At 70.2% G+C, this 55,696-nt stretch carries 56 protein-coding genes and 3 pseudogenes (1 of these 59 cut by a window edge); 29 read left to right on the top strand and 30 right to left on the bottom strand.

Annotated elements, in window-relative coordinates; translation table 11 throughout:
* From DC008_RS00310 to DC008_RS00285, 6 genes are all read right to left on the bottom strand, one after another.
* On the bottom strand, positions 1-280 hold the beginning of the coding sequence (locus DC008_RS00310; RefSeq protein ID WP_108705140.1) for a glycoside hydrolase family 95 protein. The gene continues 2,138 nt to the left of window position 1, outside the view; only the first 280 of its 2,418 coding nucleotides appear in the window; it begins with the start codon at positions 278-280; the stop codon falls past the left edge of the window.
* Positions 281-363: 83 nt separating this feature from the next.
* Positions 364-1,425 carry an ABC transporter permease gene (locus tag DC008_RS00305; RefSeq protein WP_108705139.1) on the bottom strand — a complete coding sequence of 354 codons (1,062 nt, stop codon included), beginning with the start codon at positions 1,423-1,425 and terminating at the stop codon, positions 364-366.
* Positions 1,418-2,926, bottom strand: a complete 1,509-nt coding sequence (locus tag DC008_RS00300) for a sugar ABC transporter ATP-binding protein (protein WP_108705138.1) — start codon at positions 2,924-2,926, stop codon at positions 1,418-1,420. The genes DC008_RS00305 and DC008_RS00300 overlap by 8 nt, the downstream gene beginning before the upstream one ends.
* Before the next feature lie 20 nt (positions 2,927-2,946).
* The gene (locus tag DC008_RS00295) at positions 2,947-4,023 is read right to left on the bottom strand and encodes a sugar ABC transporter substrate-binding protein (RefSeq protein ID WP_108705137.1); all 1,077 of its coding nucleotides are present in this window, start codon (positions 4,021-4,023) and stop codon (positions 2,947-2,949) included.
* Between the two features lie 99 nt (positions 4,024-4,122).
* Positions 4,123-4,881, bottom strand: a complete 759-nt coding sequence (locus DC008_RS00290; protein ID WP_108705136.1) for an SDR family NAD(P)-dependent oxidoreductase — start codon at positions 4,879-4,881, stop codon at positions 4,123-4,125.
* Entirely contained in the window at positions 4,878-6,185 is a 1,308-nt protein-coding gene (locus DC008_RS00285; protein WP_108705135.1) for an enolase C-terminal domain-like protein, read from the bottom strand. The genes DC008_RS00290 and DC008_RS00285 overlap by 4 nt, the downstream gene beginning before the upstream one ends.
* A 302-nt stretch (positions 6,186-6,487) precedes the next feature.
* Here DC008_RS00285 and DC008_RS00280 point away from each other — a divergent pair, with 302 nt between their 5' ends.
* From DC008_RS00280 to larE, 8 genes are all read left to right on the top strand, one after another.
* Positions 6,488-7,192: a FadR/GntR family transcriptional regulator gene (locus DC008_RS00280; protein WP_108705134.1), complete on the top strand. Its 705-nt coding sequence runs from the start codon at positions 6,488-6,490 to the stop codon at positions 7,190-7,192.
* A gap of 111 nt (positions 7,193-7,303) precedes the next feature.
* Positions 7,304-8,155 carry a fumarylacetoacetate hydrolase family protein gene (locus tag DC008_RS00275; protein ID WP_108705133.1) on the top strand — a complete coding sequence of 284 codons (852 nt, stop codon included), beginning with the start codon at positions 7,304-7,306 and terminating at the stop codon, positions 8,153-8,155.
* Complete coding sequence (locus DC008_RS00270) at positions 8,155-9,150, top strand: aldo/keto reductase (protein ID WP_108705132.1); 996 nt, start codon at positions 8,155-8,157, stop codon at positions 9,148-9,150. The genes DC008_RS00275 and DC008_RS00270 overlap by 1 nt, the downstream gene beginning before the upstream one ends.
* Entirely contained in the window at positions 9,147-10,082 is a 936-nt protein-coding gene (locus tag DC008_RS00265; protein WP_108705131.1) for an amidohydrolase family protein, read from the top strand. Before DC008_RS00270 ends, DC008_RS00265 begins: the two co-directional genes overlap by 4 nt.
* Positions 10,079-11,359 (top strand): nickel-dependent lactate racemase, encoded by a 1,281-nt coding sequence (gene larA / locus DC008_RS00260; protein ID WP_108705130.1) that lies wholly within the window; start codon positions 10,079-10,081, stop codon positions 11,357-11,359. The genes DC008_RS00265 and larA overlap by 4 nt, the downstream gene beginning before the upstream one ends.
* The gene (gene larB, locus DC008_RS00255; protein ID WP_108705129.1) at positions 11,356-12,045 is read left to right on the top strand and encodes a nickel pincer cofactor biosynthesis protein LarB; all 690 of its coding nucleotides are present in this window, start codon (positions 11,356-11,358) and stop codon (positions 12,043-12,045) included. The genes larA and larB overlap by 4 nt, the downstream gene beginning before the upstream one ends.
* A complete protein-coding gene (gene larC, locus DC008_RS00250; protein WP_108705128.1) occupies positions 12,042-13,223 on the top strand; it encodes a nickel pincer cofactor biosynthesis protein LarC in 1,182 nt (393 codons plus the stop codon). Before larB ends, larC begins: the two co-directional genes overlap by 4 nt.
* Positions 13,213-14,037 (top strand): ATP-dependent sacrificial sulfur transferase LarE, encoded by an 825-nt coding sequence (gene larE / locus DC008_RS00245; protein ID WP_108705127.1) that lies wholly within the window; start codon positions 13,213-13,215, stop codon positions 14,035-14,037. Before larC ends, larE begins: the two co-directional genes overlap by 11 nt.
* Before the next feature lie 10 nt (positions 14,038-14,047).
* Here the strand turns inward: larE and DC008_RS00240 are convergent, their stop codons facing one another.
* A complete protein-coding gene (locus tag DC008_RS00240) occupies positions 14,048-14,284 on the bottom strand; it encodes a hypothetical protein (RefSeq protein ID WP_108705126.1) in 237 nt (78 codons plus the stop codon).
* Between the two features lie 511 nt (positions 14,285-14,795).
* On the opposite strand from DC008_RS00240, the gene DC008_RS00235 reads away from it, so the two are divergent.
* Positions 14,796-15,161 carry a DUF1330 domain-containing protein gene (locus DC008_RS00235; protein ID WP_108705125.1) on the top strand — a complete coding sequence of 122 codons (366 nt, stop codon included), beginning with the start codon at positions 14,796-14,798 and terminating at the stop codon, positions 15,159-15,161.
* 565 nt (positions 15,162-15,726) lie between these two features.
* On the opposite strand, the gene DC008_RS00225 is transcribed toward DC008_RS00235, so the two are convergent.
* From DC008_RS00225 to DC008_RS00210, 3 genes are all read right to left on the bottom strand, one after another.
* Positions 15,727-16,299 carry a TetR/AcrR family transcriptional regulator gene (locus DC008_RS00225; RefSeq protein ID WP_108705124.1) on the bottom strand — a complete coding sequence of 191 codons (573 nt, stop codon included), beginning with the start codon at positions 16,297-16,299 and terminating at the stop codon, positions 15,727-15,729.
* A 358-nt stretch (positions 16,300-16,657) separates the two neighbouring features.
* Positions 16,658-17,077, bottom strand: coding sequence for a BBE domain-containing protein (locus DC008_RS36400; protein WP_382110289.1), 420 nt, complete (start codon positions 17,075-17,077; stop codon positions 16,658-16,660).
* A gap of 300 nt (positions 17,078-17,377) precedes the next feature.
* Positions 17,378-17,836: a TIGR03618 family F420-dependent PPOX class oxidoreductase gene (locus DC008_RS00210; RefSeq protein ID WP_108705122.1), complete on the bottom strand. Its 459-nt coding sequence runs from the start codon at positions 17,834-17,836 to the stop codon at positions 17,378-17,380.
* 77 nt (positions 17,837-17,913) lie between these two features.
* On the opposite strand from DC008_RS00210, the pseudogene DC008_RS00205 reads away from it, so the two are divergent.
* Positions 17,914-18,201, top strand: a pseudogene (locus DC008_RS00205) (ion transporter); the annotation flags it as partial.
* Positions 18,202-18,423: 222 nt separating this feature from the next.
* On the opposite strand, the gene DC008_RS00200 reads toward DC008_RS00205, so the two are convergent.
* Positions 18,424-19,062 (bottom strand): HD domain-containing protein, encoded by a 639-nt coding sequence (locus DC008_RS00200; RefSeq protein ID WP_108705121.1) that lies wholly within the window; start codon positions 19,060-19,062, stop codon positions 18,424-18,426.
* 452 nt (positions 19,063-19,514) lie between these two features.
* Between DC008_RS00200 and DC008_RS00190 the strand changes: the two genes are divergently transcribed.
* Positions 19,515-20,297, top strand: a complete 783-nt coding sequence (locus tag DC008_RS00190; protein ID WP_108710488.1) for an MEDS domain-containing protein — start codon at positions 19,515-19,517, stop codon at positions 20,295-20,297.
* Positions 20,294-21,253 (top strand): sensor histidine kinase, encoded by a 960-nt coding sequence (locus tag DC008_RS00185; protein ID WP_108705119.1) that lies wholly within the window; start codon positions 20,294-20,296, stop codon positions 21,251-21,253. The genes DC008_RS00190 and DC008_RS00185 overlap by 4 nt, the downstream gene beginning before the upstream one ends.
* A 127-nt stretch (positions 21,254-21,380) precedes the next feature.
* Here the strand turns inward: DC008_RS00185 and DC008_RS00180 are convergent, their stop codons facing one another.
* The 9 genes and pseudogenes from DC008_RS00180 to DC008_RS00140 all read right to left on the bottom strand — a co-directional run bounded on the left by DC008_RS00180 (position 21,381) and on the right by DC008_RS00140 (position 29,788).
* A complete protein-coding gene (locus DC008_RS00180; RefSeq protein ID WP_108705118.1) occupies positions 21,381-21,899 on the bottom strand; it encodes a cupin domain-containing protein in 519 nt (172 codons plus the stop codon).
* Between the two features lie 382 nt (positions 21,900-22,281).
* Positions 22,282-22,833: a molybdenum cofactor biosysynthesis protein gene (locus tag DC008_RS00170; RefSeq protein ID WP_108710487.1), complete on the bottom strand. Its 552-nt coding sequence runs from the start codon at positions 22,831-22,833 to the stop codon at positions 22,282-22,284.
* Positions 22,834-23,273: 440 nt separating this feature from the next.
* A pseudogene (locus tag DC008_RS36395) lies at positions 23,274-23,378 on the bottom strand (IS5/IS1182 family transposase); the annotation flags it as partial.
* A 106-nt stretch (positions 23,379-23,484) separates the two neighbouring features.
* Positions 23,485-24,345 carry an STM4011 family radical SAM protein gene (locus DC008_RS00165; protein WP_108705117.1) on the bottom strand — a complete coding sequence of 287 codons (861 nt, stop codon included), beginning with the start codon at positions 24,343-24,345 and terminating at the stop codon, positions 23,485-23,487.
* Positions 24,346-24,354: 9 nt separating this feature from the next.
* Positions 24,355-25,692 carry an STM4012 family radical SAM protein gene (locus DC008_RS00160; RefSeq protein WP_108705116.1) on the bottom strand — a complete coding sequence of 446 codons (1,338 nt, stop codon included), beginning with the start codon at positions 25,690-25,692 and terminating at the stop codon, positions 24,355-24,357.
* Positions 25,689-26,504, bottom strand: a complete 816-nt coding sequence (locus tag DC008_RS00155) for an STM4013/SEN3800 family hydrolase (RefSeq protein ID WP_208646077.1) — start codon at positions 26,502-26,504, stop codon at positions 25,689-25,691. The genes DC008_RS00160 and DC008_RS00155 overlap by 4 nt, the downstream gene beginning before the upstream one ends.
* A 65-nt stretch (positions 26,505-26,569) precedes the next feature.
* On the bottom strand, positions 26,570-27,760 hold the full coding sequence (locus tag DC008_RS00150) for an STM4014 family protein (protein WP_108705114.1): 1,191 nt from the start codon (positions 27,758-27,760) through the stop codon (positions 26,570-26,572).
* Between the two features lie 50 nt (positions 27,761-27,810).
* The gene (locus tag DC008_RS00145) at positions 27,811-28,770 is read right to left on the bottom strand and encodes an STM4015 family protein (protein WP_108705113.1); all 960 of its coding nucleotides are present in this window, start codon (positions 28,768-28,770) and stop codon (positions 27,811-27,813) included.
* A 352-nt stretch (positions 28,771-29,122) separates the two neighbouring features.
* Positions 29,123-29,788: a nitroreductase gene (locus DC008_RS00140; RefSeq protein WP_108705112.1), complete on the bottom strand. Its 666-nt coding sequence runs from the start codon at positions 29,786-29,788 to the stop codon at positions 29,123-29,125.
* A 160-nt stretch (positions 29,789-29,948) separates the two neighbouring features.
* On the opposite strand from DC008_RS00140, the gene DC008_RS00135 reads away from it, so the two are divergent.
* Positions 29,949-30,599 (top strand): FMN-dependent NADH-azoreductase, encoded by a 651-nt coding sequence (locus DC008_RS00135; RefSeq protein ID WP_108705111.1) that lies wholly within the window; start codon positions 29,949-29,951, stop codon positions 30,597-30,599.
* A 298-nt stretch (positions 30,600-30,897) separates the two neighbouring features.
* On the opposite strand, the gene DC008_RS00130 is transcribed toward DC008_RS00135, so the two are convergent.
* Together DC008_RS00130 and DC008_RS00125 are read right to left on the bottom strand one after the other, a co-directional pair.
* Entirely contained in the window at positions 30,898-31,383 is a 486-nt protein-coding gene (locus DC008_RS00130) for a MarR family winged helix-turn-helix transcriptional regulator (protein WP_108710486.1), read from the bottom strand.
* Between the two features lie 131 nt (positions 31,384-31,514).
* Positions 31,515-31,856: an STAS domain-containing protein gene (locus DC008_RS00125; protein ID WP_108705110.1), complete on the bottom strand. Its 342-nt coding sequence runs from the start codon at positions 31,854-31,856 to the stop codon at positions 31,515-31,517.
* 565 nt (positions 31,857-32,421) lie between these two features.
* Between DC008_RS00125 and DC008_RS00120 the strand changes: the two genes are divergently transcribed.
* Both DC008_RS00120 and DC008_RS00115 read left to right on the top strand, forming a co-directional pair.
* Positions 32,422-33,357: an SDR family NAD(P)-dependent oxidoreductase gene (locus DC008_RS00120; protein WP_108705109.1), complete on the top strand. Its 936-nt coding sequence runs from the start codon at positions 32,422-32,424 to the stop codon at positions 33,355-33,357.
* A gap of 61 nt (positions 33,358-33,418) precedes the next feature.
* Complete coding sequence (locus DC008_RS00115) at positions 33,419-34,075, top strand: TetR/AcrR family transcriptional regulator (protein WP_108705108.1); 657 nt, start codon at positions 33,419-33,421, stop codon at positions 34,073-34,075.
* 72 nt (positions 34,076-34,147) lie between these two features.
* On the opposite strand, the gene DC008_RS00110 is transcribed toward DC008_RS00115, so the two are convergent.
* Together DC008_RS00110 and DC008_RS00105 are read right to left on the bottom strand one after the other, a co-directional pair.
* On the bottom strand, positions 34,148-35,323 hold the full coding sequence (locus DC008_RS00110; RefSeq protein ID WP_108705107.1) for a PP2C family protein-serine/threonine phosphatase: 1,176 nt from the start codon (positions 35,321-35,323) through the stop codon (positions 34,148-34,150).
* Complete coding sequence (locus DC008_RS00105) at positions 35,320-36,897, bottom strand: sensor histidine kinase (protein WP_108705106.1); 1,578 nt, start codon at positions 36,895-36,897, stop codon at positions 35,320-35,322. Before DC008_RS00105 ends, DC008_RS00110 begins: the two co-directional genes overlap by 4 nt.
* Positions 36,898-37,022: 125 nt before the next feature.
* Here DC008_RS00105 and DC008_RS00100 point away from each other — a divergent pair, with 125 nt between their 5' ends.
* From DC008_RS00100 to DC008_RS00085, 4 genes are all read left to right on the top strand, one after another.
* Positions 37,023-37,385, top strand: a complete 363-nt coding sequence (locus DC008_RS00100) for a hypothetical protein (RefSeq protein WP_235071339.1) — start codon at positions 37,023-37,025, stop codon at positions 37,383-37,385.
* Between the two features lie 3 nt (positions 37,386-37,388).
* Positions 37,389-37,823 (top strand): response regulator, encoded by a 435-nt coding sequence (locus DC008_RS00095; protein ID WP_108705104.1) that lies wholly within the window; start codon positions 37,389-37,391, stop codon positions 37,821-37,823.
* A gap of 220 nt (positions 37,824-38,043) precedes the next feature.
* On the top strand, positions 38,044-38,628 hold the full coding sequence (locus tag DC008_RS00090) for a sigma-70 family RNA polymerase sigma factor (RefSeq protein WP_108710485.1): 585 nt from the start codon (positions 38,044-38,046) through the stop codon (positions 38,626-38,628).
* The gene (locus DC008_RS00085) at positions 38,625-39,374 is read left to right on the top strand and encodes an anti-sigma factor (protein WP_108705103.1); all 750 of its coding nucleotides are present in this window, start codon (positions 38,625-38,627) and stop codon (positions 39,372-39,374) included. Before DC008_RS00090 ends, DC008_RS00085 begins: the two co-directional genes overlap by 4 nt.
* A gap of 252 nt (positions 39,375-39,626) precedes the next feature.
* Here the strand turns inward: DC008_RS00085 and DC008_RS00080 are convergent, their stop codons facing one another.
* The 3 genes from DC008_RS00080 to DC008_RS00070 form a co-directional block, all read right to left on the bottom strand.
* Positions 39,627-40,280 carry a fasciclin domain-containing protein gene (locus tag DC008_RS00080; RefSeq protein WP_108710484.1) on the bottom strand — a complete coding sequence of 218 codons (654 nt, stop codon included), beginning with the start codon at positions 40,278-40,280 and terminating at the stop codon, positions 39,627-39,629.
* Between the two features lie 101 nt (positions 40,281-40,381).
* Entirely contained in the window at positions 40,382-42,013 is a 1,632-nt protein-coding gene (locus tag DC008_RS00075; protein ID WP_108705102.1) for a molybdopterin-dependent oxidoreductase, read from the bottom strand.
* A gap of 109 nt (positions 42,014-42,122) precedes the next feature.
* Positions 42,123-42,836, bottom strand: coding sequence for an NIPSNAP family protein (locus DC008_RS00070; protein WP_108710483.1), 714 nt, complete (start codon positions 42,834-42,836; stop codon positions 42,123-42,125).
* Positions 42,837-43,009: 173 nt separating this feature from the next.
* On the opposite strand from DC008_RS00070, the gene DC008_RS00065 reads away from it, so the two are divergent.
* The 6 genes and pseudogenes from DC008_RS00065 to DC008_RS00040 all read left to right on the top strand — a co-directional run bounded on the left by DC008_RS00065 (position 43,010) and on the right by DC008_RS00040 (position 49,158).
* Entirely contained in the window at positions 43,010-43,987 is a 978-nt protein-coding gene (locus DC008_RS00065; RefSeq protein WP_108705101.1) for a helix-turn-helix transcriptional regulator, read from the top strand.
* 692 nt (positions 43,988-44,679) lie between these two features.
* Positions 44,680-46,407, top strand: a complete 1,728-nt coding sequence (locus tag DC008_RS00060; RefSeq protein WP_108705100.1) for a sensor histidine kinase — start codon at positions 44,680-44,682, stop codon at positions 46,405-46,407.
* A 121-nt stretch (positions 46,408-46,528) separates the two neighbouring features.
* Complete coding sequence (locus DC008_RS00055; RefSeq protein WP_108705099.1) at positions 46,529-46,948, top strand: roadblock/LC7 domain-containing protein; 420 nt, start codon at positions 46,529-46,531, stop codon at positions 46,946-46,948.
* The gene (locus tag DC008_RS00050) at positions 46,945-47,301 is read left to right on the top strand and encodes a DUF742 domain-containing protein (RefSeq protein WP_108705098.1); all 357 of its coding nucleotides are present in this window, start codon (positions 46,945-46,947) and stop codon (positions 47,299-47,301) included. Before DC008_RS00055 ends, DC008_RS00050 begins: the two co-directional genes overlap by 4 nt.
* On the top strand, positions 47,282-47,899 hold the full coding sequence (locus tag DC008_RS00045; RefSeq protein ID WP_062668330.1) for a GTP-binding protein: 618 nt from the start codon (positions 47,282-47,284) through the stop codon (positions 47,897-47,899). The genes DC008_RS00050 and DC008_RS00045 overlap by 20 nt, the downstream gene beginning before the upstream one ends.
* Positions 47,896-49,158, top strand: a pseudogene (locus DC008_RS00040) (cytochrome P450). Before DC008_RS00045 ends, DC008_RS00040 begins: the two are co-directional and overlap by 4 nt.
* 292 nt (positions 49,159-49,450) lie before the next feature.
* Here DC008_RS00040 and DC008_RS00035 read toward each other — a convergent pair.
* The 3 genes from DC008_RS00035 to DC008_RS35330 form a co-directional block, all read right to left on the bottom strand.
* Positions 49,451-50,677, bottom strand: a complete 1,227-nt coding sequence (locus DC008_RS00035; protein ID WP_108705097.1) for a cytochrome P450 — start codon at positions 50,675-50,677, stop codon at positions 49,451-49,453.
* Positions 50,678-50,901: 224 nt separating this feature from the next.
* Positions 50,902-51,096 (bottom strand): hypothetical protein, encoded by a 195-nt coding sequence (locus tag DC008_RS00030; protein ID WP_108705096.1) that lies wholly within the window; start codon positions 51,094-51,096, stop codon positions 50,902-50,904.
* Between the two features lie 17 nt (positions 51,097-51,113).
* Positions 51,114-51,452, bottom strand: a complete 339-nt coding sequence (locus DC008_RS35330; RefSeq protein WP_164492238.1) for a TetR/AcrR family transcriptional regulator — start codon at positions 51,450-51,452, stop codon at positions 51,114-51,116.
* 671 nt (positions 51,453-52,123) lie between these two features.
* On the opposite strand from DC008_RS35330, the gene DC008_RS35640 reads away from it, so the two are divergent.
* The 4 genes from DC008_RS35640 to DC008_RS00005 form a co-directional block, all read left to right on the top strand.
* Positions 52,124-52,504 carry a hypothetical protein gene (locus DC008_RS35640; protein ID WP_208645786.1) on the top strand — a complete coding sequence of 127 codons (381 nt, stop codon included), beginning with the start codon at positions 52,124-52,126 and terminating at the stop codon, positions 52,502-52,504.
* A gap of 750 nt (positions 52,505-53,254) precedes the next feature.
* Positions 53,255-54,202, top strand: a complete 948-nt coding sequence (locus tag DC008_RS00015) for an ABC transporter substrate-binding protein (protein WP_108705094.1) — start codon at positions 53,255-53,257, stop codon at positions 54,200-54,202.
* Positions 54,203-54,204: 2 nt separating this feature from the next.
* The gene (locus DC008_RS00010) at positions 54,205-55,167 is read left to right on the top strand and encodes an amino acid ABC transporter permease (RefSeq protein WP_108705093.1); all 963 of its coding nucleotides are present in this window, start codon (positions 54,205-54,207) and stop codon (positions 55,165-55,167) included.
* Positions 55,168-55,322: 155 nt separating this feature from the next.
* Positions 55,323-55,696, top strand: a 374-nt coding sequence (locus DC008_RS00005; protein WP_164492424.1) for an ATP-binding cassette domain-containing protein, incomplete at its 3' end; no start/stop codon positions are given.

The raw sequence follows: 55,696 nt of genomic DNA, 5'->3' as shown, positions 1-55,696 counted from the left end.
GGCCTCCCGCCCAGAGAGTGTCCTCGTTGAGCTGGAGCCGGTCGGTGTCGACTCCGCCGAAGACCATGGCGCCGAGGCGGCCGTTGCCGAGGGGCAGGGCCTCCAGCCACTGGCCCGCCGGCTTGTCGTACCACAGGGCCAGGCGCGAGGCGTCCGGCGTGGCGGCGCCCTCCACCTCCACCTCCGCCGCGGCGTGTGGGGCCGCACCGGCCGCCGGAACACCGACGGCCAGTGCGGCCGACGTCGCCGCGGAGGTGACGAGAAAGTCTCTTCGTTCCATGAGAATGCCTGCCTTTCGAGTGCGGGTCGGGCTGGTCATCCGGAGCGGTTCGGGCCGGTGCGCAGCAGCGGGCCGGGCGGTGTCTAGTCCTGCGCCTTGCCTCCGGTGATGCGGGACAGCGCCAGGGCGACGAGGATGATCGCGCCGTTGAGGGCGCCGATCCACTGGGCGGGGACACCGCCGAGGGTGAGGACGTTCTGGATCAGGAACAGCAGCAGGATGCCGGTGAACGCGCCGAAGACCGTTCCCTTGCCGCCGTTGAGGCTGATGCCGCCGATGACGGCGGCGGCGAACACGGTGAAGATGTAGCCGTTGCCCTGGGCGGAGGCCACCGAGGCCAGGCGCCCCGAGAGGAGCAGGCCGCTCAGCGCGGCGAGGACGCTCGCGGTGACGATGACGATCCACAGCACGCGGTCGGTGCGGATACCGGCGGCCTTCGCCGCGTCGACGTTGCCGCCGATCGCGTAGAGGGAGCGGCCGAAGCTGGTGAAGCCGAGCACCACGATGCCGATGGCGAAGAGGATGAGGCAGGTCCACACCGAGGCGGGCATGCCCAGCCACTGGGTGGTGCCGAGGTACAGCATCGACTCGGGCAGCTGGAAGAAGGTCTGGCCGCCGGAGATGCCGGTCAGGATGCCGCGCAGCACGATCAGCATGCCGAGCGTCACGATGAAGCCGTTGAGCCCGAACCGGATGATGAACAGCGCGTTCACCACCCCGATGACGAGGCCGACGGTCAGGGTGACGGGGATGGACCAGGCGCCGGGCAGCAGTCCGACGCCGTGTGCGGTGCCCGCCGGGACGGTGAGCCAGGCCGCGACGCCCGGGGCGAGACCGACGGTGGACTCCAGGGAGAGATCCATCTTCTTGACGATGAGCACGAGGGTCTGGGCGAGGACCAGCAGGGCGATCTCGGACATGGTCTGCAGCACGTTGATCAGGTTGTCGGGCTGCAGAAACACCGGATTGACCAGTTGGCCGACGATCGCCATGACGATGATCGCGGGGATGAGTGCCAGGTCCCGCAGCCGTGCGAAGGCCAGCCTCCGCCCGCCGGCCCTGCGCGTGGCCTGCCGGCCGCTCGCGGGATCCGGCAGGTCCTCGTCGGGACTCTTCGCGGCGGCCGCGGTCGCGCTCTCAGACATCGAGGTCCACTCCTTCCATTGCGGCCACGAGCTCGTGGTCGTGCCAGCCGCGGGCCATCTCGGCCACCACTCGGCCCTGGAACATCACCAGGACCCGGTCGCACATGCGCAGGTCGTCGAGCTCGTCGGAGGCGACCAGCACACCGGTGCCGGACTCGGCGATCTCCTCGACCTTGCCGAGGAGGAACTCCTTGGACCGCACGTCGACGCCGGCGGTCGGATTGATCAGGACCAGCACCTTCGGATCGCTGGCCAGGGCACGGGCCATGACGACCTTCTGCTGGTTGCCCCCGGAGAGCCCGGAGACGGGCAGCTCCGGTCCCGGCGTCTTGATCGCCAGGTTCTCGATCATGGAACGGGCACAGGTGTCCCGGCGGCGTCCGTCGATGAAACCGGACGGACCGAGCCGTTCGGGAATGGTGAGGGTGCCGTTGTCCGCGATGGACATCTCCGGTACGTAACCCTGGTGGTGGCGGTCCTGCGGGACGAAGCCGACGCCGGCCTTCAGGGCCGCGGGCACGCTGCCGGGGCGTGGACGCTTCCCGGCGATCCGCACCGTGCCGGTGTCGGCGGCGCGCAGTCCGACGACGGTCTCCGCCACGTCGATACGGCCGCTGCTCGCCGCGCCGGCCAGACCGACGATCTCCCCGCCGCGGACACGGACGGACACGTCCGCGTAGCTCCCGTCGAGCGTCGCATCCTCCACGACCAGCACATCGGGAGATGCGCCGTCCGCCGGGCGGCGGCGGGCCCTGGCGCCCTCGGTGGCGCCCTCGCCGGTCATGGCGGCGACCAGTTCGGCGCGGGGCAGTTCGGCGACCGGGGCGGTCAGGATGTGCCGGGCGTCGCGGAACACCGTCACCGTGTCGCAGATCTCGTAGATCTCCTGGAGATGATGGCTGATGAACAGGAAGGTCACGCCCTGCCGTTGCAGGTCCCGGATCCGGGTGAACAGCCGGTTGATGGCGGCTGCGTCCAGCTGCGCGGTGGGTTCGTCGAGGATGATGAAGCGGGCCCCGAAGGACAGGGCCCTGGCGATCTCCAGGAACTGGCGCTGTTCGACGTCGAGTTCTCCCGCCGGGGTACGCACGTCCACGTCGACCGACCACGTCCGCAGCAGGTCGTGGGCCCTGGCGCGCACCGTCCGCCAGCTGATCAGGCCGCCGCGACCGCGGTCGTGCCGGTTGAGGAAGAGGTTCTCGGCGACCGTCAGTTCGGGGATGATGGTGGACTTCTGGTATACGCACGCCACCCGCTGCCGCCAGCCGTCACGGTCCGCGAGCCGGGGCGCCGGCGCGCCGTTGAAGGTGACCGTGCCCTGATCCGGTGCGTGCAGTCCGGTGAGGATGGAGACCAGCGTGGACTTGCCCGCGCCGTTGCGCCCGACCAGTGCGTGGGTCTGGCCGGGCGCGATCGTGATCCGGGCGTCGCGCAGCGCCACGGTGGAACCGAACCGCTTCGTTATCGCCGCCGCCTGGGCGACGGGCGCAGCCGTAGACATGTCTGCGAATCGCCTTCCGGTCAGCTGAGGTTGTTGCCCCACAGGGAGCTGTCGTCGCTCTTGAGGCTGGGGACCCCGCCGTAGGTGGCCCCGTCCGCCGTCACCAGGGGCGCGGAGAGCTGGTCCTCCAGAAGGCCCTCGCGGACCTGGATGATCGTGCTGTCGTGGTCGGTCTTGCCGGGTTTGAACGTCTTGCCGTCGATCGCCGCCTTGAGGTAGGAGAGGGCGTACTTGGCGTAGAGGTCGGCCGGCTGGGAGACGGTGGCGTCGATCTTGCCCGCGGCGATGTTCTTGAGTTCCTCGGGGATGCCGTCGTTGGAGACCACGAACACGTGCTTCTTGTCCTCGGGGCCGACCAGCAGACCCTTCTGCTTGAGCACCTGCAGGGTGCCGGAGAGCGCGAAACTGGACTGCATGTAGACGCCCTTGATGTCGGGGTGGGCGGTCAGGTCGGTCTGGAGCTTCTGCGCCGCGACGGCGCCGTCCCAGTTGGTGGCTTCGCCGAAGACCTTGATGGCCGGGTAGTTCTTCTTCATGCAGTCGTTGAACGCCTCTGTGCGGTCACGGCCGTTGACGGAGGCGAGATCTCCCTGGAGCATGACGACCTTGCCCTTGCCGCCCAGCTTCGTCCCCAGGAACTGGCAGGCCTTCTCCCCGTAGGCGCGGTTGTCCGCCCTTACGACCATGTACACCTTGCCGGTGTCGGGGCGGGTGTCCACGGAGACGACCGGGATCTTCTTCGCCGCCAGCTGCGCCAGGGTGGGTGCGATGGCGGCCGTGTCCTGCGGTGCCATCGCGACGCCCTTGACGCCCTGGCTGATGAACGTCTGGACGTCGGCGGTGAGTTTCGCGACGTCGTTCTGCGAGTTGGTGGTCTTCAGGTCGAGTCCGAGTTCCTTGGCGAACTGCGGGGTGTACTTGATGTACGAGTTCCAGAAGTCGGTGTCGGAGCGCGGGTAGTCGACCCCGACCACGGTGGAACCACCGCCCGGACCCGAGGCCGACGCGGATCCCGAACCCCCGCAGGCGGTGAGTGCGGGGACGGACAGGGCGGCGAGGGCGCCGAGACAGGCGTACCTGGTGAACCTGAGCTGCATGGCTCGCTCTCCTTGCTGACGGGGTCGCGCGGACGGGCTGCTTGCGGGACCGGTCGTGCGGTGTGCGGGCGCCGGTCTCGGGTGGGGAAGGAGCGGGGATCAGGTGCGCGGACGGATCCGCAGGCCCTGCATGCCGCCGTCGACGGGGAGGTCGGTGCCGGTGGTGGAGCCGGACAGGGGGCCGGCGAGGTAGGCGATGGCCGCGGCGACCTCGTCGGCGGAGACGAGACGTCCCATCGGCTGGCGGGCGTTGAGGGCGGCGCGCTCGGCCGCGGGGTCCGTGGCGCGGTCCAGGAGGCGGCCGATCCAGGGAGTGTCGGCGGTGCCGGGGTTGACGCAGTTGACGCGGATTCCGCCGTGCACGAGGTCGGCCGCCATCGCCCGCGTCATGGCGAGCACGGCACCCTTGGTGGCGGAGTACAGGACCCGGTCGGGCAGGCCGGCGGTGGCGGCGATGGAGCAGGTGTTGACGATGGCCGCGCTGTCGGAGCGGCGCAGATGGGGGAGGGCGGCCCGGGTCACCCGGACCATCCCGACGACGTTGACGTCGAACACCCGATGCCACTCGTCGTCGGCGTTGTCCTCGATGGTGCCCTGGGCGCCGATGCCGGCGTTGTTGACCAGGATGTCGATGCCGCCCAGGACGTCCGCGGCCTCGGCGACGGCTGTCCGCACGCCTACGTCGTCGGCCACGTCAGCGCGGATCCCGATCAGGGGATCGGGCAGGCCGTCGGGTTGGAGGTCGAGGCAGGCGACACGGGCGCCGCGGGCGGCCAGCAGGCGTGCGGTGGCCAGTCCGATGCCGGAGGCGCCGCCGGTGACGACGGCTGCCAGTCCCGCGCAGTCGGGAGCGCTCATCCTTCGGCCTCCCCGTTCCACACCGGCCCGTCGGGGTAGCGGTGGTCCGCCAGGGACTGCCGATGGAGTTCGGCGCTGATGCCGGGTGCGGACGGGGCGAGATAGCGGCCGTTGCGGATGCGGACCGGGTCGGTGAAGTGCTCGTGCAGATGGTCGACGTACTCGATGACGCGGTTCTCGGTGGTGCCGCTGACGGCCACGTAGTCGAACATCGCCAGATGCTGCACCATCTCGCACAGACCGACTCCACCGGCGTGCGGGCACACCGGGACACCGAACTTGGCGGCCAGCAGCAGGATGGCGACGTTCTCGGTGACGCCGGCGGTGCGGCTGGCGTCGAGTTGCAGGATGTCGAGGGCTTCCGCCTGCAGGAGTTGTTTGAACATCACCTGGTTGTGCGTGTGTTCGCCGGTGGCCACCTTGACCGGCGCCACGGCCCGGCGGATGGCGGCGTGGCCGAGGATGTCGTCCGGCGAGGTGGGCTCCTCGATCCAGTACGGGTCGTAGGGGGCGAGCGACGCCGTCCAGTCGATGGCCTGCTGGACTCCCCATGCCTGGTTGGCGTCGACGGCGATCCTGATGTCCGGGCCGACCGCCGCGCGGGCCAGTCGCATGCGGCGCCGGTCTGCCTCGCGGTCGGCGCCGACCTTCAGTTTGATCTGGCCGAATCCGTCGGCGACCGCCTCCTTGGACAGCCTCACCAGCTTCTCGTCGTCGTAGCCGAGCCAGCCGGGGGTCGTGGTGTACGCCGGATAGCCGTGCTTCAGCAGGTGCGCGGTGCGCTCGGCGCGGCCTGGCTCCGCGCGCCGCAGGATGTCCAGGGCCTCGTCGCGGGTCAGGGCGTCCTGGAGGTAGCGGAAGTCGACCAGGTCGACCAGCTGTTCGGGGGAGAGCTCGGCCAGCAGCCGCCAGACCGGCTTGCCGGTGCGGCGTCCGTACAGGTCCCAGACGGCGTTGACGATCGCGGCGGCGGCCATGTGGATGGCCCCCTTCTCCGGGCCGAGCCAGCGCAGTTGGCTGTCGCCGGTCAACCGCCGGGAGAAAGCGCCGAGATCGGCCAGCACGTCCTCCACCGGAAGCCCCGTGATCAGCGGGGCCAGGGCGCGTACGGCGGCGACCTCCACGTCGTTGCCGCGTCCCACGGTGAAGGCGAGGCCGTGTCCCCGGCCGCCGGTGCTCGTGTGGATCGTCACGTACGCCGCCGAGTAGTCGGGTTCGGGGTTCATGGCGTCGGAGCCGTCGAGGTCCCGTGAGGTCGGAAACCGTACGTCCACGGCCTCGACCGCGCTGATGAGCTCACTCATCGGGCCCGGCGTCCTCGGTTCGCAGCATCCGGTGTCGTGTCGGCTCCATGGCCACCACCCATCGTCGAGTGTCAACGGGATGTCCGCTCCGCAACGGCAGAGGCTGGACATGGGATGGATTTATAGGGTCACCCCATCTCGGTGTCCATACCTCGGGAGGGAAATATGTGAGGGACCGCTCCTCACCTGCTGGTTTGAAGTCAGGGAAATGCGATGACGCCTTCGGCTTCACGGTCTCTTCCTGAGTGATGGGATGTATTGCTACGCTGCCGCCGCCTGGGCAACGAGCAGGGAGCAGCCGCATGTCACTGACCGACAAGGCCATCGACCGCATCAGGGACCTCATCCAGTCCGGTGAGCTGCCGCCCGGTGCCAAACTGCCCCCTGAGCAGCAGCTGGCCGCGGAGCTGGGGCTGTCCCGCAACCTGATGCGGGAGGCGGTCAAGGCACTGGTGGTCGCACGCGTGCTGGAGATCCGCCGGGGCGACGGCACCTACGTGACCAGCCTGGAACCGGAGCTGCTGCTGAGCAGCATCGGATCGGCCGTGGAACTGCTCCGAGGCGACACCCTGCTGGAGCTGACCGAGGTGCGCCGGTTGTTCGAACCGGTCGCCACCGGACTGGCCGCCACCCGCATCTCCCCCGGGGAACTGGCCGAGGTGGAGCGGCACCTGGACGCGATGCGGGCGGCCCGGGAGGACATCGAGCGGCTCACCGAACACGACGCGGCGTTCCACCGGGCGGTGGTCGCGGCCACCGGCAACGCCACCCTCGCCACCCTGCTGGAGGGGATCTCCAGCCGGACGGTGCGCGCACGCGTCTGGCGCGGTCTGGTCGACGACAACGCCGCCGCCCGCACCGTCGCCGAACACGAGTCGATCTTCCAGGCGCTGGTCGCCGGCGACGCCGGCCTGGCGCAGGCCGCAGCGCTTCTGCACGTCAGCACCACCGAACAATGGCTGCGCGAGCACCTGGAGCCGACCAGCGCCGTCCCGGACCTGCCGTGAACACCGGGTGGTTCACGCCCCACCCTCGTCCATCACACGTCACCAGCCCCGTGCCCGGCCCGGACAGCCGTAGGTCGCGGGAGGCACGTTCGCTCAGTGAGGAGCACTTCGATGAGGTTTCTGCGCGTGGGCCCCGCGGGCTCGGAACGCCCCGCCGTCCTCGACACCGACGGCCTGGTCTACGACCTGACCCCGCTGACCGCCGACATCGACGGTGCCTTCCTGGCCGGTGACGGCGTGGAGCGGGCACGCGACGCGCTGGCCGGGGGAGCCCTGACGCGCATCGACCTGGGCGGGCAGCGCACCGGAGCACCCGTGGCCCGCCCGGGCAAGGTCGTGTGCGTCGGGCTGAACTACGCCGATCACGCCGAGGAGACCGCCACCCCGCCCCCGGCGGAGCCGGTGATCTTCATGAAGGCGTCCAACACGGTGGTCGGACCCGACGACACCGTCCTCGTCCCGCGCACCAGCACCCGCACGGACTACGAGATCGAACTCGCGGTCGTCATCGGCCGCACCGCCCGCTACCTGGACTCCCCGGCCGCCGCGGACGACGTCGTCGCGGGCTACGCCATCGCCGACGACGTCAGCGAGCGCTCCTTCCAGCACGATCGCGGCGGGCAGTGGGACAAGGGCAAGTCCTGTGAGACCTTCAACCCCCTCGGCCCCTGGCTGGTGACCCCCGACGAGACCGGGGACCCCCAGGACCTGGCCCTGCGACTGTGGGTCAACGGCGAGCCGCGTCAGCACGGGCACACCAAGAACATGATCTTCGGGGTGCGCCACGTCGTGTGGTACCTGAGCCAGTTCATGGTGCTGGACCCCGGCGACGTGATCAACACCGGAACCCCGGCGGGCGTGGCCTTCGGTGCCAACGACTTCCCCTACCTGCGGGCCGGTGACGTGGTCGAGGCCGAGATCGACCGGCTCGGCCGTCAGCGGCACGTCGTCGGGCAGGCGTGATGTCCACCGCTGCGCACCCCTGGTATGCCGAACGGGTCCCCCTCGGCCGTTCCGGCGTCACCGTCAGCCGCATCGGGCTGGGCACCGCACCGCTGGGCGGTCTGTTCTCCGCGGTCGGCGGCCGGGACGCCACCGGCACACTGGAAGCGGCCTGGGCCGCCGGGATCCGCTACTTCGACACCGCCCCGCACTACGGTGCCGGGCTCGCCGAGCAACGGCTCGGCGCCTTCCTGACCGGCCTCGGCCCCGCGCGCGCGGACTGCACCGTGTCCACCAAGGTCGGGCGGCTGCTCGTCCCGGGAGAATCGGCACCAGGGGACGAGGCCTTCCACGGCGCACCCGACCTGGTCAGGATCCGCGACTACAGTGCCGACGGCGTCTACCGCTCCCTCGCCGAGAGCCTGGAGCGCTCCGGCCTCGACGCCTTCGACATCGTGCTCATCCACGACCCGGACGACCACGGGAAGGAGGCCCTCACCGGCGCCTACCCGGCACTGGCCCGGCTGCGCGCCGAGGGAGCGGTCCGGGCGATCGGCGTCGGGATGAACCAGACGGAGATGCTCACCCGCTTCGTCACCGAGACGGACGTCGACTGCGTCCTCGTCGCCGGCCGCTACTCCCTGCTGGACCGCAGCGCGGCCGACGAACTGCTGCCCGCGTGCGCCGAACGAGAGGTGGGCGTCCTGGTCGGCGGTGTCTTCAACAGCGGCATCCTGGCGAACCTCGCACCCGACGCCACCTACGACTACAGGCCGGCCTCCGAAGCGGTGCGGCGCCACGCCCTCGCCCTCGGCGAGCGCTGCGCCGCCCACGGTGTGGCGCTGGCCGCCGCGGCTCTGCGGTTCCCGCTGCGGCACCCCGCCGTGACCGGCGTCGTCGTCGGGGCACGCAGCTCCCAGGAGGTCACCGTCAACATCGCACACGCCGGCGCGACGATCCCCGAGGAACTCTGGGCCGAGCTCGACGCCCTCGAACGCGAACGGGACGGAGCATGAGCAGGATCGACGCACACCACCACGTCTGGCGGCCCGCCTCGGCTCCCGGGTCCGACCCGGGCCCCGGCCCGCGGCGCCGCGCGCACACATGGCTCGACGCGCCCGGCATGGCCACCTTGCGCAGGGACTTCACCATGGCGGACCTGGCACCGTCGGCCCGGGCGGCGGGCATCGACCGTACGGTCCTGGTCCAGGTCCTGCCGGACCTCGACGAGACCACGGAGTTCCTGTCCCTCGCCGCGACCGACGACCTGATCGCCGGCGTCGTCGGCTGGGCCGACCTCACCTCGGACGGCCTCGCCGACACCCTGGACGCCCTGCGGGCGGCGCCCGGCGGCGACCAACTGGTCGGCCTGCGGCACCTGGTGCAGAGCGAACCGGACCCCGGCTGGCTGAACCGGCCCGACGTGCGCCGGGGCCTGCACACGGTCTCGCGGGCGAACCTCGCCTATGACCTGCTCGTCCTCCCACACCAACTGCCCGCCGCCATCAGTACCGTCCGGGAGCTGCCGGACCTCACGTTCGTCCTCGACCATCTGGCCAAGCCGCCCATCGCCACAGGCGAACTGGAGCCCTGGGCAGCGCTGATCCGTGAACTCGCCGCCCAGCCCCACGTGTTCTGCAAGCTGTCCGGCATGGTCACGGAGGCCGCCTCGAACGACCGCAGTGTGGCGACCCTGCGTCCCTACGCCGACGTCGTGCTCGACGCGTTCGGCCCGCAGCGGGTGATGTTCGGCTCCGACTGGCCCGTCTGCCTGCCGGCCGCCTCCTACGCGGAGGTCGTCGGCGCGGCGGAGGCGCTGACCGCCGGCCTCACCCCGGCCGAGCGCTCCCAGGTCTTCACCACGACGGCGGAACGCGCCTACGGACTGGGCGCGAGCGACCGGCCGGGACGATCCGCGGACGACGGCCCGCTGGGGGTGGCCCGGTGAAAGTACGCCTGGCCTACGGCCGTTCAGGGATCGACATCGAGGTCGACCCGCGCACGGCGACGGTCGTCGAACCCGTCCATCACGCGGCAGCCGCGGACCAGATGGCCGCCCTGCGCGCGGCGCTGCGCGACCCGGTCGCGGGAGCACCCCTGCGCGAGCGGGTCCGCCCGGGGCAGACCGTGGCCATCTCGGCCTGCGACGGCACCCGCCCGCAGCCCCGCCACCTGATGATCCCGGCCGTCCTGGACGAACTGGAGGGCGTCGTCCGCCGGGAGGACGTCGTGATCCTCGTCGCGACCGGCACGCATCGCGGCAACGACGAGTCCGAGCTCCGGGCGATGTTCGGCGACGAGATCGTCGACGGGGTACGGATCGTCAACCACGACGCCCGCGACGCCGCCCAACTGGCATGGATCGGCACCTACGGCAACGACGTACCGGTGTGGCTCAACCGCGAGTGGTGGGAGGCGGACGTCCGCATCACCACAGGCTTCGTCGAACCCCACTTCTTCGCCGGCTTCTCCGGCGGCCCGAAGCTCGTCGCCCCTGGGCTCGCCGCGCTGGAGACCGTGCTCGTGCTGCACGACGCGGCCCGCATCGGGGACCCGCGCGCCACGTGGGGCATCACCCACGGCAACCCCGTCCACGACGACGTGCGTGCCATCGCCGAGGCCACCGGTGTCACCTTCGCGCTGGACGTGGTGCTCAACCGGGACAAGGACATCGTGGCCGCGTTCGGCGGCGACCTGCTGCCCATGCACGCGGCCGCGACGGCCACGGCCGAGCGGATGGCGATGCGCCCCGTCGAGGCGCCGTTCGACGTCGTCGTCACCACCAATTCCGGCTTCCCGCTGGACCAGAACCTGTACCAGGCGGTCAAGGGCATGTCGGCGGCCTACCAGGTGGTCCGGCCAGGAGGAACGATCGTGTGCGCGGCCGAATGCCGCGACGGCTTCCCCGACCACGGCTCCTACCGTCAGGTGCTGGCCTCCGCGCCGTCCCCGCAAGCCCTGTTCGCCGACATCGGTGCGCGCACCGAAACGGTTCCCGACCAGTGGCAGGTGCAGATCCAGGCCCGCATCCAGTCGGGCAGTCGCGTCATCATGCACACCTCCTTCCTCAGCGACGAGGAGCTGGCCACGGCCCATCTGCGGCAGACCCACGACATCACCGCCACCGTCGCCGAGGCGCTGGCCGCCGCGGGCCCCGACGCCCGCGTGTGCGTCCTGCCCGAAGGCCCGCAGACCATTCCCTACATCCGACGGGGGCGGCCGTGAACGACGTGCTGGACCTGGGATACGCCCGGCTCGACCTCGGCCGTGAGGCCCGGCAGGGCCTGCCGGAAGTGGTCTACGGCCCCGGCAAGACCGTGGAGCAGATCGCCGGAATCGTCACCGGCCTGCTGCGCCACAACACCGGCCCCGTCCTCGCCACCCGCGTCGCCCCCGAGACGGCCACGGCGGTCCTGGGACAGGTGGAAGGCGGCACCTACGACGAGAACGCCCGGCTGCTGACCTGGCGGCCGGCTCCCGCCGGGGAGTTCTCCGTCGTGGTGGCGGCCGCCGGCACCTCCGACGGCCCGGTGGCCGCGGAAGCCGCCGCGGTGGCCTCGGCCATCGGACTGGACACGACGGTCGTCCACGACGTCGGAGTGGCGGGAATCCAACGCGTCCTGCAGGTAGCCGGCCTGCTGCGGGAAGCCGACGCGGTGATCGTGGTGGCCGGCATGGAAGGCGCCCTCGCCAGCGTCGTCGGCGGTCTTGTCCGCAACCCGGTCGTCGCCGTGCCCGTTTCCACCGGATACGGCGCCTCACTGGAGGGCGTCACCGCACTGCTCGCCATGCACGCCTCCTGCGCCGCCGGGGTGACCGTGGTCAACATCGACTCCGGATTCTCCGCGGCCATGGCGGTCCACCGCATCGCCCAGGCCCGGTCGGCGGCAGACCCCGGAGGCGCCGCATGATCTGCTGGATCGACCCGTTCACCGGGCTGGCCGGAGACATGCTGCTGGCGGCCCTGATCGACGCCGGGGCACCGCTGGACCGGATCCGGTCCGCCGTCGCCGCCACCGGCCTGACCGGCTGGAACCTCACCGCCGAGCGCATCACGGACCACGGACTGGCCGCCACGCGGGTCCACGTCGAGGTCACCGACCCCCACGCCGAGCGTCGGGCCGGCGAAGTACTGGAGATGGCGGCCAGGGCGACCCCCCGGCGCGTCGCGGCCCTCGCCACAGCCGCCGTCACGGCGATCACCGAGGCGGAGGCGCGACTCCACGACGCCGACCCGGCCGACGTCCATCTGCACGAACTCGGCGGCCACGACACCCTCGTGGACATCGTCGGCAGCGCCGCGGCCCTGCACGCCCTCGGGGTCACCGACGTCGTCAGCGCACCCCTGCCGCTCGGCCGGGGCAGGATCGACGCCGCGCACGGCGTCCTGCCCTGCCCCGCACCGGCCACCCTTGCCCTCCTGGCGGGAGCCGCCGTCACGGGCAGCGACCTGCCGGGCGAAACGGTGACACCCACCGGCGCCGCACTGCTGCACGCCGCCGGAGCCCGGTACGGCCCACCCCCACCCATGACCCTGGACGCCACCGGCTACGGCGCGGGCACCCGCCGCCTGCCCGACCGGCCCAACGTCGTCCGCGTCAGCGTCGGTTCCCCTCTTCCCGGCGCACCGGACGAAGACGTCGTCGTGCTGGAGACCAACCTGGACGACGTCACCGGGGAAGTTCTCGCGTACGTCATCACCAGGGCACTGGATGCGGGAGCGCTCGACGCCTGGACTACCCCGGCAGTGATGAAGAAGGGCAGACCCGCGCAGATCCTGCACGTCCTCGTGCACCCGCACCACGAACGGCGGCTGCGTGACCTGATGCTGACCGAGACCGGAACCCTCGGCATCCGGCGTGTCGCCGCCACCCGCACCACCTTGCCGCGTGCCTTCGAGACGGTGGAGGTCGACGGGCACCCCGTACGGGTCAAACACGGTCCCTGCGCGGCGAAGCCGGAGCACGACGACGTGGTGGCCGCGGCCGCCGCGCTGGGCCGGCCACTGCGCGCCGTCGCCGCACGCGCACTGCACCTGAGCCGGGCGGGGACGACGACGACCAGCCAGGAGGAAGAACGTGCCCAGTGACGCCACCTTGGAGCACCGGCTCGCGGCCCGCGTGCGCGAACTCGGCGGCCCCGTGGCCGTCGCCTATTCCGGCGGCGCCGACTCCGCGCTGGTCCTCGCCGCGGCCGCCCGGGTGCTCGGCCCGGGGCAGGTCCTGGCGGTCACGGCCGTGTCGGAGAGCCTGGCCGACGGAGAGCTCGATGCCGCCCGGCGTCTCGCCCACGAACTCGGGGTCATCCATCTCGCCCCGCGCACCCACGAGTTGGCACGCCCCGGCTACCGGGCCAACGGCCCGGACCGCTGCTATTTCTGCAAGGCCGAGGTACTGGACACCATCGCGGCACTGGCCCGCGAGCACGGTTGCGACACGGTGGCCACCGGCACCAACGCGGACGACGCCGCGGACCCCTACCGGCCGGGTATCCGCGCCGGCCGGGAACGAGGCATCCGCACCCCGCTCCTCGACGCGGGGCTGACGAAGGCGGAGGTACGCCGCCTCAGTCGACTGTGGTCGTTGCCCACCTGGAACAAACCGGCGACACCGTGTCTCGCCAGCCGGGTCCGCTACGGCATCGAGGTCACCCCGTTCCGCCTGGCCCGCGTCGACCGCGCCGAGGCGGCCGTCCGGACCCTCCTGGCAGAGGCCGGACTTCAGGTGACCGACCTCCGGGTCCGTGACCTCGGTGACCGGGCCCGGGTCGAGGTGGACCCGGCGTTCGTATCGCGCACCGCGGCACTTCCGACGCTCGGCGAGGCGCTCGCCGCGTCCGGCTTCGCCGGCCTGCCCCACCAGGTCGAACCGTTCCGCTCGGGCCGGCTCAACGCCGAGCCCTGAAACCATGGTGTCAGGGTGTGATCAACGAGGTGTGCGGTGGCATCCAGACGAACGCGGCTGTCGTCGCCGTCTCATCCGGCTCCCGCCACCAGCCCAGCACCGTGGGCGGGACTTCACCCTCGGCCCGCAGCTGCTCGATCGTGCCGAGTCCCGACAGCAGCATGGTGTGCAGGTCGGGACGTGTGGCGAGTATTCCCCGCGACTGGAAGCGAAAACTGCCGGCGTGTCCGTGATGAACCAAGGTCACGAGAGTACGTCTCCTGCCTACCCGACGGGCCGAGATCCGCGGAGCGGGGAAGCGGGTGAGGACCCGCCGGCCGCAGCAGACGCGACGAAGGGGCGGTCGGAGTGGCCGGACTCGCGCTCTGGCAGGGTCATTCGAACCTCGTAGGCATGCGATGCGGTGGGCATGGTGTGCGGGCTGATCATGTCTGCCGTCACCGCACAGCGTCTACGTGATAGATGTCACTGACAATCTAAATTTCGTAGTCGACTCAGGAGGACAGGTCGGTGGCGCCGTTGGTGGGTACTGGCGTGACCCCTGCGGCCCGGCATGCCCGGCCGTCCCGCCGGAGTCGGTTCGAGGGTGGGGCAGGAGCCGTCGCTACTCGTCGCGGGCGGCGCCGTGCCCTGTGCCCGTCCCCGCCTCTGGTGTCGAAGTGTGAAGTTGCAGGGCACGCCATCAAGCAGTTAGATGTCGTTAGTAATCTAACTCTGCCGCGCGCCCAGCGGCCGTAACCCTCCCGAAGGAACCTTCCATGAGCACCTACCTGATCAACCATCTCCGTATCCCTGGCGACGTCCCGAACGAGCAGGGGCTGTCGTACCTGGAACAGGTCGAGGCCACTGTCCAGCCGTTCGGCGGGAAGTGGCTGGCCAACGGCGCACCCGACGTGATCGAGGGTGCGTGGCCGGGCCTGGTCGTGCTGATGGAGTTCCCCGACCGTGCCGCAGCGGAGGCCTGGTACCGCTCGCCCGAGTACCAGGCGATCCTGCCGTTGCGCGTGCGCAACGCGATCTCGGACATCGTCATGATCGACAGCCTGCCGCCGGGCTACACCGTGAAGGGGTTCGCCCAGGAGGTGCGCGCCGCCGTCGCGGCAGCGTCCGGCACCTCCGAGTGACGCCGTAACCCGACGGGCGTCGGCCCGACGAATGGCCGGGGAGCTGATGCGCCACGGCCGCCATCCCGTGGCCCCGCCCGAGCCGGGCTGTCGTATGGACTTGTATGCGTTCGGCACGTACAGCCTGGCTACGGTGCTCCGTGCGGTGCACCACCCCTGCGGCTCACCACCGCAGAGGGGCATGGTCGGCCAGAGCCACACCGTCGCCGGCGACCCGGCCACGGCCTTGGCCACGGCGGCGCACCACGCATAGCAAGCCGCATCCGGACCGCCTCGTGGTCCAGGGCATCCTGCTCGTTCTGTACACCGGGATCGCCAGGGAGTACCTGCCGCCGGAAGTCGGCCTCGGCTCGGGCTTCACCTGCTGGCGCCGGCTGACGCCACCGGCATTCCGCTCGCCGCGGAATGCGACGGCATGCACGAAGGTTCCCCTCACCCTCAGATGCGCACTCATCTGCCGGCGACGGCCGGCCGCAGTTCAGCGCCGCCACTCGTAGGCATCCGGTGAGGACTCCAGCACTTCGCTCAGCCGCTCCTGCAGCATCTGCCAAGGAGGCGTGAGGTGTCAGCCGTTCGACGGCTCAGTGCTGTCGGCGGCTCTCGCCGCTGCGGCATGTGAAGCTCGCAGGATCTGTTCCGACAGGGGAGTGCCCGCGGTGGCCCGGGCGAGGAGTATGCCTCCGACGAGCGTGGCATAGGCGGCCAGGCCGGCGTCACCGGGCGCGATCCACGCCGCGAGTTCCTGGACGCCCTTGGCGTAGGTCTCCCTGTGCTCGGGCTCGCGCGCGACATCGCCGGCGAACCCGGCCGCGGGGCAACCGGTACCAGGGTTGTCGCGATGCTCGACCGAGAAGTAGGACTCGAGCAGCGACTGCCAAGCCGCCTGGTGTTCCCCGGCCTCCTGCTCCAACGCCAGGAGGTCTTGCAGGTTGTCGGTGAACGCCTTGGCGGTCGCTTCGTCGACAAGCGCGGCTTTGGAGGCGAACTGCTTGTAGAAGCCGCCCTGGGTAAGGCCGATCGACTTCATCACATCCGCGATACCGACACTGGCCACACCGTCTTCACGGAACAGCCGAGCGGCAGCGGCCACCACTCGCTCCCGGTTGGCACGCGCTTCTGCCTGCGAGACGCGACTCATCCAACACCCTCCGTGACGTCGAGCAGCCTTCTACTGCACTCCAAAGATTACGCTCGCCGTCTAACCTGTGGCGCGGCGGTCCGCCTTCCGCGCTGCCGGTAGACATGTCTGCCGTACCCCCGCGGAGCAACAAGTGGTGAACGTCCACCTGCATGAAAGATGGCGTTCGAAATCTAACATGCGGTGGGCGTCGTGAGCGGGCCACGAGGGGTCAAGGACAGTGGCGCGCCTGCACGCTCCGTCCGGCATGGGCGGGGGTGTCGTCGACCGCAGCGCCCTTGAACGGGCCCGCCCGGACCTCTGTGGGTTGGGCGGGCGCGTCTACCGCCGGCGCCGGCACGGGCCGGTGACCGAATGCTCAGCCGGGCGGGATGTTGTGGTTCACCCGGAACATGTGGGTCGGGTCGTACGCCTTCTTCGCGGCGGTCAGACGCCGGTAGCGCTCGGCGCCGTAGACCTCGCTCAGCCGCGCGCTGTCGGTGGCCTCTTGGGCGGAGGGGAAGTTGACCATCCTTCGCCTGTCCGCCCAGGGCTCCATTGCGTTCATCACCTCTTCGAGTTCGGCGCTCAGGAACCCGGCCGCGTCGGGGGCGCCCACGCCGAAGCCGCAGAGGACGAAAGGAAGTCCCCGGCTGGACACGGCGTTGGGTACCTCGGGCTCACGGTCGAGCGCACCACCGAGCATGCGAAGCTCGACGCTCACCGAATAGGGCATCGGCGTCGGGGGGTCCATGTGGAGGGTGCCCATGGCGACAAGGACGACTACAGGGAGCGGCACGCGGTCGAGTGTGGGATCAAACGGCTGAAGCGCCACCGCGCGGTTGCGACGAGGTACGACAAACTCGCCGTCCGCTACCACGCGACCGTGCTGGTTGCAGCCATCAATGAATGGCTATGACCAGCAGGGTCGCCCCCTAAGGGCTGTCCCGCAATTCCCGGCGGGCGCGCGGCGTCAGCTACGGCACCTCGCCGCGTTGTCGGATCATCCGCATACATCCAGTATGCGGACGACCCTCCGCCTTGCGATGCACCGCATCTGACGCCGCGCGCCGATCCACCGGGAATCACGGGACAGCCCTTAGCCGTTCATATCCAAGGCCGTCCCGTACAGCCGCTCCACCCTCAACCGAATGACGATCCTGCGCTCGGCGACCAACTGCTTGAGGAACGCATCTTCGTCCTCCGGCTTCGCGGCCGTCGGGATCATCGCGAGCAGTTCCCGTCCGACCGAGTCGCCTGGAACCGTAGTGATCTCGGAAGCCTCCGCCGCGCCCTCGGCGACGGCGAACGACCAGACGTCGCCCCCCTGCACATGCAGCGCCGCGCGCGGGTTGCGCTGCAAGTGCTTGACCTTGATGCGGTCGGCCGTGGTGGACAGCCTCACGATGCGGGCCTCGGGGTCCCAGCTGTAGAGCATCGTGGTCAGGTGCGGATGGCCGCTCTGCTTGACAGTGGCGAGGGTCCCGAACTGCTGCCTGGCGAGTAGATCGGAGAGGGCTTCCTCGGACAGGGAGCGAGGCGCTGGTCCTTGAGTCATGCTGTGATCAACTTCCGTGACGTCCCCGGCATTCCACGGCCCTCTTGCGCCCTACCATCCACTATCGCAACGGGCCCTACTACGCCTCCTACGTCCTGCTCGCCTCGTTCGTCCTGGTCAACGTCCTCATCGGTGTCGTTCTCACCTCTCTCGAGGAAGCCAAGGACATGGACGAGGAGGTCGAGCCGCCACGAGCACGCCGCCGGACACCGGAACCGCAGGAGGAACAACTCCTGCTCCAGCGCATCGAGATGGCCCGCCGGGCCTTGGACGATCTCGAGCGGGACATCGCCCGGTCCACCGACTCCGTGCCGCTTCGAGTCGGTCGAAGGGAGAACGCTTGCCAGCTGGAAGGGGGGACGTGATCTCGATGTGGCGGTGATCTGCCGGCTACAGCGCCCCCGGGTACGGGGCGTGCGAAGGCGAGAGCCGTCTCCGCGCCGCGCTCGTCCACCGCGGCGCGGAGACGGCCGGTCGATCGATGCCAACCCGGGACGGCTGCTCCTGCGCGTCGGCGAGGGGCCGGGGTGTCGGCGAGCAGGGCCGCCGGCCCCGCTCCGTGAGTTGTCGCCCGCGGCGCGTGGCACCTATTCCGGCCAGGCGTTCCCCTTGATGATGTCCACGAAATCCTTCCTCTGGAAGGAGGAGTCGAAGTGGGCGAGGACGTCGTCGTTCATGGTGCCGAAGGTGGTGTCGGGCCGACCGGCCATGCCATCGTAGAAAGCGCGGAGAATGCGGTTCTTGAAGTCGGGCCGCGGATGCGCGCCCACGCCGGCGGCGCGCTGCTCCTCGGTGATCTCGTCCAGGTCAAGACCGAGTACGTCGGTTTCCACGCCGAGCGTCACCACGGCCACCTCCGGGGCTAGGTGATGGGGCACTTCCGGGGTGGTGTGCAGCGCGATCGCCAGCCAGACGCCGCGCGCGTCCTGCTCCGAACGGCCGTGATCCCGCAGGAAGTCGCGTGCGGCATCCGCACCGTCTATCTCGAAGCGCTGGTGCTTCGTCGCGTATGTCGAGGTGAGCCCCAAATCATGGAAGAGCCCGCCGACATAGGCGAGTTCCGGATCGACCACCAGACCACGTGCCGCCGCTTTGAGGGAACCCCAGAGAAATACCCGGCGGGAGTGGTTGAACAAGGTTTCATCCGCAGCGTCACGAACCAGCGACGTCGCCTCGGCGACGAGCTTTGTGTCGGGAATGCTGATTCCAGCAATTGTTTCAGGCATGGCATCTCCATGAATCGGCTGTGGATTGTTTCCATTCTCGGACGGTCCCGGCCGTCGATCCACCTGGAACCGGACACGTATCCCACAGATCGAGACCTCGACCATGGGTGGGCGAGGGGTCCCGGGGTCCTCGGTCTCCTCGTCGCCGACGAGGTGGTGATCGCGACGGTGGTCACCAGGACGGTGAGGCCGAAGGCGTTTCGGGGTCAGCTCCTGAGCACCCCCGCAGAGCTCGCGCGGTCGCGTCCGGAGCTCTCCGCCACGTGGACCACCTGAGCCGCCGTGTCGGCCTCGTCAATGGCCCGTAGCCGCCGCGTCCGGCTGCGGTGAATTCCTCAGGGCTGACTCCACGCCCTGTTGGTCCAGCTTCGGGTGATCGACCGTGGCCCGTACGGCTTGGTGATGTGGGCGTGCGGAACATTAAGGTGGGAGGCGAGGCGAGGGAGGAAGCGGTGAGAGCGACACGCGCGGTGGAGACGCTGGATGAGGTCGATGCTGGTGACCATGTGTGTCAGCTTCTGGATGTAACGGACGATGTGATGGTCCGAAGCCGGGCCTTTGTCGCGGACGGAGCTCTGTTCGGCGACAAGGTGCTGATCGTTTCGCCTTCCGCTCAGGTCACGACTGATGCCGTTGCCCTGGTACTCGATCCGACGCGGCTCGAGGAATCCCTTCTCGCGGTGGTGCGCCGGGAGGCGGCCAGTGCCGAGAGCGAGGGATACCGGTCCCTGCGGGTGCTGCACCACGTCACAGGCGAAGCTGACGGCGGTGGTGCCGAGCGGTTGCTGCGCAGTGAGCTGGAACTGGAAGAGTTCGCGGCAGACAGCGGCGCGTCGGTGGTCTGCGCCTATCAGAGAGGCAACTGGGACACTGCCCTTCTGGACAAGCTCAGATGTGTGCACCCCCATCACCTGGGCAGCCGACCGATGTCGCCCTCTTTTCAGCTCTACCGGGCGGGAAAGGGTGGCTGGACGGTGAAGGGGATCGTCGACACCGAGGGTGCTGTGGCCTTCGGTGCCATCCTGCTCACGCTGCTGCGGCAGACGACCACCGTGCGGCTACTGTGCCAAACCCTGGATTTCTTCGACGCAGCCGGCATGAGCGCCCTTGCCGATGCCGCTCGAGCACTGCCCGATCGCAAGATCGTGCTGGAGGGAACCAATGAGACCGTACGCTTGGCCTGGGATCTCTCCGGCTTCGCAGACCCTTCCCTCCCCGTGGTGATGACGCCATGACATCCTCCGAAACCCGCGCCACGCCGTCACCGTCCGGCGAGGGATACAGGCACGAGCTGTACCCCTACCAGGGCAGCGACGAGTTTCTCCAGGGCACCTTGGGCTTCATCCGCGAGGCCCGGGACGGTGGAGAGGCTGTCGTCGTCGCCGTTTCGGAGGAGAAGGCCGCCCTCATGCGCGCCGAGATGCCCGAGGACGACACGGTTCGCTACGTCGAGACCGGCGCGGTGGCGCACCATCCAGGTCGGCTCATCGGTGCCTGGCAGGAATGGATCAAGGCGCATACCGCCGAAGGCCGACCTGTGCGCGGGATCGGCGAATCACCCTGGGGTGAGGTGCGCAGTCCAGCGGAGGCCGAAGAGCTGCGCTACCACGAGTGGCTGCTGAACAAGGCGTTCTCCGCCGGGCCGGCGTGGTGGCTGCTGTGCCCGTACGACATCGCGGGAGAACGGGCTGAGCTGGAGCGAATGTCTCGCTGCCACCCCACCATCCGCGCTGCCGGCCGCAGCGAAACGAACGACACCTACGATCCGCAGGCCCCCTTCGACTTCAGCCCGCTCAGTCATCCATGCTCCCCCTACGAGGAGTTCGCCTACAGCCGAGGTGATCTCCCCGCGCTCAGGGAGAAGATCGCCTCCTGCGCCGAACAGCTCGGGCTGGAAGGGGCGCGGCTGCGGGAGCTGCATCTGGCGGCGACCGAAATCGCCGCGAACAGCATCCGGCACGGTGGGGGCCAGGGCGTGTTGCGGATGTGGAGCCAGGAGCAGCGCCTGGTGTGCGAGTTCCGTGACTCCGGCTATATCGACGACCCTCTCGTGGGCCGTTCACGACCCACCCGCACCCAGGTGGGCGGGCGGGGCCTCTGGCTCGCGCACCAACTGTGCGACTTGGTCGAGATCCGCTCGACTCCTGACGAAGGAACCACGATCCGCCTGCACACCGGAGTGACGTACTGAGATGCGAGGGTGGCGGCGCCGGACCTGACACGACCGCGGGTTCCGGCACCGGCGAGATGCCAGGCGGCACTGCGCGACGTCATTGCTTCGCCCGTGCCGTTGACCGGCCGGTCCGCAGGTCGTGGGTTCACGGTCCTGGCGGCGGGGTCAGTCCGAACCGCGCGATGACGTCCGGCAGCCACTCCGGCTGACCGAATTCGAGGCCGTACTTGGCCACGACTGCCGGGATCGCGTCCGAGGACGACGGCGGGCCGTCGGCGAACATCTCGGCCAGCTCGCGAAAGCAGTCCTCGAAACCGGCAGGGCTGATGATCTCGATCATGCGGGCAGGGACCGAGCCGGCGTTCCACATGGCGTGCAGCTCGCCGCGCGGCTTGGTGATGTAGCCGCCGGCGCCCAGCACGGCTTCGCGGTCGCCGGAGCGAAAGCCGATCTCGCCTTCGGTGACGATCGAGTACTCGTCCTCACGGGTGTGCAGGTGCGGCGGCACCAGCGCGCCGACCGGGAACGGGTGCTCGACGACCGACAAGGCGCCGTTGGTATCGGCCCCCGAAAGCTTGAAGACCACACCGATGGAACCCAGGAACCCCTCGGCGCCCTCGCCGGGGCGGACGACCGTGAGCGGAGGGACCAGTTCCTCGGTCATCGCGATCACTCCTCTGATCGATTTCGAGAGACACCGATGTCCTGCTAAAAGTCTCCACCCCGGACTTCCTGCATCGCATCTTGGCGACCTCGACGACATACGCCGTGTCACCCCGTTAGGGGCCGCCGCCAGGACCTCGCCGCGGCATTTCTCGCCACCAGCCGGCGTGACGGCGAGCCGCTTCTCGTCATCGGCACGGAGAGAGTTCGCGAGAACAAAGGCCAGGGGTCACTTCAGCAGCTCGAGAAACTGCCGCAGGTCACCTTGGTCGAGCTCGGGGTTCGTCCAGCGACGCCGTTCGCGTCCGGTAGATCACTCCGTCAGGGCCGACAGCATGGGACTGGCCCCCCCGTTCGAGCCGATGCCAGGCCCTCGTCGTGTGTTAGCCGCTGTATATCGTCCCTGTAGAACGGGAAACGTCCGCACCTGCCTTTTCCCCTCCCGTCCCAGTGACGGTGAATACTGCGCTCCCCAAGGTCAGGATGCCGTCGGAGAGTGGTGTGCAGCGCACACCTCCTTTGCCCCGCAGCGCACGCTGGGCGCCGGTTCCGATAGTGGTCTCCATCCAGGCACAAGGCCTCGCCGCACTGTTGACCGCCAGGAGGACCGGGCCGCTGCCGGTGTCCAGACTGATTGTCGATCCCACATACTCATCGATGTTCACCCCGCTGAGAAGCACGTTTCGACGTGTCTGCCGCAGGTCGATCGCGCTATTGATATGCAGAGGAAGATTCTCCGCTGACATCAGAGTGATTGCAGCACGACGATGTGCCGGGTGAGCGAAGTACCGATCGCCGACGATCCCGAGCGTGCGGCGGACTTCGACGCTGTCGACCAGTTCGTCCTCGTGCGTGGGAACCGGCCCATCCGCCGGCCGCCCGACGTAGCGGTGGGTCGGTGACAACAACAGCTGAAGCACTTCCACTGTGGTCATGGACTCACAGTACGACGGGACGAAAAGCAGCACGCCGCAGTTTCGCCAGTGGTCCGTATGGCGCTGCCGCAGCGGCGAGCGAGGATTCCGGCATCCTGGCCGCAAGCCGTTGCCGGATGGGAGGGCCCTTTGCGGAATCCTATACAGTGCTGCGCTCTGAGAGTTGTTGGAGCGCGGTTCGCCCGAGTCCCCCTGTTGCATCGCCCAGGCATACGCCATGGCCTATGCCTGCACAGATTTCGGCGCGACATCGTGCGGCATGGAGCACGAGGGCGCCCTTCGGATTCTCTTACGGGTGAGTGCCGGATCGGGGCAACGAGTGTGGGCCCGCAAGGAGACCGCGGCCGTCATTGATCAGCGCTGGCCGTTGGAAATACGTCGGGAGATTTCGTGTCAACCCCACGCCTCCTCCCGGTTCCTACTGGCCCCCTTCCAGGCTTGGCGTGCGCGTGCGCGGTGGTGTCCGGCACCGGCGGGGTGGCGGCGATCGCCAGGCGGGTTTCGGCGTCGATGATGACCTGCGCGTTTGCCGTGAACCGGTAGTTGGGCAAACGCCGAACAATGTGACCAGCTGCCGCATGGTCAGGTTCGTGCGGTAGGACAGGGCACTTGTTCGTGAGGGGAACCGGTGACATCCGATCCGATCGGTGGTTACGTCCGACCGGGCCGGATGGCGGCCGGGATGCGTTCCAGGACTCCGCCGGCGAAGACGTCGTACAGGGGCAGGGTCTCCAGGTGGACGTAGCCGATGTGGCAGTCGCAGACCGTCAGCGGGCACGGCCGCGGGCGCAACGCGGCCCGGTAGCTGCCGTCGTACAGGTTGCCGAGCTCGGCGCGGACGAAGTGGCAGCGGCGTACGGTGCCCTCCCCGTCGACCGAGATCACGGACTCGCCGGTCCGACAGGGCAGTCCGGCGCTGGCGTGCGGGGTGCGGCTGTAGGGGAACAGCGCGTCCAGCGCCGTCCAGTCCTCGGCCTCGGCGTCCTCGTAGGTGTGTCCCTCGGCCGCGTTGACCCACAGGTACACGTGGTCCGGCAGGTCGGCGCGCAACCGGCGGGCGGCCGGCAGGTGTTCGGGCAGGCCGACCACGCCGACGCTGTAGCGCACACCGCGCCGGGCGAGGTCGTGACACTTGGTGAGGAAGCGGTCGTAGGGCGTCTGGCCCGGGTGGTAGGTGCACCACAGGGCGAGGGTGTCGCGGTCGGCGGTGTCCAGCCAGTCGGTGCGGCAGCTGAGGTTGGTCTGGATGGCGACGCGGCGGATGTGCGGCAGGTGGGACAGCTCCGCGAGGGTGCGCCGGTACCAGGAGCGTACGAGTCCCTCGCCCCACGGGGTGAACAGCAGCGACAGCCGGTCGTCTCGCTGCGCGGCGGCCCACGCCGCGAAGCGGTCCAGGGCGGCTCGGTCGGCGCGGAGCTGGGCGGGGGAGTCCCGCCGCTTCGCGAACGGGCAGTAGGGGCAGTCGTAGTCGCAGGAGGCGAGGGGACCGCGGTAGAGGACGGTGAGGTCCATGGCCGGACGTCACTTCCTCTCGTAGGCGGCCATGGCGGCGCGCACGGCGGGGGAGAACAGACGCGGACCGATGGCATCGGAGTGTGCGAGGCCCTCGGGTGTCAGCCGCAGGCGGGCGACGGTGGGGTCGGTCAGCCAGCCGCGGTACGCGAGGGCGTCGAGTTCGGCGTCGAAGTCGTCGGCGGGCAGGGAGCCGAAGCGGGCGCGGTAGTCGGCGGTGTCCAGGCCGTCGGCCTGAAGGAGCGACTGCAGCAGGTGGCGGCGGCGTGCCTCGCGGGGGTCGATGCGGTAGCCGACCGCCGCGCGAGAGAAGTCGGTGGTGGCGACGTAGTCATCGATGATCCCGCGGATCTCGTGCATGCCGACGGCGTAGTCGAACGAGTAGTGCAGTGCGGAGGTGTAGGAGCGGGCTCCGCAGCCGAGGCCGATCATGCCGTCGGTCTGGCAGGCGTAGTCATCGGCGCCCTGCGGCGGGGCGTCGGCCCGGCGGAACATCCGCATCGACTGCTGAATGTACCCCTGGGCCAGCAGGTGGTCACGGCCCGAGCGGTACAGTCGCAGCCGCTGCTCGTCCCACTCCGGGTCGCAGCCCGAGTCCGGGCGGTGGCGGTCCAGGCCGGTCAAGGGGCGGACGTAGAGGGGGTACAGGTAGAGCTCCTCCGGCCGCCAGGTGAGTGCCGCGTCCAGCGAATGCAGCCAGGTCTGCTCGGTCTGGCCGTCGATGCCGTAGATGAGGTCGATGTTCAGCACCGGTATGGCCGCGTCGCGGATGCGGCCGAGGGCTGCCTCCACGTCGGCACGGCGCTGCGGACGGACGGCGGCCCGGGCCTCGGAGTCGACGAAGCTCTGCACGCCGAGGCTCAGCCGGGTGGTGCCGCGTTCGGCCAGCACGGCCAGACGGTCGGAGGTGGCCGTGGCGGGCGAGGCCTCCACCGACAGCGGTATCGCGCGCAGGTCGGCGCCCATGCGGTGCTCGGCGATGTCGCAGAGCCGGTTCAGTTCCCGGGCGGTGAGGAAGGTGGGGGTGCCGCCGCCGAAAGCGGCGGTGGCGAAACGCGTGCCGTCGCCGTCGCCCAGCGCGTCGCGCACGGCCGTCGCCTGTCGCTCCAGGGCGTCGAGGTAGGCGCCGGTCAGTCCCTCGGGGGCGCCGATGCGGGTGAAGAGGTTGCAGAACCCGCAGCGCACCTCGCAGAACGGGATGTGCAGGTAGAGGGAGAGCGCGCTCTTGTCCTCCGTCGCCCACAGGGACGTCAGCGACGGCCGGTCGGGCAGGGGCCGGTAGGCGGTCTTGTGGGGATAGGCGTAGACGTAGTGCTGGTAGGGGCCGGTCGGCGGGGCGGTGGTCATCGGGCGGCCTCAGCGGGGTCGAGGAGGAACTGGGCGTACGGCACGGTCCAGACGCACTCGTGGCCGAGCCGGTGCCCGGTGTAGCCGTCGTCGCCGTAGGCGGTGCCGTGGTCGGAGCAGACGATCGCGAAACAGCGGCGCCGGGAGCTCGCGGCCGCGAACAGCCGTCCGATGTGCCGGTCGACGTACTCCAGGGCGGCGGCGTGGCTGGCACGCGTGTCACCGGCCTCCCGGGTGGCGCCGGGCAGGTGGAACCAGTTCGGCTGGTGCAGTGCCGAGACGTTGACGAAGAGGAACAGGCGTCGGTCCGTGGGCAGTCGGGCGACGACCTGCTCGGCACACTCGACCTGGTTCTCGAACGAGTGGGGTGAGGTGACGCCGAACTCCGGTTCCCAGTGGGATTCCTGGAACAGGCCCGGCAGCACCGAGCCCAGCGGGCCCAGCTTGTTGAAGAAGCCCACCCCTCCGATGCACACCGTGTGGTAGCCGGCCTTCGCGAGCCCGCCGACGAGGTCCGGGGTGTCGTAGACGAAGGTGCCTTCGGCGGTGGTCTCGCTGCCGGCGAAGCTCGCCGCGAAGAGCCGTGGATGCGGCCCGGGCGCCGCAGGGGTGGGCAGGAAGCCGGCGAAGATCGCCTGGTGCGAGGCGTACGTGAAGCTGCCCGGCGCGTGGCGCTTCTCCCAGCGACCACCCGGCAGATGACGCGCGAGGTGCGGGATGCGGCCCGCTGCCGCAAGTTCCTCGGCCACGTCGTGGCGCAGGGTGTCGAGGGTGACGAGGAGGATGTCGTACTCGCCGACGATGTCGTTCATGTCGGGCTGGGTCATACGGTGTTCCTGTTCTGTACGGGTGCGGCGGCCGTCGGGGCCGGGCGGTGTCACCTCGGCCGGGCGGACGCACGCGGGGCACCCGCCTGCGTCCCGTTCGGGTGACCGTGCAGTGAGGAGGCCGCAGCTGCCGCCGACCGGGGGACCTCGGGGCGGGCGGGTCCGCGCAGCACCGCCGCGACCTGTGCGCCGTAGGTGTCCAGGCCCTCCGCGCCGCTGCCGGGCAGGCCGGTGAGACCGGGCAGCAGATCGCCGAAGGCGTTGACCTCGCCCACGACCATCCGGCGCCAGCCGACGGCCGGCAGCAGGTCGACGCCGACGCACAGGGTGCGCGGAAAACACGCGGCCGCCCGCTCGCAGACCTCCAGCACCTCGCTCCAGCGGCCGCCCGCCGCCACGACGGCCGCACGGGCCGCGTCGAGGTCGCCGCGGCGACCGCCCAGATGGAGGTTGGTCAGGGGCGAACGGCTGGTGCGCACCACGGCGTGCGTGGCCCGGCCGGCCACCACGACCACCCGGAAGTCGGTCGCGCGGCCCTGCTGGGACGCCTTGGGCACCCACCGCTCCAGGTGCAGGCCGTCCGGGGCGAGGGCGTCGACGACGGCGGCGACGTCCCGCTCGTCCTCGTAGCGGCGCAGCCTCAGGGAGTTGTACAGCCGGCCGTCCGCGGTCACCTCGACGGACGTGGTCGCCCTGATCCGGCCGCCGCCCGCCTCCACGGCGAGGACTCCGGACGCCGACGACCCGTGGGCGGGTTTGACGAACAGCCGCGCCATCCGGTGGGTACGCATCAGCGTCCGCACGTCGTCCCAGCCGCGCACCGGGGCGCCGTCCGGTCCGGAGGTGGGGGAGAAGGGCACCGGCACGCCCGCCGCGTCCAGAACCGCGTGGCAGCGGCGCTTGTCGAACAGCACGGACACCTCGTCCGGGTCGTCCAGTCGGACGCCGCCGCGCAGACTGCGCAGCGCGGCCGTGAACCCGGCGTACCAACGCGCCGATCCCTCCACCCGGGTGGGTTCCGCAGCGCCCCGCAGCATGCGGTCCACCTCGGGATCCTCACCGGGGGAGTCGACGCGGACGATCTCGCCGGGGGCGAAGCGGGCGCCTCCCCGGCGCAGGACGTCCGTCCACGGCACCACGCGGGGGCCGGGCAGGCCCGCCGCGCGCACCGCGTCGGCGAACAGCGTCACGCGGCGGTTGCCGGGATTGCCGACCACCGCGAAGCGCACACCGGCCGCCACCCCCGTGGTACCCGTCGTCCCCCGCTGCCCCGGGACGGGGCCGTCCGTGCTCACTCGCCGACGGAGACGTAGCGCCAGACAGTGCCGCCCTCCTCGGTCTCCTCCTCCGCGTCGTCGCGGTCGAGGTCGACCTCCACACCGGCCGGCTCCAGCGCCTGCCGCACCCGCTTCTCGAAGGCCGCGCTCAGGTAGTGGTGGTGCAGGTCGAGCTTCTTCAGATGGGTCAGCGGCTGACCGCTCAGCAGCGCCTCCGCGCCCTCGTCGGTCAGCACGCCCATGGACAGGTCCAGGACCTCCAGGCGGGCCACGACGGGGGCGGCGGCGACGGCCGCGGCCACCGCGTCCTGCATCTCGCTGTTGCGCAGGGCCAGATGGCGCAGGCGCGGCAGCCGGGCACCGGACAGGATCGGCTCCAGGTCGGCGGCTTCGCTGTCGCCGCCGTAGTCGGGCGTGCCCAGCCACAGGTCGAGGTGCTCCAGCGCGGGCAGGTCGCCGGCGCCGATGCCGCGCACCACCGACGCGGGCAGGCCGCCGGTCTCCACGACGAGACGGCGCAGCGCGGAGTGCTGCCCGACGGTGAAGCCGAGGCCCGAGCCGCCGCGCACGCCGAACTCCTCCAGGGCGGGGAAGCCGGTCAGGAGCGGTGCGACATCGGTCTGGTTGATCCAGGAGATCTCGCACTCCTCCATCACCATGTCGCCCAGGAACAGGGCGCGCAGCGCGGGCAGCCGGTCGCGGGCGGCCAGCAGGGCCTCGATGACCTCGGAGGGGTCGGACTCGTAGGCCTCCTCCCAGGCGCCGACGATCAGGGCGCGCACCCGGGTGGTGTCGACGGTCTCGCAGAAGCGGGTGAACGCCGCGGTCCAGCTCTCCTCGGAGTCGTACACGTCCGCGGAGATCCGCCAGGCGACGGAGTCCGGCTCGGGCAGAGGGCCGGCCGGGGTGCCAGGGCCCGGGAAGGCGTGAGCGGGCAGCCGGTACAACTCGTGCAGGTGGTCACCGATGGTCATGCGGCTGCTCCTGGAAGAAAGGGTGTGCGATCCGTGATGCCGCAGTTCTACCAACCGCCACTGACAACACAGGACGGTGGGGCGGCCTTCGGGACTGCGGGCGCCCTCTGCGGTCGTGGTCAGGAGGCCGGTGGGCGGTGCACCCGGCGGTGAGCGCCCCGCATGGGCGGATGGCCTCCCGTGTGGTCATCTCTACGCCGGCTGCGTGATCCGTGGCGCGAAACCGCCGTTCAGCCGGTGTGCACCCGTGGGCGGAGCGCCCGGTCCGGTTCCGCCGCGCGCAGCACCTCGCGGGTGCGACGTTGCGGCACTCAACCGGCTTCGCCCCGCCGCCGCGGGGCGGTTCACCGGCTCAGTCGTCGAGGAAGGTGAGGGTTTCGCCGAGCGGGGCCCGGCCTGTGCGGGGGGACTGCGTCGCGGTGTCCTCGTACCCGATCGACATGCCGCAGAACAGCATCAGTTCGTCCGGGGGCCTCAGGATCGCGGCGACGGTCCGGTGGTACTTCGCCCACGCCATCTGGGTGCAGCTGTGCAGCCCTTCCGCGCGCAGCAACAGCATGACTGTTTGCAGGTACATGCCAATATCGGACCACTGGGCGGGGCCCAGATCGCGGTCGATGTAGCAGAACAGCGCGGCCGGCGCCCCGAAGCACTCCCAGTTCGCGGAGGCGGCACGCTGGCGCGCCTCGGTGTCGTGGCGTGGGATGCCGAGTGCTCCGTAGCGCTGCTCGCCGAAGGCGGCCCGACGCTCACGGTACGGCGACTTGAGGTCCGGCGGGTACTGCTGGTACTCGGGCTCGTCCCAGGGATCGCCCACCGCCAGCCGTTCACCGGCGCGCTTCTTGAGCTCGGTCAACGGTGCGTCGGTCACGGCGTAAATGTGCCAAGGCTGGAGATTGGAAGCGGATGGCGCCCAAGCGGCGGTCGCGAGCACACGCTCCAGCACCTCCCCGGGGACCCGTCGGCCGGTGAATGCACGCACCGCCCGTCGACTCGTGACCGCCTCGTAGACGTCCACAAGTGCCTACCTCCTCTGTTCGGCTGGCTTCTCGGCGTTCTCGGCGCCAAGGTCGTTACGTTCGCGATCGTATCACTCGATACTTTCTCGTGCTTAACTAACTCGGAGCACCGAGCCGTGTCCCGAGTACGCCTCGGGTCCGAACGTATGGAGAACACCTGTGGCCACCCTGCTGCACATCGATTCGTCCGTCTTGCCGGGAGAGAGGTCCGCGTCACGCGCGATCGCGATCGCCTTCCGCCAGGCATGGCAGGACCAGCACCCCGCCGGTGTGGTGATCCACCGCGACCTCGCCGCCGATCCCGTTCCCCACATCACTGCCGACGCCTGGTCCGCCGGGTACATCGCACCGGCCGAGCGGACCCCGCAGCAGGCGGCCGCGTTCGCCGCGCGGCTTCGGTTGATCGAGGAACTCGAAGAGGCGGACGCCGTCCTGATCGGCGCCCCCATGCACAACTTCACGATCCCCTCGACCCTCAAGGCATGGCTGGACGCCGTGCTCCTGCTCGGCCGCACGGCAGGGGAGAAGCCCTCGGCCGCGGGCACTCCGGTCGTCGTGATCGCAAGCCGGGGCGGTTCCTACGCGCCGGGAACGCCGCGCGAGGGCTTCGAGTTCGTGAAGAACTACCTGGAAGCCGTCCTCAAGGACACTCTTCGTCTCGATCTCGACTTCATCGTTCCCGAGCTCACCATGGCTCCACGCAATCCCGCCATGGCGGATCTCGTGCCTCTCTACGAAGCCTCCCGTACACGCGCTTTCGAGGAGGCGACCATCAAGGCCAAGGACCTCGCGAAGCGCCTGGCGGCCTAGGTCGTGTCCGCAAAGTCCCGCCTGCCGCCCGGTGTCCGGCACGCTCCCCCAAGCTCTTCGAGCAGGGGGGACCCCCACTCGCCGCACCGGCCGCCCACCCGCGTACAACCAGTACGCGGGAGTCCGCCCGGCACACCGAGAGCACGCACCGGACACCGCTCGGCCCGCCCTACGGGCGAACGACGGGACTTTGCGGACACGACCTAGCCCTCGAGTTCAAGTGCCGCGCGCAGTCCAGGGGCAGAGGGCGTACGGGGCTTCGATGCCCGTGGAGGAGTACTTCGGCGCGCCGGCGGGCTCACGCCTGGTCGGCGGCGGTGCCGGTGAAACGGGTCAGCAGGTCCGTCAACTGCTCGGCCTCACCGGGCATCAGACCGCCGACCAGGTCCTCGGCCAGGGGGCGGGCCGCCCTGTGGGCCGCGTCGAAAAGCTCCATGCCCTCGGGCGTGATCTCCACGGCTCGGGCCCTCCGGTCCCCGGGAACGGCGCGGCGCACGGCCAGCCCCTTGCGCTCCAGGTCATCCACCACGCGCATGACGCCCGCCTTGTCGGACCCGGTCGCGGTCACCAGGTCCCGCTGGACGGTGGGCCCTTCGTTGACGAGGACGATCAGGACGGCGAAGTGCCGCAACTCGATGCCGAGCGGGCGCAGTGCCTCACCCATCACAGCGGCCGCGTGCCAGTGTGCTCGGCGCAGGAGCAGACCCAGTGCGAAAGGGGACTGGTCCCCAGGGCGGTCGGTCGCGCGCGGGGCGGCAGTGCCGCGAGGAGTGTCGGCGGGCATGAGGACCACCCTACCGGCGGACATTTCACTCGATACGGTTTCACTCGCGACCAAGTGCGCCGCCTCGCCGCTCACCTTGACGGGCGGCGGGCGGCTCGGCGTGGGTGGTGGGCCGCCGTGCTGGTCGGGCCTCAGGCCGCCGTGAGGGGCTGGCTGGAGGGAAGAAAGTCATCCCAGTGCATCGCGGGGAAGAGTTCGTCGGCCAGTTGGAGCATGTGCAGGGGCTGCGGGCCCAACCCGGTGACGGTGAGGGTGCGACGGGCGGTGCGGCATGCCTGGCGCTGCTGGTCGAGCAGGTGGAGACCGGCGACGTCTATGTAGCCGGAGTGCTCGAAGTCCCACGTGAGGTGGGTGACCGTGAGCGGCAGCTCGCTCGAGGCGGCGGTGAGCAGGGCGGGCAGGGCGTCGTGGTCGACGTTCCCGCTCGGAGTGATCACCGCGGTGGCGCCGTGGTCGGTCGTGGTGATGAGCATGTGGGCGCTTCCCCCTTCCGGGGGGTTGTGAGTCCGTCGGCGTGCGGCATCTGTTTCAGCTGCCGTCGTGCCGATGGCGGGTCCCGGTTGCCCGTGGGGAGGGCGATGCCCGGTGGGCCCGTGGACCGGCCTCTCGTGCATGTCACCGAGGACCGGTCAATCTCCTATCCGCCCACTGTCCCACAGCGCACCCCCGGTCCGACAGGCCGTGGCCGCAGGGAGACATTCGCAACCCCCTGCGTGCCGGGTCTCTGCGCGCCTCGCCTGACTGTCTCCGCTTCGACTGGATGATGACGTTTTCGTCCTAACGCACGGCAGATGCTGCGCGGCTTCGGTTGTTGCCGGCCCGTCATCGAGATCTGCGGCTCGACCCGCTTCGCCCCGCGGCCACCCCTGACGCCTGACGGCGTACCTCTACCTCCAGCAGTGCCTTTCGCGCCGTCCGGCGTCGCAATACAGAGTATCTGAACATGCTGTATGGTTAATAGGGAAATGACGTCGGACCGTCGAGCGCACACCCGTCCCCGGCACCGTGACGACGGCCCCCTCCAGGCAGGACACAGCTATGACGCCGATAACCACTCCCTTCGGGATGCGCGCGACCGCCGCCGAGGTGCTCGATGGAGTCGACCTGCGCGGGCGGCGGATGATCGTCACCGGTGGGTCCTCCGGGCTCGGCCTCGAGACGGTCCGCGCGCTCGCCGGGGCCGGCGCAGAGGTGACGATCGCCACCCGGAACCCCGACGCGGCCAGGTCTCTCGTCGACGAATTCCCCGGCACCCGGGCGGCCGCGCTCGAGCTCGGCGACCTGGATTCCGTCCGTGCCTTCTGCGACTCCTGGGAAGGGCCGCTCGACGGCCTCGTCGCGAACGCCGGCGTGATGATGCTCCCGACCCGGCAGGTCAGCGCCCAGGGCTGGGAGTTGCAACTCGCCACGAACTACCTCGGTCACTTCGCCCTGGCCGTCGGCCTGCACTCCGCCCTGAGGAGCGCGGAGAACGCTCGCGTCGTCGTGGTCAGCTCCGGCGCACAGCTGCGAGCCGGGTTCGACTTCGACGACCCGCAGTTCGAAGAGCGTCCCTACGACCCGTTCGTCGCCTACGCGCAGTCGAAGACCGCCGACGTGCTGCTGGCCGTCGGGATCAGCCGGCGGTGGGCCGGGGACGGCATCACCGCCAACGCCTGCGCTCCCGGCTGGATCCACACCAACCTCGCCCGTCACCTCGACGAGGCCACCCTGCGAGCGCTCGGCGCGCTGGACGAGGACGGCAACCTCGTCACCCCGGACTATTACAAGACCCCGGCACAGGGCGCCGCCACGAGCACCCTCCTGGCTGCGTCCCCCCTCCTCGACGGCGTGACCGGCCGGTACTTCGAGGACAACCAGGAATCCGAGATCGTCGACGGCGGGCCCGACGTGATGGCCGGTGTGGCGAAGTGGTCGGTGGACGCCGACGCCGCCGACCGGCTGTGGGACTACGCTCTGCCCGTGGTGCGCTGATCCCGCACTCCGCCGCACCCCGCGGAGCGCACGCGCCCGAGGACGTACGAGAGAGATCTTGATGAGACCCGTCACACGACGCCAGGCCGACCACCACGCCGCACGCTCGGCCGCGACGGTGGCCCAGGTCATGTCCACTCTGCACCGGCTCCTGGAGTCCGGCGAAGCCTTCTCCGAGATCAGCGTCCAGCGGATCCTGGAGGAGGCGGGCGTCTCCCGGGCCACGTTCTACGCGCACTTCCAGAGCAAATCCGACGTACTGGTCAGGCTCACCGACGACCTGAGGGAGTCGCTGCTCGCGCACGCCCGGCAGTGGAACCCCGCCGCCGGGCCGGACGCGCTCGCGCACTTCTTCGAAGACGTGATCAAGACGCACCGCCTCCATCAGAGCCTGATCAGGGCGGTGCGCGAGGCCGCCGCCTACGACCCGACGGTGCACGACTTCTACACGGCCGACCTCGAGGGCTTTGAGGCGAACGCCCTGCGGTCCCTGCTCGCCGACCAGGCGGCCGGACTCGCCCCGCCCGACCTCGACGCGGCCTCCGCCAGCCGCATCATCGTCTGGGGAGGCGCACAGGCGATCGCCCACCACATCGGCGTCGACGACGGCAGCGGTGACCGCGCCTTCGCCCGCGAACTCGCCCGGATCTGGTGGCACGGCGCCTACCGACGCCCCGGAACCGACGGCGCCGCTGAGGCGGACGCGGCGGTCGGCTAGCCGAGAACCGCCGTCCTCGCTCCCCCCGCACCGGGTGGTGCCGCCGGCGGGGGAGCGGCCGGCGGGCCGGCCTTATGCGAGATCCCAGTCCAGGCGGAGGATGGCGAGATCGTCCGTGTGCCGGTTGGCGTTGAGGGCGCGGGTCTCGACGATGAGCGCGTCGAGGTGGGCGCCGGGATCCGCGGTGCGGAGCGTGTCGAGGATGCCGAGCAGGCCGTCGACTCCGAGCCGGGTGCCGGTGGTGCCGGCGAAGCCCTCGATGAGGCCGTCCGTGTAGGCGAGCAGAGCTCCGCGCGGAGGGAGGGAGAAGGTGGTCGACGGCCACTTGCCCAGGCCGGGGGCGACGCCGAGGGCGACTCCGTGGGCGGCGGTCACCTCGCGGGTGCCGGCGCTGGTCAGCAGCAGCGGTTCGTGGTGGCCGGCCAGGTGCAGGGTGCACGTGGCGGCGGTGGGGTCCAGGGTGATGAGGGTGCAGGTGGCGAACAGGTCGTGGCCGGTGCGCTCGGCGACATGTATGCGTTCCAGCAGATGAAGCAGTTGCTGGTCGCGATGGCCGCCCAGGGTCAGCGCGCGCCAGGCGATGCGCAGGCACACTCCGAGGGCCGCGGCGTCCGGGCCGTGCCCGCTGACGTCGCCGATGACGGCGTGGACCTGGCCGTCGTCGGTCTGGACGACGTCCAGGAAGTCGCCTCCGAGCAGTGCCTGTGCCCGGCCCGGGTAGTAGCGGCTGGCGGCACTGACGGTGGCGGAGGTGAGAAGGGGCTCGGGCAGTAGTCCGCGCTCCAGACGCGCGTTCTCCTCGGCGCGGAGCTGCCCGATCTGGAGGGCGGCACTGGCCTGCTCGACGTGCTTTCGTTGGACGGCGTAGCGCACCGCGCGCTGCATCAGGTCCGGTGCGACCTTGCCCTTGACGAGGTAGTCCTGGGCCCCCGCGGCGAGGGCTTCGACCCCGGCCCTGGGCTCGGCCAGGCCGGTCAGCACGATGATGGCGGCGGTGTGGGTCTCCGGCTGGAGCGCCTGGACGGTCTCCACGCCGGAGGCGTCGGGCAGGTGCAGGTCCAGCAGGACGCAGTCGACCGGCGTGCCGGCGAGCGTCCCCCGGGCTTCGGCGGCCGTGCGGCAGCGGATCAGGCTGTGGGGCAGGTCGGTGTCGTAGAGGAGCTCCTCGACGAGAAGGGCGTCCCCGTCGTCGTCCTCCACCAGCAGGATGGTGTACTGCTCGGCACCGCCCGCTCTGTGGTCGCTCACGGCTGTGTCTCCCCCTCCGGCACCGTCGGAGCGTTCGCGGGGACGGGGAGGGTGAAGACGACGCGTGTCCCCGGTTGGTGGTCCGGGTCGATGGTGATCGTCCCGTCGTGGAACTCCACGATCTTCTTGCACATGGCCAGGCCGATGCCGGTGCCGGGATAGGCGTCCTTGGTGTGCAGCCGCTGAAAGAGGATGAAGACCTTCTGCTGGAACTCCGGTGCGATTCCGATGCCGTTGTCGCTGACGGCGAACTGCCATACGCCGTCGACGACGGCGGCGCTGATGTGGATGCGCGGTGTCCGTTCGGGACTGCGGAACTTGATGGCGTTCGAGAGCAGGTTCTGCCAGAGCATGGTGAGCTGGGTGGTGTCCCCGGCGATGGTGGGCAGCGGGTCGCTGGTGATCTCGGCGTCGCTCTCCTCGATGGCCACGCTGAGGTTGCCCAGGGCGTTGTCGAGCACGCTCTGCAGGTTCACGGTGCGGTGGTCGTTGTGCACACGGCCGACGCGGGAGAACGCCAGCAGATCGTTGATGAGGATCTGCATGCGGTTGGCGCCGTCGACGGCGAAGTCGATGTACTGGTCGGCTCGTTCGTCCAGCTGGCCCCCGTAGCGCCGTTGCAGGAGCTGGGTGAAGCTGGACACCTTGCGGAGCGGTTCCTGCAGGTCGTGGGAGGCGACGTAGGCGAACTGCTCCAGCTCGGTGTTCGATCGCTTGAGGTCCGCCGCCTGTTCGTCCAGCAGCGTGCGGGACTCCTCGCTGGATTTGAGTTCCGCGACCAGGCGCCGGCGCATCAGGTCCACGTCGGCCGCCAGCCGGCGCAGGTCGGCCGGGCCCGCGCCGTCCAGGGAGCGGTCGAAGCGTCCCTGTGCGACGTCACGGGCCGACGCGCCGAGCCGGGCGAGCGGAGCGGTGATGCCGCGGCGCAGGCCTTCGAAGATGAGCACCGTGACCAGGACGATGACGACGGCGATGCCGGTGAACATCCAGTTCCGTACGGTCATGGCCGTGCGCAGCTCGCGGCTGACCTCGGTGCGCCGGTCCTGGAGGTGGGCCTGCTGGCGCGTCATGGCGGTGCGCAGGCGGTCGAAGGTGGCCTTGCCCTCCGCCGTGCGCTTCTCGGCCGCCTCGACCACGTCGTTCGGAGCCGCTGTCGACACGGGGCGGGCTATGCGCTCGTGCCAGGTGCCGGCCAGCGCCTGCACCTCGGCCAGATCCTTGAGGCCCCCGTCGTCGCCTGCCAGCAGGGGCTTGAGCTTCCCGAGGGCGGAGCGCTCGTCCGCCACGCCCTGTCGGTAGGGAGCCAGGAAGTCCTTGCTGCCGGACAGTCCGTAGCCGCGGATACCGGTCTCCTGGTTGACCAGTGCTTCCTCCAGCCTGATCGAGGCGATCAGGGCAGGGGTGCGGCGATCGACCACCTCGTCGGTCAGCTGTGATGTGCGCCACATTGCCCAAACGCCCAGTGCCCCCAGGACGGTCAGCACGGACAGGGTGACCGAGACGCCGACCCGCAGCCAGCGGCGGGTGGTCCAGGCGGACAGGGCACCCTCGGCGGGCGACGGCCTTCTGCTCATCGCGGTTCGAATCTCTCCCTCAAGCAACGACTCGCGCCACGACATCTACACGCGACACGCACACCGTACCGGTGACATGACAACGGACGTTGTCCCGGGGGAGATCAAAGCCCTACGCTGCTGTCATGTCCAGATCTTCTTCCACCGCGGCTCCATCGGACGGGGAGACGACCGCGCTGGTGGCACAGGTGGTCGACGAACTCACCCGCTGCATGGCGCAGCACAGCGGCGACCTCCCGGCTGACTTCGCCCGGACCACCGGTCAGGCCCGCCAGGGCGCACTGGCGCGCCTGCGGGTCCTGGCCGGCGTCAAGGAGTGCGTCCGGCATCTGGAGGACCAAGCGGCCCACGCCGCAGCCGCGCACGGCGCCGGCTACCCGGAGATCGGTCAGGCCATGAACATGAGCCGGCAAGGAGCCCGGCGCCGCTGGCCGGGCCTGATCACCAGCAACACACCCCATCGCACCCCCCTACCCCGGAGCTCGTGAACCATGGCTGCCGCCGCCGCAACCCATCCCTACGACGTGCTGTTGGTCGAGGACGACGCCGCCGACGCCCTGCTCATCCAGGACGCCCTCACCGAACGCGGAACCCGCAACATCACCCAGGTCTCCGACGGCATCGCGGCCCTGGAATTCCTGCGCGACCAGAGCAACGAGCGTCCCGACCTCATCGTGCTCGACCTCAACATGCCGCGGATGAACGGGCGGGAGTTCCTCGCCGTCGTGAAGGAAGACCCGGAGCTGCGCACCATCCCCGTCGTGGTCCTGACCACCTCGGCCGCCCCTGACGACGTCACCGGCGCCTATCACCACCACGCCAACGCCTACGTCACCAAGCCCGTCAACCTCGACGAGTTCGAAGCGGCGGTCCGCAGCATCGACGCCTTCTACCTCGACATCGCCGTGAAGCCCCCCAAGGCGTAACCGGCCGCGCACCACCCGTTCGTGAGCCTCGGCCTGCTCGCGAACGGGTGCTCGCGAGGTGCGTCGGCCATGTGTATCCGCACCGGCCGCCCACGGCCTCGCGGCGAGCGCACGACACCCGGATCGCGCCGCCTTCGCACCCACGGGACCAATCCCCGGCTCGAGCAGCCTCGGATTACGTGGGGCCGTTCGGCCCCCACCGCCCCCTGGGAGAGCCATGGTGAAGGAACCCGTATACATCGGCAGCAATCCGACAGTTCAGCCCGATCTGCAACAGCTCGTCCACGAGGTGGCGCTGGGTGATCAGGAGGCCTTCGCCACCGTCTACGACGCCGTGGCCGGCTCCGTGCTCGGTGTCGCGCGAGCCGTGTTGCGCGATCAGGCCCAGTCGGAAGAGGTGGCGCAGGAGGTGCTGGTCGAGGTCTGGCGCACCGCCCCGCGTTACCGGCCCGAGCGGGGCACGGCCATCAACTGGATCCTCACCCTCGCCCACCGGCGTGCCGTGGACCGCGTCCGCTCGGTGGAGGCCGCGGCCGCTCGCGACACCAAGGCCGCGCTGCTCGCGCATCAGCCGGCCTACGACGAGGTGATCGAGCAGGTCGAGAACCGGCTGGAGCAAGAACAGGTGAGGCGCTGTCTGCGGACCCTGACGGAGTTGCAACGCCAGTCGGTCACGCTCGCCTACTACCGCGGCCTGACCTATCGCGAGGTCGCCGAAGTGCTGTCCCTGCCGATCGGCACGGTGAAGACCCGCCTGCGGGACGGGCTCATCCGCCTGCGCGACTGCCTGGGGGTGACCGCATGACCACCGCCGATCTGCACACGCTGACCGGCGCCTACGCCGTGCACGCGCTGCACGACGAGGAACGCGCCGCCTTCGAGAGCCATCTGGACGGGTGCGACGCCTGCCGGCAGGAGGTCGCCGAGTTCACCGCCACCACCGGACGCCTGGCCCGGACCACCACGGTGCGCACGCGCCCCGCCATGCGGGAGCAGGTCCTGCAACGCATCACCGGCGTGCGACAGGTCTCGCCCGAGACCGCGCCGCCGGAGCGCGCGGGCGGCGGCGTCCGGCGAGGACGGCGACCGGCCTGGTGGGCCCTCGCCGCCAGCGTGGCCGCTGCGGCCACCTTCGGCGGAGCGGCCGGGTGGCAGCACGAACGTGCCGAGGACGCTCAGCACCGGGCCGCACAGGCCGAGCGGCGCGCGGAGGACCTGGCGGAAGTACTGGCCGCGCCCGACGCCACGATGCGTTCGGCGCGGGTGGGGGGCGGCGCGGGCACGCTGGTGGTCTCGGTCCGCCGGGACCGGGCCGTTTTCGTCAGCTCGGACATGCCCGCACCTCCGCGGGGCAAGGTGTACCAACTGTGGTTCTCCGACGACGGGAAGATGCGTTCGGCCGGCCTGATGGATCCCGACCGCAGCAGCCAGGCGGTCCTCATGCAGGGCGCGGTCCACGGGGTCTCGGAAGTCGGTATCACCGTGGAGCCGGCCGGTGGATCGAAGCAGCCGACGTCCGCGCCGGTCGCCCTGCTCGCTCTGCCGACGTGAGGGCGCGCGTGGGAAGCCCGGCGACGCGGCGGGCTTCCCACGCGAACCGTCCGCGCTGTCGCGGTGCGGCGCAGTGGGCGCACGGCCGGTGCGGGAGACCGGGGGTCGTCGGCCGCGAGCGCGGAAGTGGCGTGGGGCACCCGCCCGGTCCCGTTCGACGGGCGCCGGCGGATGCCCCGGTGGACGACGCGCCGCCAGGCCGGCCCGGTCAGGACGACCGGGCCGGCCGGGCGGCCGCGGCTCGTGGTGGCGTCAGCTCTTGGGCATGAGAACGGTGTCGATGATGTGGACCGTGGCATTGGCGGTCGTGACGTTCCCGCAGACGACCTTGGCGGATCCCTGGACGGTGTAGGACTCGCCCGAACCGGAGGTCATGACCTTCGACTTCTCCAGGGTGTCGAAGGAGCCGTTCTCCAGGTCCTTCGGCGTGAGCTTCTGACCGACGACGTGATAGGTGAGGATCTTCGTCAGCATCGCCTTGTCGTTGAGGACCTTGTCGAGGGTGGCCTTCGGGATCTTCCCGAAGGCGTCGTTCGTCGGCGCGAACACGGTGATGCCCTGCGCGTTGTTGAGGGTGTCGACCAGGCCGGCCTTCTTCACCGCCGTCACGAGGGTGGACAGAGCGGGGTTGTGGGAGGCCGCCGTGGCGACGGGGTCCTTGGCCATGCCGTCGAAGGAGCCCGCCCCGTTCTTCGGGACCGCCGAACAGGCCGGACCGAACGGCTCCACGTTGCTCGCCGTCGAGCCGCTCGACGCGTCGCCGTTCCTCGTGGCCGAAGCCTTCGCGCGGTCGGAGGAGTCGGCCTTGTCCGAGTCGCTGCTGCCGTCGGAGCAGGCGGCGAGAGCGAGGGGAAGCACGGCGGCCGCGGCGAGAAGACCGGTGGCACGGCGGATACGGGTGTTCATCATGTCCTCCTGTTGGACGGTGCAGCATGACGAGGCTGCGCTGGTGTTGGTGTGGACAGTGGTTCGAAAGAGGGCTCGCGGGCCCTGTGCGGGGCGGGCGGTCACTCGACGGTCACGACGACCGAGTGCCAGCCGCTTGCGCCGTCGGGGATCGTGCGGGTGCGCTCGGCGGTCTGCACGGCACCGGTCCGGTCGGTGGCGCGTACGGTGAGCGTGTGGCCGCCCCTGGTGGCCTTCCAGGGCAGGGACCACTGGCGCCAGGTGTCGCGCGTGTCCTGGGCGGCCAGGTCGGCTTCCCGCCAGGGACCGTCGTCGACGCGGACTTCGACCTTGCCGATGCCACGCCCCTGGGCCCAGGCGACGCCGGCGATCATCACGGTGCCGGACGCGGGCCGGGCGAAGGGCTTGGGGGTGTCGATCCGCGACCCGGTCTTGATCGGGGCACGGCGGGCCCAGCCGCGCCGGACCCAGTAGGGGTCATAGGAATCGAAGGTGGTGAGCTCGATGTCCTTGATCCACTTGCAGGCCGAGACGAAGCCGTACAGGCCGGGGACGACCATCCGGACCGGGAAACCGTGTGCGAAGGGCAGCGGCTCGCCGTTCATGCCGAGGGCGAGCATGGCGTCCCGGCCGTCCATGACGTCCTCGACCGGGGTGCCGATCGTCATGCCGTCCACCGACCGGGACACCAGCTGGTCCGCCGGCCCTCCCCGGGACGGAGGCTCGACCCCGCATTCGGCGAGGAGGTCGGCCAGGCGTACGCCGATCCAGCGCGCGTTGCCCACATACGGGCCACCGACCTCGTTGGAGACGCAGGTGAGGGTGATGTCCCGCTCGATGAGATCTCTGCCCAGCAGATCGTCGAAGGAGTAGCGGGCCGGGCGGCGTACGCCCTTGCCATGGATACGCAACCGCCAGTCGCCGGTGTCCACTCGGGGCACCACCAGAGCGGTGTCCACCCGGTAGAAGGCCGAGTTGGAGGTGACGAAGGGACTGATGCCACGGACTCGCAGCCCCGTTCTCCCGGAGGCGGATCGCGCCGGTGATCCGGGAGCGGGCAGCACGATCGCGTCGCGCGAGGCGATGGAGTCCCGGCCGCGCGAGGACTTCAGGGACCGCCCGACCGCGCCCACGGCAGTGGAGACCGCCGCCGCGGACACGGCCCCGAGGACGAACCCCCGCCGGTCCCAGCCCACGGACGGCGGCGGACCGGCCTCGGCTCCCGTCACCGCCGACGGGCGTGTGGTCGCTGACGACCGCGCCACCGTGGTCAGGCGGCCCGCCAGCGCGTACAGGAGCAGGGCTCCGGCCGCAGCTCCCCCCACGGACGGGAGTGCGTCCGTGAGACCGGTGGAGTCGGGACGACGGACGGCGGCCGCCGCGCCGACGCCTCCGAGGAGGAGGATCCCGGCGGCCGAGACGCGACGAAAACGCAGCGCCAGCGCACCCGAGGCCAGCGCCAGCGCTGTCAGGACGGCGAGGATGCCGAGCTGCAGCACGAGCTTGTCGTCCGTGCCGAAGCGACGGACCGCCCAGTCCTTGACCGCGGCCGGCGTGGCGTCGATGGACGCGCCGCCCACCGCGACGATCGGGCCGGCCTGCGGCCGCGCCAACCCTGCCAGCAGATCGGCCACCGCCAGCGCGGCGAAGCCGGCCAGCACCCCGCCCAGCGCGCCCAACGCACTACGGGGCCAAGGGGTTCGTACCCGCTGATCCTTCTCGTCGTCCCTCACGCCGGGAATCCGGTTCCGTTCGCCCCGCGGATTGGTCCCAGACCTGATCAGGTGAAAAGGAATTCAGGACCAATCAGCCCGGCGTTCCGCTACGGATTACCCGAAGGCGTCAGGAGAGGAGCGAGCGGCCCGTGGGCCTCAGCCGGAGCACCCGAGGTGCGGCCGTCTGCTCTCGCTCGATGTCCGGCAGGATCTCGTCCCGTACGCGGGGACGGGCCCGGACATCGGCGAGATGCCGCAGGTACGCGCTCTCGTCGGGGTACGAGGCGAACAGCACGGCGACGTTCTCCCCGGCGCGAACCGGCAGCCTGGGGAATGTATTGGGTGCGGGCTCGGTGATCAGGGGACCGAGCGGCGCCGGGCCCGTCTCGAGGAGAGCGGGGAGCAGGCCGTCCCGGATCCGTGCGATGCCGTCGTCTCGCCCCGGCGGGAAGGACCACACGGTGGCCGCGACGAACCGTTCGGGCGACGGTGCGCCGATCGGAGGCCTTGCCCGGGAGGAGACGGCGAAGTTCGTGTCGGCCGAGGAGGGGCGAAGAAGAAGGACGTCGTCCGAGTCGATCATGGCGTCGTTCGCCCGGGCGCCGTGCCTGGCCCAGACAGGTCCGCCGTAGAAGGCGGTGAGGGCGCGATGACGCGTCGTCATGTCCCGGAAGCCGCGCAGCCAGACGAAGCGGTCCGGATCATCGACATCCCGGAATTGGCCGAGCACGGTCATCCCGGCCTCCTCCTGCGACTCGACGAACTCCCGGTCGAACAACTCGACGAAGTCGTCGCGCCGGCCGGGACGCAGCGTGTACTGCCGGAGCTCGATCACGGACATGCGGTCTACGAGGTGGGGCGGGGACGGGGGCACAGGGGTCTCCAGTCGTTCGTCCTGGGGCGGGCAGGGCGGGGGCGTGTGGCCCGTCCGGCGGGAGCCGGGGCCGGACGCCGGTCGACGGTAGGGGAGTCGTGTGCCAGGTGCTGTCAGGGTTTTCCGAGGAGAATGCGTCCGTGTCTGCCAGTCGGTTGTTGTCCGTTCTGCTGTTGCTCCAGTCCCGTGGGCGCCTGTCCGCGCGGGCGATCGCCGATGAGCTGGGCGTGTCCGTCCGGACCGCGTATCGTGACCTGGCTCGACTCCAGGCGGCGGGGGTTCCGGTCTACGCGGAGCCCGGGCCCGGGGGCGGCTACCAGCTGCTGGACGGATATCGCACCCGTCTGACCGGGCTGAGCGAAGGCGAGGCACGGGCGCTCCTCTTCGCCGGACTGCCCGGCGCCGCCGCCGACTTGGGGCTTGCGGCGGAAGCGGTGGCGGCACGGCTGAAGCTGCTGGCCGCGCTGCCGACCGGACTGCGCGAAGAGGCCGCGCGTACCGCCGCCGTGTTCCACGTGGACGCCCCCGGTTGGTACCGGGAGCCCGAACGGGCCCCGCATCTCACGCTGTTCGTCGACGCGGTACGCACCGGGCACACGGTGGACGTGCGGTACCGCCGCTGGCGGGTGCCGCAGGAAGTGCAGCGCCGCCTTCGTCCGTACGGCCTGGTGCTCAAGTCCGGCGTCTGGTACCTCGTGGCCGCCACGGACCGCGGGATGGCGACCTATCGTGTCGCCCACATCATCGACGCGAGCGTGGGCGACGAGCGTTTCGACCGGCCGCAGGACTTCGACCTGGGTGCGCACTGGGATACCTATCTCGCGGAATTCCAGGCGCGTCGCTACACCGGCGAGGCCACCATCCGTCTGTCGCCCCGAGGGCGTCGGCGCCTGCCCGACAACGTCGCCCCGGAGGTGGTGCGGGCGGTCGACTCCACGGCGACCGCCGTCCCCGGCACCGAATGGGTGGAGGCGGTCATCCCGATCGAAGGCGTCGAGCACGCATGCGGCGAGCTGCTACGGCTCGGCGGGGACGTCGAAGTCGTCGCCCCGATCGAACTGCGCCGGGCCATCGCCGCCACCGTACGGATGCTCGCCCGCACCTACGACGTCCTCTGACCCGGGCCCCCTATGGAGGTCGGGGCCGACCTGGGCCGACTCCGCGTCTCCCATCCGATCGCCGCTGCCTCGGCCTGGAGAGCGAATTGCGCTCCTCCGATTCTCGGCCGCACGGCACGAACGACCCGGCCCTTGAGCGGCAGCCCGGCGAAACACGGCGCAGTGCGGAAAGCGCCCTCCGGCGGGCCGGGCGAGCCCGCCGGGCTCCGGCAGGGCGATCCACTGATCACCGAGGCGCTCCGGCCCGTCGCTCTCTCTCCGTGAGTCGGCACCTGGGGCTGGTACGGTCTCCGGGGCCGCTTCGCCGAGACTGTGCTGATTCACGGCGGTTTCCTTGAGCGAACCGGGACAGATAGTTGGCTCAAAATGTTCATTTCCCAGGCCGCATCTGGCTGCGGCTCGGTCTCGGTTGAACTCTTCGACGCCGACTCATTGCCTGAATGCGGGCTCCATGGCGGTCAGATGAGGCGACGTCAAATATCACACGCGTACGTGACAATGGATGTTTCCCGACGAATTCAACCGGTGCCACGGCAGGGCACTCAGGCCGGGCTTTCTGGCACGGCTCGGTGACTAGCATGGCGGCGTGCCCGACCCGGAAGGGTCACGAGTGGCGCCCACCGCCGCCCTGATCAAGGGCGACCTCCAGTCGTCACCAGGACTGCTGCCGCCAAGGACCGAGGGACCCCGGAATGTCAGTGCCTGCCCGCCCCCGCCAGCGCCGGAGTGCGAAAGGGGCGCGCTCCTCGCCGGCCGTGTTCCCTGCCGCGCTCCTCGTCACTGCCGTGAGCGCCGCGGCCGTCATCGTCGTGGCCCCCGCCGAGGCCCGCGGCTGGGTGACCGGCACCGCGGCAGTCGCCTGGGTGTGCACGGCGCTCCTCGTCGCCGTCGCCGCCCGCCTGCTGCGCACGGCCCGCCGGGACGCCGCATCCCGCAGCGACGAGCTGGAGATGGCCCGCAAGCACTGGATGCAGCAGGGCGCGGAGACCTCCCAGCTGGTCAACGTCACCCTGCCGGGCCTCGTGCATCAGGTGAAAGGCGGGACCCGGACCGACGATGCTCTCGCTCGCGTCACACCGCCGTCCGATCCGCACCTGCGCCAGTTGCTGGAGGTCTTCGCCACCGAACTCGACGCGCTGGTCCGCAGAGCCGTCCACGCCGAGTCCGAACTGGAGACCCTGCGCGGCGAACTGGCCCAGGGCAGCACCGAACTCAAGCGTCTGACCGCCGAGACGCTGCCCTCCGCCGTCGCGTTGCTGCGCGAGGGAAGCTCCGCGGACACCGTCCTGGCCAAGTTCGACTGGCCGCGTAGTCCGCTGCTGCGCGACCCCGCCGAGTGGTTCGTGCGTGAACTCGCCTACAGCGAGCGCCGTTCGGCCGCCGCCCAGGCAGCGTCCGCCAAGGCTCTGAGCCGGGTGCAGGCCAAGACCGTCAGCATGCTCGCCGACCTGCGCGACATGCAGGAGCGGCACGGTGAGGAGGTCTTCGGCGACCTGCTGCGCCTGGACCACAGCACGTCGCAGCTGGGCCTGATGACCGACCGGCTGGCCCTCCTGATGGGCGGCCGTTCCAGCCGCGTCTGGAACAAGCCGATCGTGGTCGAGAGCGTTCTGCGTGGCGCGGTCGGCCGGATCGCCGCCTACCGGCGGGTGCGCCTGCACAGCTCCAGCAAAGCCGCCATCTCGGGCTTCGCCGCCGAGGGGGTGATGCACCTGCTGGCCGAACTCATGGACAACGCTGCCAACTTCTCGCCGCCCATCGACGAGGTCCACGTCTACGTGGAGGAGCGCAGCGCCGGACTCGTCGTCACGATCGAGGACAGTGGCCTGAAGATGTCCGACGCCGCCATGCATCGCGCGGAGGAGGCTGTCGCGGGCCGGGTGACCGACCTGGCCTCGTTGCAGGGCACCCGGCTGGGGCTGGCGGTCGTGGGGCGGGTCGCCTCCAAGTACGGCATCAGCGTCAACTACCGCCCTTCCTCGCGCGGCGGCACCGGCGTCGTCGTCCTCCTGCCGCCTCAACTGATGGCCCAGCAGCGCGAGCCCGTCGCCCCGGCGAGTCCCCGCCGCAGTCGGGAAGCGGCAGCCTCCGCGCCGGTCCCCGCGCCCGGACCGGCCCCGGCCGCGGAGAAGCCGCTGCCGGTGCGCTCGCGCACAGCCGACACGGACACCCCCGCCGCCGGCTCACGTGGGCGCGGCCCGGCTACTCCGGGGGGCCTGCCCGTGCGGGCCCCCGGCCGCACCATGGCCGAGGCGGAGCGGGGACGCCCTCGGCCGGCAGCCGAAACGTCCCCCGCTCAGCAGGGGGAGCAGGGCCCGGCTCGCGACGCGGGAAGCCGCTTCGGCGCCTTCCATCGCGGTCGGCACGGCGCCGGGGAAGCCGGTACCGATGACCCGCAGGAGGCCTCGCGCGACGAGTAGGCCGCGCACCCCAGCCCACCGGGCGCCCTCGCCCACCACTCCCGTACTGATCGCCCCACCTCGTTGGATTGGAGGTACGGGCCGGGTGACCCGCGAACGGTCGCACCCCGCCCCACCCACCATGGAGACCACTGACACCAGCCTGAGCTGGCTCCTGACGAACCTCATGGAGCGCACGCCGGGCACACGCCACGCCCTCGTCCTGTCCCGGGACGGGCTGAAGCTGTGCTGGACGGAGCACATGACGCTCGACCAGGCCGACCAACTGGCCGCCATCTGTTCCGGAATCCAGGCGCTGTCCCAGGGCGCCTCGGTGGAGTTCGGCGACGGCACCGGCGGCGTGCGGCACGCGATGACCGAATTCCACGGTGGCCTGCTGTTCATCGTGGAGGCCGGCGACGGCGCCCACTTGGCGGTCATCGCCGACGAGAGCGCCGACCCGGGCGTGGTGGGCCACCAGATGACCGAACTGGTCCAGCAGATCGGCGAGCACCTGCGGGCCGAGCCCCGTACTCCCGCCAGCAGGGGTGCCACCACGTGATCCGCAAACCCGTGGACATCGGTGATCCCGACCGGCTCTACATGGTCACGGGTGGGCGCAGCGAGGCCGACGACTTCTTCGACCTGGTGACGCTGGTCGTCAGCGAGAGCGAGCCCGCCTCCGGGATGCAGTCCGAGCACGCCCGCATCCTGGAGATGTGCCGGCATCCCACGGCCGTGGTCGAGATCTCGGCCGAACTGGCGCTGCCCGTCACCGTGGTGCGGATTCTGCTCGGCGACCTGCACGACATGGGCAAGGTCAGCGCCCGCCATCCCCGCGCCGCCGAATCCGTCGCCGGCCTCCCCGAAACCGCCCTGCTCCAGGAGGTCCTCCATGGGCTCCGTAACCTCTGAGCTGCCTTCGCAGCGCACGCCGCTGGCCGATGCCGCCGAGACCGGCCTGAAGATCGTCGTCGTAGGCGGTTTCGGTGTCGGGAAGACCACCATGGTGCGCTCCGTCAGCGAGATCCGGCCCCTGAACACCGAGGAGGTGATGACGCAGGCCGGGTACGGCATCGACGAGACCAAAGGCGTGGAGAACAAGAACACCACGACCGTGGCCTTCGACTTCGGGCGCATCAGCCTCAGCCAGCGCATGGTGTTGTACCTGTTCGGCGCCCCCGGTCAGGAGCGCTTCTGGTTCCTGTGGGACCGCCTGTTCTCCGGCACGCTGGGCGCCGTGGTGCTGGTCGACACCCGCCGCATGGAGGACTCCTGGTACGCGATAGACCGGCTCGAGCACCACGGCACGCCGTTCGTGGTGGCCGTCAACCGCTTCGACGGCGACGACGCCCGCTTCTCGCTCGAAGAGATCCGCCAGGCACTCGCCCTGGGCGAGCACGTGCCGATGGTCGACTGCGACGCCCGGCTCAGGTCGTCCTGCAAAGAGGTCCTCATCACCCTGGTCAACCACCTGTATGCGCTGGCACTGTCCCAGGAGAGCACAGCATGAGCGACACCTTCGGCTCCGCTCCCGGGGCCACGCCTCCGCCCGGCTGTCCGGCCCACTCCTCTGCCGTGCACCTGGGCGGCCTGGAATACCAGCAGACGCCCGCCCAGCTGTACCGCGCCCTGCGGCGCGAACACGGCGCCGTCGCGCCGGTGCTGCTCGACAACGACATCCCCGCCTGGCTGGTGCTCGGCTATTCCGAGGTCACCTTCGTCACCAGCCACGACGAACTGTTCGCCCGGGACTCCCGGCGCTGGAACCAGTGGCCGAACATCCCGCCGGACTGGCCCCTGATGCCCTTCGTCGGATACCAGCCCTCCGTGCTGTTCACCGAGGGTGCCGAGCACCAGCGCCGCGCCGGGGTGATCACCCAGGCACTGGAGGGCGTCGACCAGTTCGAACTGGCCCGCGAGTGCCAGCTGATCGCCGAGCAGCTGATCGCCGGCTTCTCCGGCAGGGGCCACGCCGAGCTGATGAGCGCGTACGCCCACGCGCTGCCGGCCCGCGCCGTGCTGTGGATGTGCGGCATGACGCAGGGCAGCGCGGACACCGAGCAACTCGTCGAGGACCTCCGGATCTCCCTCGACGCCGGTGAGGGCGACGACCCGTGGCCGCCTACGGGCGTGTCGGTGCGCGCATCATGCAGCTGGTGAAGGAGAAGCGGGAGCAGCCCGGCCCCGACGTCACCTCGCGGATGCTGCTGGATCCGGCCGGGCTCACCGACGAGGAGATCGTCCAGGACCTGATCTCCGTCATCGCCGCCGCGCAGCAGCCCACCGCCAACTGGATCTGCAACACCCTGCGTCTGCTGCTCACCGATGAGCGCTTCGCGGTCAATGTCTCCGGCGGCCGGGTCAGCGTCGGCGACGCCCTCAACGAAGTGCTGTGGCTGGACACACCCACCCAGAACTTCATCGGCCGCTGGGCCGTGCGCGACACCCAGCTGGGGGCCGGCTCATCCGCGAGGGAGACTGCCTCGTGCTGGGCCTCGCCGCGGCCAACACCGACCCGCAGATCTGGCCGGACTCCCACGTCGGTGCCGAGAACTCCGCCCACCTGTCCTTCAGCAACGGCGAACACCGCTGTCCCTACCCCGCCCCCTCCTGGCGGACGTGATGGCGAGGACGGCCGTCGAGACGCTCATGGAGCATCTGCCCGACCTGGTGCTGGGCGTCGAACCGGAGGAGCTGGCCTGGCGCCCGTCCATCTGGATGCGGGGACTGAAGTCCCTGCCCGTGGAGTTCACCCCGGCAGCACACTGAGGGCTGTCCCGTCCTTCCCGGCGGGCGCGCGACGTCAGCCACGGCACCTCGCCGCGCTGTCGGGTCGTCCGCATACATCCAGTATGCGGACGGGCCCTCCGCCTTGCGATGCACCGCACATGACGCCGCGCGCCGATCCACCGGGAATGACGGGACAGCCCTCAGGCGCGCCGCCGCTCAGCCGTCCGGTCCGGTGCCTGCGAGTTCGCGGGCACCGGCCATTCACGGTGTACGGCGGCCCTGGTGGCGTGCGCCGCTGCCCTCCGGGAGTGAGGCGCGCCCCTTGCGCGGGTCAGGTGGTGACCGGCGTGAAGCGCACCGGCAGCGACTGCGGGCCGCGGGTGAACACGCCCTGCTCCACCGGGTCGAAGCCGTCGGCGAGCCGAAGATCGGGCATGGCGTCCAGCAGCTGGTTGACGCCGGTCTCCACCTCGGCCTTGGCCAGCAGGGCTCCGACGCAGAAGTGCCGGCCGAGCGCGAAGGCGAGATGGTCGGCGGCGGCGGAGAACGCCGATGTCGTGCTGAGGTCGTCGCGGAAGATGTCGAAGCGGTCGGGCTCGCGGTAGCGCCGCTCGTCCCGGTTGGCGGCGCCGATCAGACAGGTCACCGTGGCCCCGGCCGGGATGGTCCCGCCGCTGACCTCGACGTCCACGGCCGACTGGCGCATGATCATGTGGACCGGCGGGGTGTAGCGCAGCGTCTCAGCGAACGCCGCCGGAATCAGGCTCCGGTCCTCGCTGACCGCTGCCAGTTGCTCGGGATGCATCAGCAGATTGGCCAGGATGCTGGCGATCGCCTTGTCCGTGGTCTCACCGCCGGCGGCGAGCAGCAGACTGCAGAACGCCTTGATGTCCTCGTCGCTCATCCGGACACCGTCCACCTCGGCGGCGCACAGCGCCGACAGCAGGTCGTCGCCCGGCTTCTCGCGCCGCTCCTGGATGATCGGGATCATGTACTCGGCGAACTCCACCCGGGTCCGTTCCCCCGCGGCCGTCACCTCCGGGTCGCCCGAGAGGTTGCCGAGGAAGGCGATGACGGCCGTGTACCACCCGTGGAAGCGGGTGTGGTCGGCCTTGTCCAGCCCGAGCATGTCGGCGATGACGTTGACCGGAAATCGAGTTGCGTAGTCGCTGACGATGTCGGCGGACCCGGAGTCGCGGAAGGTGTCTATGAGGTCGCGGGAGTTGCGTTCGATGACCGGCAGGAACTTCTCCTGGAGGTCGCTGCCCCGGAAGGCGGGAGCAACCAGGGCCCGGCGCACCGCGTGCTCACGCCCGCTCATCTGCAGGATCGTCCTGCCGTGCACCGGCTCGAGCTGCCAGTTGTAGTTGTCCGTGGTGAACTCGGACTTCTTGTCCTTGAAGACGCGCTCGACGTCGTCGTAGCGGGAGAGGATGTAGCTCTGGGTGGCCTCGTGCCAGATCAGAGGCTCTTTCTCCCGCATCACCGCGTACGTGGGATAGGGATCCGCCGCGAACGCGGGGGAGAGGATGTCGAGAGGCTGCGCGGCAGCGGACACGGGACTCCTTGAGGTAGACGCTTGGTGCTCGAGGGTCACACTATTGATCTTTCAATGTCTCAAACAGTCGAGCCCTGGCCGAAGTTGACGGAGTGTCTGGCTCTTCTTGCGTGAGGAGCCCGCCCGTGGGCCGGGGGAGGACCACCACGGTCCCCAGGCCGTCTTCTGCCGCGTGGACGAAGACGCTCCCGGCCGCGGCGAAGACCGCCGCACGGTGGGGCACGTCAATGGTTCAGAACGGCGCACACCGCGCGCGTGACCCGTTCGGAGACGTCGCCCTGCCCGGGCACCGGCAGGAGCATGTGGCTGAGCGTGAGCCGTACGGCGAGGTCCGCCGCCTCCTCGCGCCGCGCCTGGCCGGCGTCGGGCACGGCATCGGTCAGCCAGGCGCTCAGCAGCTCACGTGCCGAGGAGAACACCGGGTCCGGCCGACTCGTCAGGAACGGAAGCAGGGCGTCTGTTCCCCGCGTGCGGCGGTGAGCACGGCCCGGATGAACGGGTTGCGTCTGCCCTCGTCGAGCGTGTGCGCGACTCCTCTGCGCAGGGCACCGGCGACGTCGCCCCCGCCGGAGTCCAGCACGGCCGCGAGCCGGGTCAGGAACCGCTCCGTCTCCCGCTCCACCAGGGCCTGACCGACTCCGGCCCGATCGCCGAACTCCTTGTATATCGACGGCCTTGAGACCTCGGACCGCTCCGCCAGGTCCGCGACCCGCACCCGGTCCCAGCCGTTCTGCGCGGCCAGGGTCCAGGCCTCCTCCAGGACGCGCTCCCTCATCTGGAGGCGCCACGCCACGCGCGGCGGATGAGGCGGTCTCACGGCGGGATCGGCAGCGGCCATCGCAGCAGTGTGCCAGAGCGACCCCAGCCGACGGAGGTACGGGTTCCTTCGAGACGGATGCTGAGGGTGGCGCTCCATCGGAATTGACGCTGCGTCAGAATATTTACACTGCGCTGGGTTTGTCAGTGCCATGGGCGGCTGGCACGCTCGGGGCTCCCCCCAGTTGCGCCTCCGCCGCTTCCCTGAACTCGGCGGTGGAGGCGCAACGTCCCATAGAAGGGAACCTCATGACGAAGCGCGGCGACGAAGATGCCCGACGTGGCGTGACCCGAAGCGGTGCCTCTGGCCCTGGCTCTGGTCGTCCCGACTCTGCCGTTTCAGGCGGCCGGTCTCGTCTCCCTGACGGGTGCTGGGTTCTGTGGTGGTGGGGGCCGTTCTTCTCATTCGTCCTTCTGCCCCTGCTCGATCACGCCACGGGCAGGGACAGCGCCAATCCGCCGAGCGGCGATGGCAAGCCTGGAGGCGGACCGCTACTACCGCTGGTGCACGTACCTGTACCTGCCGCTTCAATTCGGTGCGCTGGTGTGGGCGTGCGATCAGTGGGCCGGCGGCACGCTGTCGGTCGCGGACGGCCTCGGCCTTGCCGCCACCACCGGCGTCGTGGCGGGGTGGCCATCAACACCGCACACGAACTGGGACACAAGCGCGAGCAGTTGGAGCGGCGGTTGAGCCGGATGGCGCTCGCCCAGAGCGGCTACGGCCACTTCTACGTCGAGCACAACCATGGTCATCATGTGCGCGTGGCCACGCCCGAGGATCACGCCAGTTCACGTATGGCGAGAGCTTCTGGCGCTTCTCCCTCGTGCCGTCACGGGCAGTGCGCGCTCGGCCTGGCACCTGGAGCGGCGTCGGCTGGAGCGCCGCGGACGCCCCGTCGTCAGCCGCACAACGACGTCCTGACGGCATGGGCGCTGACCGCAGCCCTTTTCGCGGTGCTGGCCGTCGCCTTCGGTCCGGTCGTCCTGCCTTCCTGCTCCTTCAGGCGGTGATCGGGTTCTGTCTGCTGGAGACGGTCAACTACCTGGAGCACTACGGGCTGCTGCGACGGCGCCGTCAGGACGGGCGCTATGAACGTGTCACTCCCCGGCACAGCTGGAACAGCAACACACGGTCAGCAATCTGCTGCTGTTCCAGTTGCAACGGCACTCCGACCATCACGCCAACCCGCTGCGCCGCTATCAGACGCTGCGCCATTTCGACGAGGCCCCGCAACTCCCCTCCGGCTACGCCACCATGATCGTGGTCGCCTGGTTCCCGCCCGTGTGGCGGCGTGTCATGGACCCTCGGCTCAGGGCGCACTACGACGGGGATCTGTCCCGGGCGAACGTCCGTCCCGGCCAGGGGAAAGCGCACGCGAATGCCCCCGGAGCGTTCCTGACCTCGCCGGTGCGGCCCCGGCCGCCGGCTCCCTCTGGCGGCCGGGAGCGCACCGGCACCTCCGTCCGCGGACCCGTCGTTCCCGTGAGCGGCGGGTCCGCCCCGTGTGGCCGGTATCGGAAGATACAGATCGGTCATGGCGAGCTATGGATGTATGCCGACCGTCTCGGGTCGTGAGTCGCCCGCCCCGCAGAAAGCCCAGGACAGAGGGCATCTCCTCAGGCACGCCGATCCTCTTCAGTCGTTTCACATCAACGTAACGTCCGATACATCTAGCCAATTGCTGGGTCTTTCTGTAACTTCCCTGCTGTGTTGTCGACGGCAGGGGTCCGTCGGCAGAAATCCCGAGAGGTTCCGCCACGATGAACACTCGTCTCGCCCAGCGTGTCCCGGCCGCCGCCGCGGCGGCTCTGGCCCTCACCGCCCTCACCGCCTGCGGGGACGCCGACGACCCCGCTCCCGCGGCGGCGAGCAGGGTCTCCGTCGCCGGAGTGGAGATCAAGAAGGACCCGGCCCTGCACGACAAGCTGCCGGAGCAGATCAAGAAGGCCGGGAAGGTACGCGTGGCGACCGACGTTCCCTACCCGCCGTTCGAGATGTTCGTGAAGGAGGGGGAGAGCGAGCTCACCGGCCTGGACTACGACCTCGGTCGGGCGCTGGGCGCGAAGCTGGGTGTGAACTTCGCCTTCACTCCGCAGAAGTTCGACGGGATCGTGCCCGCCCTCCAGGCCGGCAAGTTCGACGCCGCCATGTCCGCCATCACCGACAACAAGGAGCGTCAGCAGGTCGTCGACTTCGTCGACTACTCCCAGTCCGGTTCCGGCATCCTCGTCGCCGACGGCAACCCCGCCAGGATCACCGACCTGGACGGCCTGTGCGGCCGGAAGGTCGCCGTCCAGGCCGCCACCAACCAGCTCACCCTGCTGAAGTCCCACCAGAGGGAATGTGCCGCCGCGGGCAAGGGGAAGATCGGCATCCTGACCTATCCCAAGGACTCCGACGCCCAGCTCGCCCTGCGCTCCGGCAAGGTCGCAGCCCAGGTCCTCACCAAGCCCGCCGCCGGCTGGGTGGCCAAGACCGCCGACAGCGGTAAGGCCTTCGACCTGGTGGAGGACCCCGCCGCACCGGGCGGCTACAACGCCTCGCCGAACGGCATCGCCGTCAGCAAGCAGCTGCCCGAGCTGACCGACGCGATCCAGAAGGCTCTCCAGAGCCTCATCGACGACGGCACCCTCACCAAGATCTTCGACAAGTACGGCGTGGCCTCGATCGCGGTGAAGGAAGCCACCCGTAACGCGGCGGTGGACTGAGCATGACCGTCACGAAGAACGCGCCGGAGACCCCGCACGCGGGCCGGGAGAGGGCACCGGAGCTCGAGGTCGTCCCGGTCCGCAACTACGCCCGCTGGTTCGCCGCGGTCGTGTCGGTGCTGGCGCTCGTCGGGCTCATCGGCTCGCTCGCCAAGAACGACAACCTGCGCTGGGACGTCGTCGGAGACTACCTGTTCGCGGATCTCGTCTTCGACGGGCTGAGCACGACGCTCTGGCTGACCGCCGCGGCCATGGCGCTCGGCCTCGGACTGGGCACGCTCATCGCCGTCATGCGGCTGTCGGCCAGCCCCGTCCTGTACGGCATCGCCACCGCCTTCGTGTGGGTCTTCCGTGGGACCCCGCTGCTCGTGCAGATCATCTTCTGGGGGTATGCCGCCGCCCTCTACAAGTACGTGAAGATCGGCATCCCCTTCACCGATGTCACCTTCTTCCAGACGGAGACCAACACCCTGCTGACGCCTGCGGTCGCGGCGCTGCTCGCCCTCGGGCTCAACGAGGCCGCCTACGCCTCAGAGATCGTGCGCGCGGGCATCCAGTCCGTCGACCAGGGGCAGACCGAGGCCGCGCACTCGCTCGGTATGCGTCCCGCCCTGACCATGCGCCGGATCGTGCTGCCACAGGCGATGCGCGTCATCATCCCGCCGATGGGCAACGAGACCATCAACATGCTGAAGATGACCGCCTTGGTCTCGGTCATCTCCGCGCACGACCTCATGTCCAACATCCAGGACGTGTACGCCCAGAACTACCAGGTCATCCCCATGCTGGTGGTGGCGAGCCTGTGGTATCTCGCCCTGGTCACGCTGCTCGGCATCCCGCAGGCCTGGCTGGAGCGGCGCTACGGCCGCGGCACCGCCGGCCCCCAGCACGTGGCGCCCCTGCGGCGCCTGCTCGGCACAGCCGCCCGGCCCACTCGCGTGAAGAACAAGGAGGCGGGCCGGTGAGCGCCCCCAAGATGCACGACGGCAGCGCCCCGACCGGGCACGACCGCAGCGCCCCGACTGGCCACGACCAGCGCGTGGCGACGCGGCACGACGAGAGCGTGGCGACGCAGCACGACGAGAGCGTGCCGACGCAGCACGACCACGCGAGCGTGCCGATGGTGCACGCCGAAGGTGTGCGCAAGCGGTACGGCAAGCTGGAGGTCCTCAAAGGCGTCGACCTCACCGTCCGGCGCGGCAGCGTGTGCTGCCTTCTGGGCCCGTCCGGCTCGGGCAAGTCCACGTTCCTGCGCTGCATCAACCACCTCGAGAAGGTCGACGGCGGCAGACTCACCGTGGACGGCGAACTCGTCGGCTACCGCCGGCACGGCGGCAAGCTGCACGAGCTGAGGGAACGGGAGGTCGCCGAGCGGCGCCGTGACATCGGGATGGTGTTCCAGCGCTTCAACCTCTTCCCTCACATGACCGCTCTGGAGAACGTCATCGAGGCACCCGTGCGGGTCGCCGGAGTGCCCAGGGCGCGGGCCCGCGA

The organism is Streptomyces nigra, from assembly GCF_003074055.1.
Taxonomy (GTDB): domain Bacteria; phylum Actinomycetota; class Actinomycetes; order Streptomycetales; family Streptomycetaceae; genus Streptomyces; species Streptomyces nigra.
The sequence above is the reverse complement of the archived record's forward strand: the minus strand, read 5'-3'. Positions and strand labels throughout refer to the sequence as shown.

What these genes read in the sequence shown, in the direction of transcription:
- DC008_RS00305 (WP_108705139.1), bottom strand. Translation starts at nt 1,425, where the DNA reads ATGTCTGAGAGCGCGACCGCGGCCGCCGCGAAGAGTCCCGACGAGGAC.
- DC008_RS00300 (WP_108705138.1), bottom strand. Translation starts at nt 2,926, where the DNA reads ATGTCTACGGCTGCGCCCGTCGCCCAGGCGGCGGCGATAACGAAGCGG.
- DC008_RS00295 (WP_108705137.1), bottom strand. Translation starts at nt 4,023, where the DNA reads ATGCAGCTCAGGTTCACCAGGTACGCCTGTCTCGGCGCCCTCGCCGCC.
- DC008_RS00290 (WP_108705136.1), bottom strand. Translation starts at nt 4,881, where the DNA reads ATGAGCGCTCCCGACTGCGCGGGACTGGCAGCCGTCGTCACCGGCGGC.
- DC008_RS00285 (WP_108705135.1), bottom strand. Translation starts at nt 6,185, where the DNA reads ATGAGTGAGCTCATCAGCGCGGTCGAGGCCGTGGACGTACGGTTTCCG.
- DC008_RS00280 (WP_108705134.1), top strand. Translation starts at nt 6,488, where the DNA reads ATGTCACTGACCGACAAGGCCATCGACCGCATCAGGGACCTCATCCAG.
- DC008_RS00275 (WP_108705133.1), top strand. Translation starts at nt 7,304, where the DNA reads ATGAGGTTTCTGCGCGTGGGCCCCGCGGGCTCGGAACGCCCCGCCGTC.
- DC008_RS00270 (WP_108705132.1), top strand. Translation starts at nt 8,155, where the DNA reads ATGTCCACCGCTGCGCACCCCTGGTATGCCGAACGGGTCCCCCTCGGC.
- DC008_RS00265 (WP_108705131.1), top strand. Translation starts at nt 9,147, where the DNA reads ATGAGCAGGATCGACGCACACCACCACGTCTGGCGGCCCGCCTCGGCT.
- larC (WP_108705128.1), top strand. Translation starts at nt 12,042, where the DNA reads ATGATCTGCTGGATCGACCCGTTCACCGGGCTGGCCGGAGACATGCTG.
- DC008_RS00235 (WP_108705125.1), top strand. Translation starts at nt 14,796, where the DNA reads ATGAGCACCTACCTGATCAACCATCTCCGTATCCCTGGCGACGTCCCG.
- DC008_RS00225 (WP_108705124.1), bottom strand. Translation starts at nt 16,299, where the DNA reads ATGAGTCGCGTCTCGCAGGCAGAAGCGCGTGCCAACCGGGAGCGAGTG.
- DC008_RS00210 (WP_108705122.1), bottom strand. Translation starts at nt 17,836, where the DNA reads ATGACTCAAGGACCAGCGCCTCGCTCCCTGTCCGAGGAAGCCCTCTCC.
- DC008_RS00200 (WP_108705121.1), bottom strand. Translation starts at nt 19,062, where the DNA reads ATGCCTGAAACAATTGCTGGAATCAGCATTCCCGACACAAAGCTCGTC.
- DC008_RS00185 (WP_108705119.1), top strand. Translation starts at nt 20,294, where the DNA reads ATGACATCCTCCGAAACCCGCGCCACGCCGTCACCGTCCGGCGAGGGA.
- DC008_RS00180 (WP_108705118.1), bottom strand. Translation starts at nt 21,899, where the DNA reads ATGACCGAGGAACTGGTCCCTCCGCTCACGGTCGTCCGCCCCGGCGAG.
- DC008_RS00170 (WP_108710487.1), bottom strand. Translation starts at nt 22,833, where the DNA reads ATGACCACAGTGGAAGTGCTTCAGCTGTTGTTGTCACCGACCCACCGC.
- DC008_RS00165 (WP_108705117.1), bottom strand. Translation starts at nt 24,345, where the DNA reads ATGGACCTCACCGTCCTCTACCGCGGTCCCCTCGCCTCCTGCGACTAC.
- DC008_RS00160 (WP_108705116.1), bottom strand. Translation starts at nt 25,692, where the DNA reads ATGACCACCGCCCCGCCGACCGGCCCCTACCAGCACTACGTCTACGCC.
- DC008_RS00155 (WP_208646077.1), bottom strand. Translation starts at nt 26,504, where the DNA reads ATGAACGACATCGTCGGCGAGTACGACATCCTCCTCGTCACCCTCGAC.
- DC008_RS00145 (WP_108705113.1), bottom strand. Translation starts at nt 28,770, where the DNA reads ATGACCATCGGTGACCACCTGCACGAGTTGTACCGGCTGCCCGCTCAC.
- DC008_RS00130 (WP_108710486.1), bottom strand. Translation starts at nt 31,383, where the DNA reads ATGCCCGCCGACACTCCTCGCGGCACTGCCGCCCCGCGCGCGACCGAC.
- DC008_RS00125 (WP_108705110.1), bottom strand. Translation starts at nt 31,856, where the DNA reads ATGCTCATCACCACGACCGACCACGGCGCCACCGCGGTGATCACTCCG.
- DC008_RS00120 (WP_108705109.1), top strand. Translation starts at nt 32,422, where the DNA reads ATGACGCCGATAACCACTCCCTTCGGGATGCGCGCGACCGCCGCCGAG.
- DC008_RS00115 (WP_108705108.1), top strand. Translation starts at nt 33,419, where the DNA reads ATGAGACCCGTCACACGACGCCAGGCCGACCACCACGCCGCACGCTCG.
- DC008_RS00105 (WP_108705106.1), bottom strand. Translation starts at nt 36,897, where the DNA reads ATGAGCAGAAGGCCGTCGCCCGCCGAGGGTGCCCTGTCCGCCTGGACC.
- DC008_RS00100 (WP_235071339.1), top strand. Translation starts at nt 37,023, where the DNA reads ATGTCCAGATCTTCTTCCACCGCGGCTCCATCGGACGGGGAGACGACC.
- DC008_RS00095 (WP_108705104.1), top strand. Translation starts at nt 37,389, where the DNA reads ATGGCTGCCGCCGCCGCAACCCATCCCTACGACGTGCTGTTGGTCGAG.
- DC008_RS00085 (WP_108705103.1), top strand. Translation starts at nt 38,625, where the DNA reads ATGACCACCGCCGATCTGCACACGCTGACCGGCGCCTACGCCGTGCAC.
- DC008_RS00080 (WP_108710484.1), bottom strand. Translation starts at nt 40,280, where the DNA reads ATGAACACCCGTATCCGCCGTGCCACCGGTCTTCTCGCCGCGGCCGCC.
- DC008_RS00070 (WP_108710483.1), bottom strand. Translation starts at nt 42,836, where the DNA reads ATGTCCGTGATCGAGCTCCGGCAGTACACGCTGCGTCCCGGCCGGCGC.
- DC008_RS00060 (WP_108705100.1), top strand. Translation starts at nt 44,680, where the DNA reads ATGTCAGTGCCTGCCCGCCCCCGCCAGCGCCGGAGTGCGAAAGGGGCG.
- DC008_RS00055 (WP_108705099.1), top strand. Translation starts at nt 46,529, where the DNA reads ATGGAGACCACTGACACCAGCCTGAGCTGGCTCCTGACGAACCTCATG.
- DC008_RS00045 (WP_062668330.1), top strand. Translation starts at nt 47,282, where the DNA reads ATGGGCTCCGTAACCTCTGAGCTGCCTTCGCAGCGCACGCCGCTGGCC.
- DC008_RS35330 (WP_164492238.1), bottom strand. Translation starts at nt 51,452, where the DNA reads ATGAGGGAGCGCGTCCTGGAGGAGGCCTGGACCCTGGCCGCGCAGAAC.
- DC008_RS00015 (WP_108705094.1), top strand. Translation starts at nt 53,255, where the DNA reads ATGAACACTCGTCTCGCCCAGCGTGTCCCGGCCGCCGCCGCGGCGGCT.
- DC008_RS00010 (WP_108705093.1), top strand. Translation starts at nt 54,205, where the DNA reads ATGACCGTCACGAAGAACGCGCCGGAGACCCCGCACGCGGGCCGGGAG.